Origin of the sequence: Streptomyces sp. NPDC047841, assembly GCF_040704085.1 — a bacterium.
Classification (GTDB): domain Bacteria; phylum Actinomycetota; class Actinomycetes; order Streptomycetales; family Streptomycetaceae; genus Streptomyces; species Streptomyces argyrophylli.
Genome location: NZ_JBEYRP010000023.1, coordinates 57672 through 115092, shown reverse-complemented (window position 1 = coordinate 115092; position 57421 = coordinate 57672). Strand labels below are relative to the sequence as shown.

At 73.0% G+C, this 57421-nt stretch carries 46 protein-coding genes and 2 pseudogenes (1 of these 48 running past the window's edge); 10 read left to right on the top strand and 38 right to left on the bottom strand.

The genetic code is table 11. The features are described from left to right. Window positions 1-110 (bottom strand): annotated as a pseudogene (locus AB0947_RS32630) (transcriptional regulator); the annotation flags it as partial. Between the two features lie 188 nt (window positions 111-298). On the opposite strand from AB0947_RS32630, the gene AB0947_RS32625 reads away from it, so the two are divergent. From AB0947_RS32625 to AB0947_RS32610, 4 genes are all read left to right on the top strand, one after another. Beyond that, entirely contained in the window at window positions 299-1087 is a 789-nt protein-coding gene (locus AB0947_RS32625; RefSeq protein ID WP_366753972.1) for an SDR family oxidoreductase, read from the top strand. Between the two features lie 380 nt (window positions 1088-1467). Further along, window positions 1468-1743 (top strand): hypothetical protein, encoded by a 276-nt coding sequence (locus AB0947_RS32620; RefSeq protein ID WP_366753971.1) that lies wholly within the window; start codon window positions 1468-1470, stop codon window positions 1741-1743. Between the two features lie 522 nt (window positions 1744-2265). Next, window positions 2266-3738, top strand: a complete 1473-nt coding sequence (locus AB0947_RS32615; protein ID WP_366753970.1) for a sialidase family protein — start codon at window positions 2266-2268, stop codon at window positions 3736-3738. An 18-nt stretch (window positions 3739-3756) separates the two neighbouring features. Continuing rightward, window positions 3757-4200, top strand: a complete 444-nt coding sequence (locus AB0947_RS32610) for a glutaredoxin domain-containing protein (RefSeq protein ID WP_366753969.1) — start codon at window positions 3757-3759, stop codon at window positions 4198-4200. Window positions 4201-4272: 72 nt separating this feature from the next. Here AB0947_RS32610 and AB0947_RS32605 read toward each other — a convergent pair whose 3' ends face one another. The 8 genes from AB0947_RS32605 to AB0947_RS32570 form a co-directional block, all read right to left on the bottom strand. Then, the gene (locus tag AB0947_RS32605) at window positions 4273-7287 is read right to left on the bottom strand and encodes a glycosyl hydrolase (RefSeq protein ID WP_366753968.1); all 3015 of its coding nucleotides are present in this window, start codon (window positions 7285-7287) and stop codon (window positions 4273-4275) included. A gap of 158 nt (window positions 7288-7445) precedes the next feature. After that, on the bottom strand, window positions 7446-7727 hold the full coding sequence (locus tag AB0947_RS32600) for a hypothetical protein (protein ID WP_366753967.1): 282 nt from the start codon (window positions 7725-7727) through the stop codon (window positions 7446-7448). Between the two features lie 386 nt (window positions 7728-8113). Beyond that, a complete protein-coding gene (locus tag AB0947_RS32595; RefSeq protein ID WP_366753966.1) occupies window positions 8114-9754 on the bottom strand; it encodes an alkaline phosphatase D family protein in 1641 nt (546 codons plus the stop codon). Window positions 9755-9936: 182 nt separating this feature from the next. Further along, entirely contained in the window at window positions 9937-10290 is a 354-nt protein-coding gene (locus tag AB0947_RS32590) for a hypothetical protein (RefSeq protein WP_366753965.1), read from the bottom strand. 333 nt (window positions 10291-10623) lie between these two features. After that, a complete protein-coding gene (locus tag AB0947_RS32585) occupies window positions 10624-11214 on the bottom strand; it encodes a hypothetical protein (protein WP_366753964.1) in 591 nt (196 codons plus the stop codon). A gap of 161 nt (window positions 11215-11375) precedes the next feature. Continuing rightward, window positions 11376-12002 carry a nucleotidyltransferase family protein gene (locus AB0947_RS32580; RefSeq protein ID WP_366753975.1) on the bottom strand — a complete coding sequence of 209 codons (627 nt, stop codon included), beginning with the start codon at window positions 12000-12002 and terminating at the stop codon, window positions 11376-11378. A gap of 88 nt (window positions 12003-12090) precedes the next feature. After that, window positions 12091-12378: a hypothetical protein gene (locus AB0947_RS32575; RefSeq protein ID WP_366753963.1), complete on the bottom strand. Its 288-nt coding sequence runs from the start codon at window positions 12376-12378 to the stop codon at window positions 12091-12093. Between the two features lie 80 nt (window positions 12379-12458). Further along, entirely contained in the window at window positions 12459-12845 is a 387-nt protein-coding gene (locus tag AB0947_RS32570; protein ID WP_366753962.1) for a DUF4440 domain-containing protein, read from the bottom strand. 123 nt (window positions 12846-12968) lie between these two features. Between AB0947_RS32570 and AB0947_RS32565 the strand changes: the two genes are divergently transcribed. Beyond that, window positions 12969-13742 (top strand): hypothetical protein, encoded by a 774-nt coding sequence (locus AB0947_RS32565; protein ID WP_366753961.1) that lies wholly within the window; start codon window positions 12969-12971, stop codon window positions 13740-13742. Between the two features lie 209 nt (window positions 13743-13951). On the opposite strand, the pseudogene AB0947_RS32560 reads toward AB0947_RS32565, so the two are convergent. Together AB0947_RS32560 and AB0947_RS32555 are read right to left on the bottom strand one after the other, a co-directional pair. Then, window positions 13952-14136: pseudogene (locus AB0947_RS32560) on the bottom strand (integrase core domain-containing protein); the annotation flags it as partial. 88 nt (window positions 14137-14224) lie between these two features. Continuing rightward, a complete protein-coding gene (locus AB0947_RS32555; RefSeq protein WP_366753960.1) occupies window positions 14225-16633 on the bottom strand; it encodes a M4 family metallopeptidase in 2409 nt (802 codons plus the stop codon). A 495-nt stretch (window positions 16634-17128) separates the two neighbouring features. Here AB0947_RS32555 and AB0947_RS32550 point away from each other — a divergent pair, with 495 nt between their 5' ends. Then, the gene (locus AB0947_RS32550; RefSeq protein WP_366753959.1) at window positions 17129-18154 is read left to right on the top strand and encodes a helix-turn-helix domain-containing protein; all 1026 of its coding nucleotides are present in this window, start codon (window positions 17129-17131) and stop codon (window positions 18152-18154) included. 211 nt (window positions 18155-18365) lie between these two features. Here AB0947_RS32550 and AB0947_RS32545 read toward each other — a convergent pair whose 3' ends face one another. The 16 genes from AB0947_RS32545 to AB0947_RS32470 form a co-directional block, all read right to left on the bottom strand. Beyond that, the gene (locus AB0947_RS32545) at window positions 18366-19637 is read right to left on the bottom strand and encodes an ABC transporter substrate-binding protein (protein WP_366753958.1); all 1272 of its coding nucleotides are present in this window, start codon (window positions 19635-19637) and stop codon (window positions 18366-18368) included. Then, on the bottom strand, window positions 19634-20794 hold the full coding sequence (locus tag AB0947_RS32540) for a branched-chain amino acid ABC transporter permease (protein WP_366753957.1): 1161 nt from the start codon (window positions 20792-20794) through the stop codon (window positions 19634-19636). The genes AB0947_RS32545 and AB0947_RS32540 overlap by 4 nt, the downstream gene beginning before the upstream one ends. Continuing rightward, window positions 20787-21683: a branched-chain amino acid ABC transporter permease gene (locus AB0947_RS32535; RefSeq protein ID WP_366753956.1), complete on the bottom strand. Its 897-nt coding sequence runs from the start codon at window positions 21681-21683 to the stop codon at window positions 20787-20789. The genes AB0947_RS32540 and AB0947_RS32535 overlap by 8 nt, the downstream gene beginning before the upstream one ends. After that, a complete protein-coding gene (locus AB0947_RS32530; protein ID WP_366753955.1) occupies window positions 21680-22459 on the bottom strand; it encodes an ABC transporter ATP-binding protein in 780 nt (259 codons plus the stop codon). The genes AB0947_RS32535 and AB0947_RS32530 overlap by 4 nt, the downstream gene beginning before the upstream one ends. Beyond that, entirely contained in the window at window positions 22456-23226 is a 771-nt protein-coding gene (locus tag AB0947_RS32525; protein ID WP_366753954.1) for an ABC transporter ATP-binding protein, read from the bottom strand. Before AB0947_RS32525 ends, AB0947_RS32530 begins: the two co-directional genes overlap by 4 nt. A 251-nt stretch (window positions 23227-23477) precedes the next feature. Further along, window positions 23478-24740, bottom strand: coding sequence for a helix-turn-helix domain-containing protein (locus tag AB0947_RS32520; protein WP_366753953.1), 1263 nt, complete (start codon window positions 24738-24740; stop codon window positions 23478-23480). Window positions 24741-24806: 66 nt separating this feature from the next. Beyond that, the gene (locus AB0947_RS32515; RefSeq protein ID WP_366753974.1) at window positions 24807-28085 is read right to left on the bottom strand and encodes a LuxR C-terminal-related transcriptional regulator; all 3279 of its coding nucleotides are present in this window, start codon (window positions 28083-28085) and stop codon (window positions 24807-24809) included. Window positions 28086-28401: 316 nt separating this feature from the next. Then, window positions 28402-29361, bottom strand: a complete 960-nt coding sequence (locus tag AB0947_RS32510; protein WP_366753952.1) for an alpha/beta hydrolase — start codon at window positions 29359-29361, stop codon at window positions 28402-28404. 519 nt (window positions 29362-29880) lie between these two features. Beyond that, window positions 29881-30696 carry a class I SAM-dependent methyltransferase gene (locus tag AB0947_RS32505; protein ID WP_366753973.1) on the bottom strand — a complete coding sequence of 272 codons (816 nt, stop codon included), beginning with the start codon at window positions 30694-30696 and terminating at the stop codon, window positions 29881-29883. Between the two features lie 323 nt (window positions 30697-31019). Next, complete coding sequence (locus tag AB0947_RS32500) at window positions 31020-32084, bottom strand: hypothetical protein (protein ID WP_366753951.1); 1065 nt, start codon at window positions 32082-32084, stop codon at window positions 31020-31022. Between the two features lie 38 nt (window positions 32085-32122). Beyond that, on the bottom strand, window positions 32123-33376 hold the full coding sequence (locus AB0947_RS32495; RefSeq protein ID WP_366753950.1) for an Ig-like domain-containing protein: 1254 nt from the start codon (window positions 33374-33376) through the stop codon (window positions 32123-32125). A 278-nt stretch (window positions 33377-33654) separates the two neighbouring features. After that, complete coding sequence (locus tag AB0947_RS32490; RefSeq protein WP_366753949.1) at window positions 33655-34716, bottom strand: helix-turn-helix domain-containing protein; 1062 nt, start codon at window positions 34714-34716, stop codon at window positions 33655-33657. A gap of 243 nt (window positions 34717-34959) precedes the next feature. Beyond that, window positions 34960-35496, bottom strand: coding sequence for a DUF4232 domain-containing protein (locus AB0947_RS32485; RefSeq protein ID WP_366753948.1), 537 nt, complete (start codon window positions 35494-35496; stop codon window positions 34960-34962). A gap of 155 nt (window positions 35497-35651) precedes the next feature. Further along, window positions 35652-36227, bottom strand: coding sequence for a helix-turn-helix domain-containing protein (locus AB0947_RS32480; protein ID WP_366753947.1), 576 nt, complete (start codon window positions 36225-36227; stop codon window positions 35652-35654). A gap of 53 nt (window positions 36228-36280) precedes the next feature. Continuing rightward, window positions 36281-37876, bottom strand: coding sequence for a helix-turn-helix transcriptional regulator (locus AB0947_RS32475; protein ID WP_366753946.1), 1596 nt, complete (start codon window positions 37874-37876; stop codon window positions 36281-36283). Then, on the bottom strand, window positions 37873-38187 hold the full coding sequence (locus AB0947_RS32470; RefSeq protein ID WP_366753945.1) for a helix-turn-helix transcriptional regulator: 315 nt from the start codon (window positions 38185-38187) through the stop codon (window positions 37873-37875). The genes AB0947_RS32475 and AB0947_RS32470 overlap by 4 nt, the downstream gene beginning before the upstream one ends. Before the next feature lie 272 nt (window positions 38188-38459). On the opposite strand from AB0947_RS32470, the gene ccrA reads away from it, so the two are divergent. After that, complete coding sequence (ccrA, locus tag AB0947_RS32465; RefSeq protein ID WP_366753944.1) at window positions 38460-39803, top strand: crotonyl-CoA carboxylase/reductase; 1344 nt, start codon at window positions 38460-38462, stop codon at window positions 39801-39803. A gap of 38 nt (window positions 39804-39841) precedes the next feature. Continuing rightward, entirely contained in the window at window positions 39842-41581 is a 1740-nt protein-coding gene (locus tag AB0947_RS32460; protein ID WP_366753943.1) for a 3-hydroxyacyl-CoA dehydrogenase family protein, read from the top strand. A 30-nt stretch (window positions 41582-41611) separates the two neighbouring features. Here the strand turns inward: AB0947_RS32460 and AB0947_RS32455 are convergent, their stop codons facing one another. Then, entirely contained in the window at window positions 41612-44200 is a 2589-nt protein-coding gene (locus AB0947_RS32455; protein ID WP_366753942.1) for an AAA family ATPase, read from the bottom strand. Window positions 44201-44249: 49 nt separating this feature from the next. On the opposite strand from AB0947_RS32455, the gene AB0947_RS32450 reads away from it, so the two are divergent. Then, window positions 44250-44945, top strand: a complete 696-nt coding sequence (locus tag AB0947_RS32450; protein ID WP_366753941.1) for an SDR family NAD(P)-dependent oxidoreductase — start codon at window positions 44250-44252, stop codon at window positions 44943-44945. 32 nt (window positions 44946-44977) lie between these two features. Here the strand turns inward: AB0947_RS32450 and AB0947_RS32445 are convergent, their stop codons facing one another. Genes AB0947_RS32445 through AB0947_RS32400 form a run of 10 tightly spaced genes read right to left on the bottom strand, consistent with a single transcriptional unit; the run spans window position 44978 to window position 56388 of the window. Continuing rightward, entirely contained in the window at window positions 44978-46093 is a 1116-nt protein-coding gene (locus AB0947_RS32445; RefSeq protein ID WP_366753940.1) for a nucleotidyltransferase family protein, read from the bottom strand. Between the two features lie 45 nt (window positions 46094-46138). Then, on the bottom strand, window positions 46139-47098 hold the full coding sequence (locus AB0947_RS32440) for a transketolase C-terminal domain-containing protein (RefSeq protein WP_366753939.1): 960 nt from the start codon (window positions 47096-47098) through the stop codon (window positions 46139-46141). Further along, entirely contained in the window at window positions 47095-47874 is a 780-nt protein-coding gene (locus tag AB0947_RS32435) for a transketolase (protein ID WP_366753938.1), read from the bottom strand. Before AB0947_RS32435 ends, AB0947_RS32440 begins: the two co-directional genes overlap by 4 nt. After that, window positions 47874-48731 carry a phytanoyl-CoA dioxygenase family protein gene (locus AB0947_RS32430; RefSeq protein WP_366753937.1) on the bottom strand — a complete coding sequence of 286 codons (858 nt, stop codon included), beginning with the start codon at window positions 48729-48731 and terminating at the stop codon, window positions 47874-47876. The genes AB0947_RS32435 and AB0947_RS32430 overlap by 1 nt, the downstream gene beginning before the upstream one ends. Window positions 48732-48763: 32 nt before the next feature. After that, window positions 48764-49393 (bottom strand): histidine phosphatase family protein, encoded by a 630-nt coding sequence (locus AB0947_RS32425; protein WP_366753936.1) that lies wholly within the window; start codon window positions 49391-49393, stop codon window positions 48764-48766. A 19-nt stretch (window positions 49394-49412) separates the two neighbouring features. Continuing rightward, window positions 49413-51185: an asparagine synthase (glutamine-hydrolyzing) gene (gene asnB / locus AB0947_RS32420; RefSeq protein ID WP_366753935.1), complete on the bottom strand. Its 1773-nt coding sequence runs from the start codon at window positions 51183-51185 to the stop codon at window positions 49413-49415. Window positions 51186-51203: 18 nt separating this feature from the next. Further along, window positions 51204-52307 carry a hypothetical protein gene (locus tag AB0947_RS32415; protein ID WP_366753934.1) on the bottom strand — a complete coding sequence of 368 codons (1104 nt, stop codon included), beginning with the start codon at window positions 52305-52307 and terminating at the stop codon, window positions 51204-51206. 59 nt (window positions 52308-52366) lie between these two features. Continuing rightward, the gene (locus AB0947_RS32410) at window positions 52367-53599 is read right to left on the bottom strand and encodes an acyl-CoA dehydrogenase family protein (RefSeq protein WP_366753933.1); all 1233 of its coding nucleotides are present in this window, start codon (window positions 53597-53599) and stop codon (window positions 52367-52369) included. Window positions 53600-53602: 3 nt separating this feature from the next. Further along, window positions 53603-54895 carry a type III PLP-dependent enzyme gene (locus AB0947_RS32405; RefSeq protein WP_366753932.1) on the bottom strand — a complete coding sequence of 431 codons (1293 nt, stop codon included), beginning with the start codon at window positions 54893-54895 and terminating at the stop codon, window positions 53603-53605. Next, complete coding sequence (locus AB0947_RS32400) at window positions 54892-56388, bottom strand: class I adenylate-forming enzyme family protein (RefSeq protein WP_366753931.1); 1497 nt, start codon at window positions 56386-56388, stop codon at window positions 54892-54894. The genes AB0947_RS32405 and AB0947_RS32400 overlap by 4 nt, the downstream gene beginning before the upstream one ends. Before the next feature lie 170 nt (window positions 56389-56558). Between AB0947_RS32400 and AB0947_RS32395 the strand changes: the two genes are divergently transcribed. Continuing rightward, window positions 56559-57421 carry the 5' portion of an HAD hydrolase family protein gene (locus AB0947_RS32395; protein WP_366753930.1) on the top strand. Its footprint extends 43 nt past the window's final position, so only the first 863 of its 906 coding nucleotides appear in the window; the start codon lies at window positions 56559-56561; its stop codon lies beyond the right edge, outside the window.

Genomic DNA, 57421 nt, shown 5'->3' with positions numbered 1-57421 from the left:
AGGCCGGGCACGCGCCGGACGCGCCCGTCGGCGGGCAGTCCCGCCGACTCGGGGCTCACCCGCGCGCGACGGGTGCGCAAAAAGGCGGCGATCTCGCTGCTGCGGTCCATACACCCAGTCTCGCCTGCCCCGCCGCTACCCACCCGCCGCTGGGTGGCCCTGCCAGTACCTGTCTCACCAGGGCCACCTGCGGGCCGCCGGGGCCGGTCTGGCGGTGGTCTGCTGGATGACAGGGGCCGCGACGGCCTACGTCCGGGTCCCGCTCCGCATCTCTTGTCTTTTCGAAGGGTGTCATCCCATGACCACCGAGACCTCTACCACGGCCTCCACCAGGCCCCTGAACGGCCGGGTGGCCGTCGTCACCGGCGCGTCCAGCGGCATCGGCGAGGCAACGGCCGAGCACCTGGCGGCACAGGGCGCCAAGGTCGCCGTGCTGGCCCGGCGCGCCGAGCGGCTGGACGACCTGGTCGCGCGCATCGGCAAGAACGGCGGCACCGCCGTGGCCATCACCGTCGACGTGACCGATGCCGCCGCCGTGCAGGCCGCCGCCGACCGTGTCCAGACCGAGCTGGGCGGCGCGGACCTGCTGTTCAACAACGCCGGCGTCATGCTGCCCGGTCCCGTCGAGGAGCTGCGCGCCGACCAGTGGCAGCGGCAGATCGACCTGAACGTCTCCGGGCTGATGAACGTCATCGGCGCGTTCACCCCGCAGCTGGTGCGGGCCGCCCAGGAGCGCGGTGTCGCCGACCTGATCAACACCTCCTCCAGCGCCGCGCAGAACCTCTACCCGACCTTCGCCGTCTACGCCGGCACCAAGGCGTTCGTCTCGCACCTGTCGAAGCACCTCAGGGTCGAGCTGGGCCCGAAGAAGGTCAGGGTCAGCGCGATAGAGCCCGGCATCGTGGGCACGGAGCTGCAGGACCACGTCACCGACACCGGCGCCCGCGAATGGCTGGAGGGGTCCAAGGACACCATCGACTGGCTCCAGTCGATCGACATCGCGCAGACCGTCGGCTTCATCGCATCCCTGCCGCTGCGGGTCAACCTCCCGCAGGTCTTCATCATGCCCACCGCCCAGGCCAGCTGACACACCCGCCGGACGTGCCCGGCACAGACACGTGTGCCTGTGCCGGCACGCCGGGCGACCATGCCGAGTCACTGCTCGCGTACACGTCGCACACGGCGCGCACACCGCAGGAGGCCGGCTTCCGCGCTCCGCGCAATCGCCGTACTCAGCGCGCCCCTCGATGCCCAGGACGGGAGGGGGAGAGGATGCGATGCTGGAGTGAGGGCCCCTCCACAGCCTGGTGACCACGTCCCGATGCGGCTCGCGAGGGACGCGGGGCGGGACCGTGCGGTCGGTCTGGGAGGCCGCCGGCCGGGGCACCGCTCACCGAGCGTCGCCAGGCGGCCTGACCGCGTGGGTCCGGTCAGGACCGCGACCGCCCCGGAAGGCAGGTGTGTCCCATGCGCACGTCGACCCGTATCGCCGGTGCCCTCACCGGCCTGACCCTCACCCTCGGCGGTGCGGTCCTCGCCGCTCCCGCGGTCCGGGCGGACATCCCCGCCTGCACACGGATGGCCGAGCTGGCCGGTGCCACCGCTTCCGGCTCCGTCACCGCGGCCTGCGGCCGTGGTGTGGTCGGAGACCTGCAGGGTTGTGTGACCGGGCTGACCGGGGCCGGAGTGCCGGGCGGCGCCGCGACCGGTGCCTGCCGGGCGGCGGCTCACGAACCGCGTTAGAAGCCCGCGCGCGGCAACCGCCCGCCGGTCTCCGAACATCTCCGCAGACGACTGCACAGCCGCCGGCGGACAGATCGTTTCACGCCCCTGTGCCGGTGACGCCTGCGCGCTGCCGGACGGGACCGCGCGCGCGATCACCTGACCGGTCCGCGCACGGCTGGGCGACCGGTCCGGCCGGTGCGCCCGGCGCGGTGGGCATGGGTGACGGCACCCGCCCCACCGTGGCTGTACCGACCTTGACACCCGTCTGAGCCAGATCCGATCCCGCCCGCCGCAACACCACGACCAAGGAGCCGGCCGGCCCGGTGCACCCGCCGGCCGGCTCCGCCGCGCTCGGCGACGACCCCGGCCACGACTCCGCCGTTCGGCCCATCAAGGACACCGGCCGCGACGCCGAAAACGACCAAGCGGAGTCGCCCGGCCCCACACCCCCGCGTTGCGGTACGCCTCCGTGTCCCAGACCGCCCCGATGACGGCGGTCCCGTACCCCGGCCGACAGGCCCGGAGGAGATCAGATCCCGCATGCGCGTCTTCCCGCCCCTGACCGCCGTCACCACCGCCGCGCTCCTGCTCGCCACGGTCACCGGCGCGGCTCCCGCCGCGGCGGACCGGAACGCCGACGGCACGCCGCTGGTCAAGGTGTCCCACGGCGACCCGTACGCGAAGTGCACCATCGGAGCGAGGTCCCCCGACAGCGTCGTCTACCCGGCCACCGAGGTCGAGCCGTACCTGTCCGTCGATCCGCGCGACCGCAGGCGCGTGGTCACCGTGTTCCAGCAGGACCGCTGGAACGACGGCGGCGCCCGCGGCCTGGCGGCCGGCTGGACCACGGACGGCCGCACCTTCCACCGGAGCACACTGCCGTTCAGCCTGTGCGCCCCCGGCGGCGCGGACTACGAACGGGCCTCCGACCCGTGGGTGAGCACCGGCCCGGACGGCACGGTGTACGCGAGCGGGGAGGGCGTCGACTTCACGAAGAGCACGCGCAGCGCCCTCCTGGCCGTCACGTCCCGCGACGGCGGCCGGACTTGGCACCACCTCACCACCACGCACGTCGACGAGCAGCCGTTCTTCAACGACAAGCCCTCACTCACCGCCGACCCGATCCGCAAGGGCACCGCCTACCAGGTCTGGAACCGCCTCGACAACGACCCGCCCGGCCCCGGCTCCCTCGACGGCCCCGGCTACATCTCCCTCACCCGCGACGGCGGCCGCACCTGGAGCAAGGCCCGGCGGTTCGTCGGCACCAGCACCGTGCCCAACACCCAGACCATCGGCCATCTCATCGTCGCCGACCGGCGCACCGGCATTCTGTACGACTTCTTCGACCGGATCACCTACTCCGGCGACCTGAGCACCGTCGTCGAAGCCCGCTACGAGATGGTCACCTCGAACGACGCCGGGAGGACCTGGAGCGCCCCGGTCACCGTGGCCCGGGACACCTCCGTACCGGAGGCCGACCCGAACGACCCCGCCAAGCAGCTGCGCGCGGCGGCCACCCTGCCGAGCCCGGCCGTCGACCCCGGGACAGGCACGCTGTACATGGCTTACGAGGGCTCGGACTTCTCCGGTGGACAGTTCGACTCCGTCCAGCTCGTGCGGTCCACCGACGGCGGACGCACCTGGAGCACCCCGGAGCTGATCAGCCGCAGGGGCGTACCGGCCTTCTCACCGTCGATCGCGGTCACCGAACGGGGCACGGTCGCGCTCACCTACTACGACCTGCGCTTCCTCACGCCCGGCGACACCACCACCCTGCCCACCGCCTACCAACTGGCCACGCTGCCGCACGGAAACCCGAAGCTGCGCACCGAACGACGGATCTCGCGGGTCTTCGACTGGCTGCGGGCGCCGTTCGCCGGGGGCTACTTCCTCGGCGACTACCAGGGCCTGGTGGCGGACGGCACGGGAGTACGGGCGGTGCTCACCGAAACCCACTCCGGCGCACCTCGGAACCGTACGGACGTGTACACCGGCCGTCTCCGCACCCCCTGACCGATAGCCTGCGTCACCATGATGCGAGCCTGGATACTGCCGATACTGCTGGTGCTCAGCGGCTCAGCCGTCGCGACCGGGCAGGTCTTCGCGGGGAACCCCGGCACGGCCGCCGCACTCCTGACGGCGTTCGTGGTGTTCGCCGGCGTGACCTCGCCCCTGGTCTTCCCGAGGTCGATCGGTGCGCGCGAGGCACAGCGCCGCAGCGCGGTCGACGGTCGCCCGGTCGTTTACTGGCGTCCGGGCTGCACGTACTGCATGAGACTGCGCATCCGGCTGGGCCGTGGCGCCCGCCGGCTGCACTGGGTCGACATCTGGCGCGACCCGGCGGGAGCCGCGGTGGTGAGGGCGGCCAACGACGGCAACGAGACCGTGCCGACCGTCGTCGTGGCGGGCCGGCCGCACACCAACCCCGATCCCGCCTGGGTACGCGAACAGCTCCGGGCCGGGCTGCCGCACTGACGGGCGCGCGGGCTCGCGTGCCCCCGCGCCCGCGCCGGGGCGCACCGGTCGGAGCCGGTGCGCCCCGGGGCGTCAGGACACCACCGCCTGCGCGTACGGGACGAGCCGGACGGGACCGACCAGGCCGTGGTCCTGGCGGGCCGTCGTGCCGAACACGGACGGCTGGGCGACCCGGAGCCGGTTGATGAGCGGCGTGGCCACTTCGATCTCGATGGCATTCTCGCCGCCGCGCAGGTAGGGGCCGACGTCGACGACGGGGTGCAGGCGGTCCACCGGGGGCACGGAGGTGCCGTTGACGGTGACACGGACGGTGTCGGAGACCTGCCCGAGTTCGAGGACGGCCCCGTGGGACGCGGTCCAGCCGTCCGGCAGGGTGACCTCGGTGCGGTAGCGGCCGACGCCCGCGGAGTCGGCCAGTTCGGGAATCCTCGACCAGGGCGCGAGCGCGTCCAGGGTGAGGGTGCGCCGGACGCGCTCGGTACGGGTCGGGTCCGAGCCGGGGTACCAGTCCTCGACCTCCAGCTCCCACGCCGCCGGGGTGATGGGGCCGGGCACGGACGGCAGGGTCGTGGTGACCGTGCGGCCGTCGGACAGACGGGTGGTGCGGGTGCGGGAGCCTGCCGCGCCGGCCCGCACGGTCAGTCCGCGGCCGGTGAACAGCACGTCGTCGGCGTCCGAGGCGACGGCGTGCGGACGGTTGCCGTAGCGGTCGCCGAACAGTCCCGGCCGCCCCAGCGCGACGATCACCGTCTCCCCGGGCTGGAGCGTGACGCGCAGGGTGACGTCGTCGCCGTCCCGGGTGTAGCGGGCGAGCCGCACCGCCCGGCCCGTCCAGGCGTCGAGGAGATACGGCACCGTGGCCCCCCGGCCGCGGGTGACGCGCAGGGTGACGTCGTGGTCGATCGTGGCCACCGCGGGCTTGACGGTCTCGGCGTGCTTGCCGTTGCACAGGTAGTAGAAGTCGGCGTCGTCCGTGGCCCGGTGGGCGTTGAGGAGCGTGGAGGAGGTGGCGTAGCGGACGTCGGGGGCGACACCGAGCTCGGCGAGCGCGTCGCCGACGGCGGCCTTGTCGGTGACCCGAACGACACCCGGCAGGGCGAGCAGCCGGGCCATCAGCGCGCGCAGCCGGTCGGTCTCCCCGTCGCCGGGCACCCCGGGGGTCAGGGCCTGGTCGAAGGCGCCGAACAGGACCATGGGCAGGCCCGCCTCGGCCAGTTTCAGCAGCTTGCGCGCGTCGCTGACGGCGAGCGTCGGGGTGGAGCCGTAGAAGAAGTCGCCCTCGACGAACAGCGCCTTGTAGGCGGGCCCGTCGGGCGCCAGCCGGCCGGCGCGGACGGTGGCGCTCGGCAGGTCGAGCAGCGGGCCGCTGAGGAACTGGTGGGTCCAGCCGAGGGGGATGCCGGTGGCGGTGAACCAGGATGCGCCGATGCCGGTGGCCGTGTAGCCGGTCTGCCGGAAGACGGCGACGTCGGCACGCGCGGTGCCGGTCTGCAGCACGCGGTGTACGCGGCCCAGGTAGCCGGCGATGTCCTCGGCATGGCCCCAGGTGGGCTGCCGGGGGCCCCACGACTCGCCGTAGCCGGGGGCGCCGTTGTACGGGCTGAAGGCGGCGAACCCGGGCCAGCTCACCTGCGGGGCGGTGGCGTAGGAGAATCCGTGCACGACGGTCTGGTTGACCCCCGCCGCGTACGCGCCGCCCATCGTCCGCAGGAAGCGGTCCCACGTGGTGCTGTACGCCGTGCCGTTGTACGCGCCGGCCTCGCAGGACAGCACCGTGCGCCCGGCCATGTCGCGGCCGCCGGCCAGGCAGCGGTAGTCGTCGAGGTTCTTGAAGCCGAGGGACTCGCCCTCGGGGATGTCCAGGATCGCCGCCGAGGCGATGGCGTCGGTCTGCAGTCCGTAGGGCTGCGAGCGCAGGGCCATGCCCAGCGAGTGCGCCCAGGTCCTGAGGGCGAGCAGGTGGTGACGGTTGAACAGCTCCGAGACGGTCTCCCAGAAGTCGTGCCTGATCTGCCGGGTGACCTGGGCCTCGAAGGCGAAGACCTGGTTGCTCTTGTCGAGGACGACGGCGGGCAGGTACGGCAGCAGGGGGCGCCCCGTGCGCTTCTCGAACGCGTCGGGCAACTGCGCGGTCCAGGTGAGGCCGTCGGTCTCCAGCTCCACCGAGTCCTCGAAGAACGCGCCGCCGGCGGCCTTCAGCAGGACCTTCAGCGACGGCGTCAGCAGGGAGTCCCAGAAGTCGGTGACGGCGGTGGTGCCCGCGGGGCTGAAGTGGTCGACGGCGTAGGCGGCGGGCGAGGAGTGCGGGCCGGACTCGGGCTGCTGTCCGGAACCGCGCTGCCAGTAGGAGATCAGGACCCAGTCGCCGTCCGCGGGCGCGGTCCAGGTCAGGGCGCCGCCGGTGACGGTGGCGGTCAGGTCGCGGACGCTGGCCAGGTCGAGGCCGGTCTCCTTGCGGGTGGAGTTCGCCGTGTCGACGCGGGCGGCCTGGACGGCGAGGAGCTGCCGGCGGGTCACGCCGGAGGCAGGCGCGCGCACGGGCTCCGGGACCGGACCCTGGTAGGTGGTTCCACCGGTGACGGAGGCGCGGCCGTAGGCGAGTTCCTGGGCGGCGGCCGCGTCGTCGGGGGTGATGCCGGGCACGGCCACGGGCCAGCTCGGGCCGAGGGTGAGGTCGACGGTGAGGCCGCGTCTCGCGGCGCGGCGCAGGGCGGACTCGACGCCGTCCAGCCACGGTCTGCTGCCCCAGCCGTGGCGGGCGGTGTCCAGCACCGACTTGTCCTTGATGCTGTGGTGGACGGCCGCGATCTCGACGCCGCCGAAGCCGGCGTCCGCGATCTGGTCGATCTCGCGGGCGATCTCGTCCGGGTCGACGAGGCCGTCCGGCCACCACCAGCGGAACTTGGGGCGCACCGAGCGCGGTGGATCGGCGAACCAGTCGGCGGCGGGAGCCGGCCCGGCGTCTGCGGGGAGGGCGGTCGCGGCCGGCGCCGTGGCACCGACGGCGGCCACGGCGCCCGCGGCCAGCGAGGCGGCGAGGACCGCGCGCCGTGACATCCCGCCGCGCTGCGAGACGAGTTCATGCATGTGCGCCCCAAAGGGTGAGTCGAGCAAGGGATCTTGACGTGCTGCGGCAGTGCTGGTGCCGATGTGACTGAATCGTTTCAGTTGAATCGTTTCAATCTGCTGTAAACGCCGGAACGCTAAGCCCCGTGCCGAGGCGGGGTCAAGAGGTCTGCGCGATGTCAGTCGGTCTGACCGGTGTGCCAGGGGTGGCCTTTGTCGACCATGCCGTCGGAGGCCCAGCAGAACAGGGGGAACCCGAGGGCGTGCAGCGCCTTGCGGGCTTCCACGATGTCCGGCTTCTCGCCGGTGGCGTCCTGGACGAGGTCGCGGACGTAGTGGAGTGTGACGCCGACGAGGACGTACCAGCTACCGGGCAGCCCGGTGGTGTGGTGGAGGGGGATGCGCCGGGAGGCGGCTGCCTCGACCTGCTCGCGGGTGAGCGCGCTCAGCGTGGTGGCCATGTGACCCCTCCTGCGAAGGCAACACCTGTGGAAACGGCGTGCTGATGGTACCGATTCCACCAGCACACCGAGCGCTCCCGATGCGGTCGGTCCGTCCGGCAGGCCCGCCGTGCGCGGCCCGGTGGCACCGGCCGGCCCGCACCCGAACGCCGCCGAGCCAGGTGTCGTCGTAGCCGAGGCGGGCCACGGCCGCGTGACCACCGCCCCGCACCCCGCGCCGTTCACCCGCCTTGCGCCGCCACCCCGTTCCGCCGTGCCCGCCACCCCGTATCGCCGCGCCACGAACTCGCCTTCATCGGAGCCCGAGGCGCCGCTCCCGGCGGCCGGCGACCGTGTGCGGCAGAGGCAGGGGGAGCCGACGCACGGGCCCCGCTGCCGCGCCGGGGTCAGGCCGGCTTGAGTCCCGGGGCGCCGGCTTCCGTGACGAAGGACGCCGCGGTCGTGACGGGCGCGCCGGGCCTGGTGACGTAGGGGACGGTCTTGAAGTCGGCGCGGGCCGCTTCCCGTCCGAGCGTGACGGTCACGTAGCCGCGCCGTCCGTTGTAGAACTTCATGTGCGGGTTGGCCGCGAGGTAGGTGGCCCAGTTGCCGGGCCGGTCCGCCCCGTCCCGCCCGCTGGTGATCGACGTGGTGACGATCTCCGTGCCCACGGTGCGGGAACCGGGGTCGCGGAAATCGCGCTTGACGTCGAACGCGTAGTGCACGTGCACGTCGCCGGTGAGGACCATGAGGTTCTCCACGCCGACGGCCTCGGCCCCCGCCAGGATCCGCTCGCGGGAGGCCGGGTAGCCGTCCCACGAGTCCATGGAGACCTTGGACGGCGTGGCGGTGGTGTTGTACCGCTGGGAGAAGGTGACCTGCTGCGGTACGACGTTCCACAGCGCCCGCGAGGCGCGCCAGCCGTCGATCAGCCACCGCTCCTGCGTGGCGCCGGTCAGCGTGCGCGCCGGGTCCTCGGACTCGGGACCGGGGTACTGCCAGCCGTCGCCGTAGGCCTGGTCCGAGCGGTACTGGCGGGTGTCCAGGACGTCGAACTGGGCGAGCCGGCCCCAGTGCAGGCGGCGGTAGAGCCGCATGCCGGATCCGGTGGGCAGCTGGGGGCGGCGCAGCGGCTGGTTCTCCCAGTACGCGCGGTAGGCGGAGGCGCGGCGCAGCAGGAACTCCTCGGAGGAGCCGCCGTCCTCCGGGGTGTCGTCGGCGTAGTTGTTCTCCGTCTCGTGGTCGTCCCAGGTGACGACGAAGGGGTGCGCGGCGTGCGCGGCCATCAGGTCCGGGTCGGACTTGAACAGGGCGTAGCGCAGCCGGTAGTCCTCCAGCGTCACCGTCTCGTGGTTGAAGTGGGCCGGGAGGACGCGGTCGGTGTAGCCGCGGTCGTTGCCGGTGGCGTTGACGGCGTACTCGTACAGGTAGTCGCCCAGGTGGAAGACGACGTCCACGTCGTCCTCGGCGAGGTGGCGGTACGCGGTGTAGTAGCCGTCGGCGTAGGCCTGGCAGGAGACGGCGCCCAGGGTGAGCGCGTGGGGACGGGTGCCGGGCGGCGGGGCGGTCCGGGTGCGGCCGGTGGGGCTCAGCCAGGAGCCGGCCCGGAAGCGGTAGAAGAAGACGCGGTCCGCCGGCAGGTGGGGGACCTCGACGTGGACGGTGTGGCTGAACTCGGGGTGGGCCGGGGCGGTGCCGCGCCTGACGATCCGGCGGAAGTCCGCGTCGTGGGCCAGCTCCCAGTGCACGGTGACGCGCTGCGCGGGCAGTCCGCCGTCGGGCTGGTACGGCTGCGGGGCCAGCCGGGTCCACAGCAGGACCGAGCCGGGCAGCGGGTCGCCGGAGGCCACGCCCAGCGTGAAGGGGTCGTCGGTGATTCTCCGGGCGTCCGACTCGCCGGCGGCGGCCGTGCCGGCGGCCGGCAGGTTCACGGCGAAGGCGAGCGCGGCGGCGGCGCCGGTGGCGGTGAGGAAGCGGCGTCGGCCGAGGTGCCTCGCTGCGGCGCGCAGTTCGGGGGCGTGCTGGGACGGGCGTGCTGCGGATGTCATCCGGTCTCTCCCCTGTCACGGTGCATGCAGGGGGTAGTTGACCCGGCCGTGACCACCGCGACGGGGCAGCGACCTGGCGGGAACATGACGTTCACATGACGGAAGGACATGTTCCGGCCCCTCGGCCGGTGCTCCTGAGCCGACCGCGGCGTCCCCCGAAGGGGCCCGCCGGGGTGCCGTCGTCAGGAGAAGACGACGGAGCGTACGAGCAGGCGGCCGGAGGCGCCGGCCCCCGGGGGCAGGCTGTAGTAGACGTCTCCTTCGCAGTCGACGTCGAGGAAGACGGTGGCGGTGGCGTCGGTGCGGTTCTTGGGCGCCCGGGAAGGAGCACCGGGCGCGGAGCCCGGCGCAGGGAGGGTGATGCACTCACCGCTGGCGGGATCGTTCAGGAAGCCGACGGCTTCGTATCCCTCGGCGGTGGTGTACGAGTAGCGGAACTGCCCGGTCGCCGCCGAGGCCGGACTGGGAACAGCGATGAGCAGCAGGAAAGCGCCGGCAGCGGCACCGGCGGCCGCTGCGATGGAGCGGAGAGGCACGAGAGGCTCCTTGCTGTCGAGGAAAGCCTGGTCAGTGCAAGCGATGCCCGTGCCGCTCATGAGCAAGCGTGGATTCCCTCGAACGGGGAGTGAGGGATCGTTTCTGGTAACTCATCAGGATGACGCGGCGATGGCCCGACGCACGCACGCACGCGCCGGGCCGGCCGGTTTGGCAGCCGTACGAAGGACAGCCGGCGGAACTCAGGCGTCCGGCACACCCTTGGACGACCTCGCCCCGTTGCCCGAACACATCACCGTGCGTGGCCTGATCCGGCGGGGACGGGCCACTCACCGCTGGGACGAACGACCGAACCGCGGATCATGACCGCACGCCTATCCGCGTGACCTCTGACTCGTCCAGCTGTGGGCCACGTCGACCACGACCCGGCCGTCCAGTCGGAGCACACGGAACGGCAGTCGGGCGCGTACACCCAGACCGACCTGCGTCCGGCCCTCGAAGGTGCCGCCGAACCGGGTGTCCCGGAAGGTGCGGTACCCGCTGACGTTCACACCGGGCAGGGCCTCGCCCACCTTCCCCGGGTAGGTGGGCTTGCCGGTCTCCAGGTCGTAACTCCACGCGTCGACGCGGATGTCGAGGATCGCCCCGCCGGCAACCGGTATGTACTGGCCCGAGGGGTCCGCGTACAACCGGTCGACGTACTGGACGTGGTAGCCGATGCGGTCGCCGCCGCCGGGCACGTCGAACACGATGCGGTCGTAGCACTCGTGCTGTCCGGTCCTGATGTCCTCCAGGTGCCCGGCGCCCACGGCGGCATCCCCCTTGGCGCCGCTGCCCCAGTCCGTCGGGCAGGCCGCCACCGGGCGCGGCCCCTCCACCGGGGCCGCGCCCGCGGTGCCCGCCGCCGTCCACAGCGTGGCCCCCGTGAGCACCGTCACCGCCACTGCCGCCCTGATTCGTCGCATCCTGTCCCCCTTGGCCGAGCCTGGGTCGCGGAACTCTGATGCCGGGTGAGACGGCCCGCCACCCCGGAAGGTTGTACGCCAGACAGGGACAAAACGGGGGATCTTGTACAGGCGGTCGAGCGAGGGCCGTCCGGGCGCGCACCCGGCATCCCGGGCCGGTGTCAGTCGCTGCGCGAGGGTGGCACGGGGCTCGTGGAGGGCCAGGCCAGAACGGTCAGCTCGGGCCACTGCTCCCGCCAGCGCGCTGCCTTGGCCTCATAGACCGCCCGTGGAGCGAGCACCGGGTTCGGCCGGACGACGAGGTTGAACACGTCGGACAGGCCGTGCGGCGCGTACACGCGCCACTGGCCGTCCGCCTCCACACGTACCCCGAGGCAGCAGGTCGTCGCGGCGAAGCTGTCGATCGCCGCCTCACTGGAGTCGTACGGCGGACACGGGACACCGAACTTGCCCTGGTACCAGAGGTGGACGCGTGCCTCGTTGCGGATCTCCACCTCCGCGGGCAGGCCGGCGAAGACCGTGCGTCCGGCCTTGATCACCGTGTCCTCGGCCTCCCAGGAAAGGTCGCCGCCGTCGAAGTAGAAGAGGTCGTAGTCCTTGATCCCGTGGGCCGGCGGCCGGCCCGTGACGACGTTCCAGACGGTCTGGAAGAGGCAGCCGGCCGTCACGTACCACCCGGGCAGCTCCAGCGTCACCGCTCGCGACAGGACCTCCGTCAACACGTCGTTACGGGACAGCACCACGCGCAGGGACTCGAGTTGCCGGTCGAGAGGGAGTCGGCTGATCACCAGCCCTGCCTGCCACAGCTCGCCCGGCAGCATGCCGCCGGGCGCCTGCCGTCCGGGCGAGGGCGCCCCGCGCGTGGCGCGACCGGGCTCAGCCGAGACCACGATGTGCGGCCCACAACTCCCCGGCACGGCCGGCGGCTTCGGCCACCAGGGCCGCCAGTTCGGGCTCGTCGGGGACGGGGAACGAGACGTATGCGCCCCGGCCACCGCCGACCGGCCTGCCGTAGGCCTTCACGGCGAGGTGACCGTCCGGGAGGAGCCGGACGTTGAGCGTGGTCAGCTCGAACGTCTCACCGCGTCGAGTGTCCGTCCAGCGGAGTGCCCGCGGGATCGTGACGTTGATCGCCAGAGCGCTCACGTCCAGGTCGCTGCTCATGGACGGATGATCTCACGCGAGGCGCCGCGCGGTGGTCCGTGGGTGTGCTGCACGTTCTCGTCGGCGAGGTGGCGGTGACCCTATTCCACCCCGGGCGGCACGCGCGTGGCCTGGTGGTAGTACATCCGCCAGCCCGCGGCCGGGTCCCTCTTGCGCCAGATCGAGCTGTGCCTGGTCCTGCGGTCGCCGAGCACGGTCTCGAAGGTCAGGTGCACCAGGCCGGGCGCGAGCAGCACCCCCGAGATCTCGGAGGGCTCATACCGGGCGCCGTCCGCCGAACTGCCCGGGTGGCCGGGCAGTTCGGCGAGCATGGTCTCGTACGTCCACCGCCGCCCCGAACCGCTTACCTCCACGAACTCCGGGTCGAGGAGCTGCGCGGCGCGTTCCCGCGAGGAGCGCACACGCGGGTCCATGAGCTGCAACTCCCCTGCGATCGCCTGGTTCACGTCGTCTGCTGCACTGTCCATGGCCGTATCCTCACCGGACTCGCGGGTGGCGCCGCAACCCGTTTCTTCCGAATGGGCGGAGAGCGGTCCGCGTGGTGAAGTGTGGGTCTCAGACAACTCCGAGAGCAGGGAGCGTTCGTCCCGATGAGCACACTGCCCGCACGGCCTGGGCGCAGCGGTCCCGCGTCCGTATCGGTCACGGACGTCTCGCCGTTCAAGCCTTCTCTCGTCAAGGCGGTGTTCAGGGACGTGACCTCGATGCACGTGTCCCGGTCGGCCGCGTGGGCCGCCGCGTCGGTGACGCGGACGGTGCTGACGGAGATCATCGACGGCGCGAGGAGAGCGGCGGCGGAGCAGGCCCGGAAGAAGCTGGTTCCCGGTGACCTCCTCTCGGCGATCGACCGGAACGTCGAGCTGGAGGTGGGGAGCACGTGGTACGACCACAGCCCGACGTTCCGCGGTCTGACCGGTGTCGTGTACGACGCCGAGGGTGCCGTCGCGCCTTCTCGCGGGCGCAGCGGACCGCGCAGACCGAGTGCCGTGGCCGGCGCCCACAGGTTCGAGGCCGGGGTCAGGAAGCTGCTGCGCAGCCGCGGGGCGACGGCCGTCCCGGCGCTGGTCCGCGACCTGGACGGCATCGCGAGCGCGTTCCTGACGGACCTCGCCCGGGACGCGGCCATGGTCGTCCGCGAGGGCGGCGTCAGGCGCTCCGGGACGGTCACCCTGGTGATGCCGGGCGAACCGGCCCCACCCCCGTTGCGCAAGGATTCCCTCCCGGCCCGGCCCGCCCACAGGGGGGACGGGCGGACCATCGGCAGGGACGACGTCCTGGCCGCCACCACGATTCAGTTGTTCGGCGGCGGCCTCAGGCAGCGAGCCCTCACCGAAGCACGCGGGGCGACACGGAACACCGTGTGAAGCGGCCCGATCGAAACCGCCGACGCCGCCACGACAGCCGCGCATCGCAGCCTGCCTCGGCCGCACCTGCGCCGCGGCTCCGTCGGAGACCGGATCGCCGGCGCCCGGACTGACTGATCGTTCACAGCGACGCGTTCGCACGGCACGCGGCGGTACTCGCCGAAGTCACACCAGTCGCCGGGTTTGCACTGTGAAGACACCGCCCAGGTGTATTGACCCGCAGCGTTGTTCACGCGGCTGGTTGGTGGCTTGCCTCCGAGTGCGGTGTGGCAGCGGTGGTGGTGGTAGGTGTGCGGAAAGTCTGCCAGAGCCTGGGTTCGTCCGGCGTTGCTGGTGTAGGGGCGGAATAGGCCCATTCGTCGAGCAGGGTGCGGTTGAAGCATTCGACCTTGCCGAAGGCGCGGCCCGCATCGACGCTCGTGGCCACCGCCCGGTCTCCCAGGGGGCGACCCCTGGTTGCCGGGCGGTGGCCGTGACGCGCTCTACCGGGCGGACGCGCCGGTCGCGGCCGCGGGGCCGGCGCCGGAGAAGTCCAGGCTCCAGCGCCGGAGATGACCCGCGTCCAGGTCGTAGAAGCCCGGGGTGCCGTCGGTCACGCGCAGCTTCCAGGTGCCGACCCTGGCCGCCGCCGAGGCGTCGACCGTGTAGGTCTCGTGCAGCTCGGGTGTGAGCACCCAGGGTCCCCAGGGCTTGACGTGGATGACGCTGCCGTCGGGGGCGATCAGGTCGATCACCATGGCGTTGCTGAACCCGTGCTCGAGGTCGACCGTGACCTTCAGGTCGCTCGGTGCCTTGCCCGGCTTCCCCCGGACGACCAGCGGGGACTCCACGGTGCCCCACTTGGGGATCACGTACGTGGTGGGGTTGACGAAGAAGTGCCCGCCGGATTCGAGGGCGGTCCAGGTGAACGAGAGGGTCCGGGTGTCCCCGGCCGCGTCCGTGACGACGATGGCCGAGCCGTAGTCGCCGGCCTTGTCGGGCGTGCCGGTGACGAGGCCGGTGGCGTGGTCGATCGACAGCCCGCGGGGCAGCGACTTTGCGGAGTAGGTCAGCTTGCCGGGACGGCTGCTGGAGGCGGTGATCCGGCGGCTGACGGGCTGGCCGACCGCCACGGGCTCGGTCGGCGGCGGCTCGACGGCGATGTGGTGGACGAAACCGGTCCCCACGTTGACGGCCGCCCAGGCGTTGGCGACGGCCTCGTAGGCGTCGCTGCCCGAACCGTAGAGGTCGGCGGCGGCCTGGAGCGTCGCGGTGCGCGCGCCGGCGTAGTCGGTGGTGCTGGTCATGTAGACGGTGAGCGCGCGGTACATCACGTCGGCGGCGCCGGTCAGCCCGATGCCCGCCACCGGCAGCCCGTCATAGGTGGGGCTGTCGTAGCTGACGCCGTTGATGGTCTTCCGCCCGCTGCCCTCGGCGAGCAGGTAGAAGAAGTGGTCCCCCACCCCGGCCGCCATGTGCGGTTCGTCCGACTTCGCCTGAGGCGTCCAGTAGTCCAGGGGCGCGTAACCGACGGCGCTGATGCCGGCCTTGGAGGGCAGGTCCATGTACCGGATGGGCTTGCCGTCGCCGTGCAGATCGTCCAGCTCGGCCATCGTGTAGTCGGGCACGTCGTTCGGGTTGTCGGCGTAGAACTCCACGGCGGCGGCCATCATGTCGCTGATCGCCTCGTTGAGGGCCGGTGATTCGCCGTAGTCGCCCAGTCCGGCCGTGGCGGAGGTGACTCCGTGCGTCATCTCGTGCGCGGCTATGTCCAGGGAGGTCACCGGGTGGTGTCCGTCCGCGCCGTCGCCGTAGCTCATGCAGAAGCAGCCGTCCTGCCAGTTGGCGTTGGCGAGGGGGACCCCGGCCTGCTGCTCGTAGTGGACCCGGGAGGTGCTGCCGCGGCCGTCGTCGGCTATGCCGTTGCGGCCGAACCGGTCGAGGTAGAAGTCCCACGTCGTCTTGGCGCCGTACGCGGCGTCCACCGCCGCGGTCTGGGGGTTCGCCGCCGTGCCGTCGCCCCACACGTCGACATCGCTGGTGAACGGGACACCGCTGGAGGTGACGCTCGAGTCGAGCGTCCGGTGACCACCGCGCAGCGGGTCGGTCAGGGTGTACGTGCCGTCGTCCTGGCGGGTGGAGCCGATCGTGACCTGCCCGCTGTAGAGGCTGTTGCCCTGGGCGGACTCGACGTGCTCGGCGTTCTCCAGGACGTCCTGGCTGGCGGCGTCCGTCACGACGTGGCGTTCGCTGGGGGAACCGTCCTGCTGGACGCCGGTGACGACCGTCTCCCAGGCCAGTCTCGGCTGGTCACCCAGCATCCAGACGACCTTGCGGGGGGCCGTGTGCGTGGCCGCCTTGCGGGTGCCCTTCGCCGTGGCCTTGCTCAGGGCCGCCTTCTTCGCGGTGGCGGCCGGCACCTTCGCCGCGGTCGTCGGCAGGGTCAGCTTCTGCCTGGAGGCGTAGGTGACGCTGCGCGCTCCCTGTCGCTGGTGGACGACGAGGTCGCCGCCGATCACGGTCAGCCCGGCATAGGTGCGCTCGTAGCGGGTGTGGACGGTGCCGTCGGCGTCCTGGACCACGTCCTTCGGGACCAGTTCCTCCTGCGGGCCGAGCCCCAGTGAACGGGCGGTGTCCGGCGCCGCGTCGGCCGCCCGGTCGAGCAGCCGCCGGCGCTGCCCGGGCGACAGGTGGACGCTCCCGGACCCCGGCCTGGCCGCCGCCTTGATCTGCCGGGGCGCTCCCGTCGCGCGGGTGCCTTCGGGTGCGTGGGAGAGGGGGGCGGCGCCGGCCGAGCCGGGCAGCGCGGTGAACGCGAGTGCCGCCGCCGTGAGCACCACGGTCGCGGCGAGGCGCCGTCGGGGCGCGTGCGCACCCTGCGGCGACGCGGCCTTGTTACGGGAGTGATTCAACCCAAGAGTCCTTCCGTTCGGCCGTTCGTCGGTGCGGACGGCCGCTGTTGCGGGGAGGCCGGAGGCCACGGCCTCGCCGGCGGGACCTCAGATGTGTGGCGCGCCAGCGGGCCGTACGCGCGACCGCACGTTCCGGGGGACGTGCGCCGAGCGCCATCTGACGGTCAACACCGCCTCACCGGAGTGAAGATGCCAACGCATGCGGAAGCGGCGCTAGGGTGTCGAGGTGGCCGGTTTTCGCCAGGTGGCAGCTATCGGCCAGCAAGTGGCGGAGTGGAAACAGAAGATTCGGTCGCCGGTAACCGAGAGGGTGTACACGGCCGGCGGGCCGGATGCCGTGCCGTGTACGGCCACGGAACAAGACGGCGCCGGGTTGTCGTTCACCACGGCGGTCGGGTCGTGGGACCGGCGCCGGTGCGCACACGTGCGACGAGGACGCCTGCCCCGCGTCACGGCGGCACGACGTTTCTCTTTTCGCGCGGCGAGGATGGCTCAATGGAACTCGACGTCGTCGGACTCGACGATGAAGCACAACGTGTCTACACGGTGCTGATCGGTCTGCCCCACAGCACCGCCTCCGAGGTGGCGAGCGCCTGCGGGACGAGTACGAGCGCCGCGGGGCGGCTGCTGTCGGTCCTGGTGAAAGCGGGTCTGGCGACCAGATCGGCGGGCCGCCCCCCGCGCTTCGCCGCCACCGCCCCCGATGTCGCGGTCACGGAACTCATCAAGGAGCGGGAACGGCGGCTCGACGCGGCTCGCGCGCTGGTGCGCCAACTGACCGACAGACACCGCGAGGCCCAGCGGATCGCCGACCCGGACATCGCGGTGGAAGTGCTCCGCGGCCGTGACGACATCAGCGCCGCCGTCCGCAGGCTCACCGCGGGCGCCCGCCGTCAGATCCGCGCCTTCGACCGGCCGCCCTACGTGGACCGCCCCGGCAGCAATCTGGACGACCAGCGCCGAAGACAGCGCTCGGGCGTCACCCACCGCGTGCTCTACGACCGGAGCGCGGTCGCCTGGCCGGGCCGCCTCCGCGACGACATCCTGCCGAGCATACGCACCGGCGAACAGGCCCGGGTGCGGGCGCACCTGCCCATCAAACTCGTGATCGTCGACGACGCGCAGGCGGTCATCCCCTTCAGCCTCGCCCCGGGCGGGCACCTCGCCGCGCACCTGGTCCACCGCTCACCGATGCTGACCGCGTTGGAGGCGCTGTTCGAAGCGGAGTGGGAGCGCGGCTCCCCCCTCGAGGCCCCCGCACCGCCCACGGCCCCGCCCGTCGCCTCCGGCCACCCCGATCACCTCGCCCTCGTCAAGCTGCTCGCCGCGGGCTGCTCGGACGCGGCGATCGCCCGCGCCCAGGGCTGGAGCCAGCGCACCACCCAGCGCCGCATCCGCCATCTGATGACCGAACTGGGTGCCGGCACCCGGTTCCAGGCCGCGGTCCAGGCCGCTCGCCGGGGATGGCTGCCGGAGCCTTCGGCGTTCACGCAGCCCACGGACGCGGACGAGGGGGAATGACGGTGTCACGGTGACGGGCCGGCGGCACGGCCCGTCCCGGCGTGCCGGAGAGGTGCGTCCAGGGCGCCCGGGCGAACCCGGCCGGGCCGCGCGAAGGGCCCGCGCGGTGACGTCGTCGCGCCGGGGCGGCGGTGGACGTGCCACGTCGTCCGGACCGCGGGGCCGCCACGAAGCGGTGCTCGCGTGGCCGGCCGGCCGCACGTCGGGTGGATCAGCGCCCGGCCAGGTACTCCTCCGCCCCCGGTATCCGGTGCGCGTCCTCCGCGCCCACCAGGCCGCCCGGCGCGTCCGCGTCCGGCTTGAGCGTGTACACGGCGACGCTCGCGGGACGGTTCACGTCGGAGAAGTCCAGCGGGACGCCGAGGCCGGTGTCCGCGGCACGCTGCGAACGGTGTGCCTTCACGACGTCCTCGCGCGCGAGACTCCCCGCGGCGCAGGCCTTCTTCAGGTCCGCGCCGAGCAGCTTGGCGGCGTTGTAGCCGGACAGCACGCCCGAATCGACGGATGAGCCGGGGTACTTGTCCTGGTAGGCCGTCACCATCCGCCGTACGCCGGGCAGGCCGGAGCTGACCGCGGGGGCGGAACTGATCACGTGGAGCATCGCGGTCAGGGCCGGCGCGGCCGGGGTCTTCATCAGCTGCGGGGCGAAGCCCGGGGCGCTGCTGACGACCGGGACGCGCAGGCCGCGGGAGGCGGCGACACCGACGAGGGACGCGGTCTGCGCGGGCCCGGCGCTGACCAGGATCGCCTTCACCCCCTCCTTGCGCAGCGCCGACACCTGCGCGGACAGATCGGTGTCGGTCGCCTTGATCTTCTGTCCGACGACCTTCACGCCCGCCTTCCGCGCCGCCCAGGTGGATCCCTCCAGGGCGTTGGCGCCGTAGTCGCCCTCGAAGTAGACGTGGCCGATGGTGTCGCCCTCGCGCAGTTTCCTCGTGCGGGTGAGGAAGTCGACGGCGGCGATCATGTCGAGGTCGTAGGTGGTGCCGAGGACCTGGACGGAGTCCTTCCCGAGCAGGGAGGCGGCCCAGGCCTGCGGAAAGGTGAGCAGGTGGTCGCGCTGGACGTCGTCGAGCAGGGCGGCGACCACGGGTGAGCCGATGACCTGCGGCAGGGCGACGACGTCGGGGGAGATGTCGGCGTAGGCGGTGACCGCCTTCTGGACGTCGTACCCGTGGTCCTTGACGATGATCTTGACCTTGCGGCCGCAGATGCCGCCGGCCGCGTTGGTCTCGTCGGCCCACATCTGCTGGGCCTGGACGATGCTCTTGCCGAGGGTGGCGTAGGGGCCGGTCAGGTCGGTGAGGGCGCCCAGCCGGATGGTCCCGGCGGTGACTCCGGGGCCGGTGCGGACGCCGTCGGCGCCCTCGGTGGCGCTCTTGCCGCCCGCCTTGGCGCTGCATCCGGTGACGGCGGCCAGCAGGGCCAGGGCTCCGGCGAGGACGGCCGTGCCGACACGGTGTCCGGGGTGCGGGGTGTTCACGGGGTCTGCTCCTCGGGTCGAACGGGTGCGACGGGGTGTGCGGACGCAGCGGCGGACGGATGCCCGGACGGGTGCGGGGACGGGTGGGGGGACGGGCGGGTGTGCGGGCCGGTACGCCGGACGCGGGCGCGCAGGCGGCGGGTGAGGCCGTGCAGGCCGTCGGGGGCGTGGAGCAGGACGACGACGATGGCGGCGCCGTAGAGGTAGCGGGCCGCTTCCGTCGGACCGACCGTGCCGTCGGCGGAGCCCGGGGCGGCCACCAGGGGCAACCGGTCGGCGTACCGGGTCAGCAGCAGCGGCAGCGCGGTGACGAAGACCGCGCCCGCCGTGGCCCCGGCGACCGAACCGAGACCGCCGAGCACGATCATGGCGAGGTAGTCGACCGAGAGGGCGAGGGAGAAGTAGTCGGGGACGACGCGCCGGAACACCAGGGCCAGCAGCACACCGGCCGTCCCCGCGTACATCGACGACACGACGAAGGCGGCCGCACGGTGCCGGGTCACGTCCACGCCCATCACGGAGGCCGCGATCTCGCTGTCCCGCAGCGCCGCGAGGGCCCGGCCGGGACGGGAGCGCGCCAGGCCCCGGGCGGTGAACCAGGTCAGCCCCAGCAGGGCCACGGCCGGGAACCACAGGCGTTCCTCCGCGCCGAACGGCACCCCCAGCACGGTCAGTTCGGGCTCGCCCGCCGTGAAGCCGAAGCCGCCGAGACGGAGCGGCGGCACGGAGCGGCCGTTGAATCCGCCGGTGACGGAGTCCGCGCTGAGCAGCACATGGTGACCGAGGAAGACCAGGGCGAGCGTGGCCACGCCCAGGTAGACGCCGCGCACCCGGCCGGCGACGGGGCTGAACAGGCCGCCCGCGGTCCCGGCCAGCAGCACCGCGAGGACGGCGGCGACGGCGGTCGGCAACCCCGGCCCCGGCTCGCCGGCCAGCCATGTGTAGCCGTAGGCGCCGACCGCGAGGAAGAAGGCGTGGGCGAGGGAGAGCTGGCCGGCCGTGCCGCTGAGCAGCGACAGCCCTACGGCGCCGATGGCGGCGGCCACCGAGAACAGGCCGACGCGCAGCCAGAAGGCGTCCAGGTAGAACGGCGGGACGCACAGGACGAGCGCGGCCAGGAGCGTCCGGGCCGGCCCCGGCAGACGGCGGTCAGACACGGGCCGCTCCCTTCGCGCCGAACAGTCCGGTGGGCCTGACCAGCAGCACCAGGACCATCACGGCGTAGGGGACGACATCGCCGAACCCCTCGCCCAGCAGGCGCAGTTCCGACTGGTGGCCGGCGACCAGCGCCTCCGTCAGCCCGATCAGCAGGCTGCCGGCGAGCGCGCCGGCCGGCGAGGTCATGCCGCCGAGGATGGCGGCCGGGAACGCCTTCAGCGCGATCTGCCCGGTGGTCCGCTCCAGGCCCGGGGCGGGGAACGCGGCGAGGAACACCGCCGCCAGCGCGGCCAGCGCACCCGCCAGGCACCAGGCGAGCGTGCGCACCCGGGACAGGCGTACGCCCATGAGCGCGGCCGCCTCCAGGTCCTCCCCGGCGGCCCGCAGGGACAGCCCCCAGCGGGTGTACCGGAACAGGCCGAAGACGACGGCGATGGCCACCGCGGACACCGCGATCGCGGCGAGCCGGCTGTCGGCGACCGTCACCGGCCCGACCCGGGTCACCGCGTCGCCCCAGGGATCGCCCAGCGCCAGCAGGTCGCCGCCGATGCGCCGGGACAGGTCGGTGAGCAGCACGATGTCGACACCGATCGTGACGATGGTCTGGACGTGCGCGGTATGCGGGTCCGGGTCTCCGCGGCGCAGCAGCAGCCGGTCGACGGCGCCGGCGAGGAGGGCGGTGGCGAGGACGCCCACCGCGAGGGCTCCGGCGAAGCCGATGTCGTCGTGCAGGACGGCGGTGAGGTAGCCGCCGAGCAGGAGCAGGGAGCCGTGGGCGAAGTTCAGGACGCCCGACGCCTTGAAGATGACGACGAAGCCGAGCGCGACCAGGGCGTAGACCGCGCCGAGGGCGAGCCCGCCCAGCAGGTCGTCGAGAAGACCGGTCACGCGGTTCCCTCCCGTGGTGTGCCGAGGTAGGCGCGCAGCACCTCGGGATCGCGGCGGACCTCGTCCGGTGTGCCGCGGGCGATACGACGGCCGAAGTCGAGGACGGTCACCTCGTCGGCGAGGCGCATCACCAGGCCCATGTCGTGCTCCACCAGCAGGACGGACAGGTCGAGTTCGGCGCGGATCCGCCCGATGACCTCGGCGGTGCGGGCGCGTTCGGCGGCGTTCATGCCGGCCACCGGTTCGTCCAGGAGCAGCACGCGCGGCTCCAGGCACAGGGCGCGGGCCAGCTCCACACGCTTGCGGTCGCCGTACGGCAGCAGGCCCACCGGGCTGTCGAAGTGCGCTTGAAGTCCGGTGAGTTCGGCGATGCGCCGGGCGTGGGAGAGGTGTGCGCGCCCCTCGCGCACCGCCCACGGCAGCCGCAGGGCGCTCGCGAGGAAGCCGGCCCGTGCGTGGAGGTGCCGGCCGAGCATCAGGTTGTCGGCGACCGTGCCCGCGGTGGTGACGATGTTCTGGAACGTGCGGGCCACGCCGAGCGCGGCGATGCGGTGCGGGGCGAGCCGGGTCAGGTCCGTGCCGCCGAGCCGGACCGTGCCGCTCGCGGGGCGGGCGAGACCGGACAGCACGTTGAAACAGGTGGACTTGCCGGCGCCGTTGGGCCCGATGAGGGCGTGCACCGTGCGGGGCGCGACGGTGAAGGAGACGGCGTCCAGGGCGGTGAGCCCGGCGTACCGGACGGTGACGTCCCGCACGCCGAGAACGGGCACGGTCATGCGGCCCCCTCCTCGCCCAGGTAGAGCCGGCGCACCGCGTCCGTGCCGGCGAGAGCGGCGGCGGGGCCGGACAGCCGCACCCGGCCGGTCTCCAGGACGTGGGCGTGGTCGGCGAGGGACAGGGCCATTCCCGCGTTCTGCTCCACCAGCAGCACGGCGGTGCCCTGGGCGTGGATCTCGCGGATCACCTCGCCGATCCGGTCCACCATGAGCGGGGCGAGGCCGAGCGACGGCTCGTCCAGCAGCAGCAGACGCGGGGCTGCCATGAGGGCGCGGCCGATGGCCAGCATCTGCTGCTCGCCGCCGGACAGCAGCCCGGCGGCCTGCCGGCGGCGTTCGGCCAGCCGGGGGAACAGCGTGAAGACGCGGTCGCGGGCCCCGGCGACCTGCGCGGCGCCGCGGCGGCTGAGGCCGAGGCCGCCGCTGCGCAGGTTCTCGTCGACGGTGAGGCCGGTGAAGACCCGCCGCCCCTCGGGCACCTGCACCACCCCGGCCCGTACGGCGGCGACGGGGTCACGGCCGTCGAGGACGGTGGCGCCGTAGCGGACACGGCCGGCGCTGATCGCGCCCCGGTGCAGGCGCAGCGTGCCCGACAGGGCGCGCAGCAGCGTGGTCTTCCCGGCGCCGTTGGCGCCGAGCAACGCGACCACGCTGCCGTGCGGCACGGACAGGGACACGTCGCGCAGGGCGGAGACGGCGCGGCCGTACGTCACGTCCACGTGCTCGACGCGCAGGGCGGGCGGGTCGTCCGGTGGTGCTTCGGGCATCGCGGCTCCTCAGGTCCGGCCCGGCACGCGGCCCGGCCTTGGTCCTTGGTGCTGGGGGCTGGGGGGCTCACGAGACCACGGGCGGCGGAAGCGGGGACAGGCACGCGGGCGGGGTCGGTGCGCAGGCCCAACGAGCACACTGGGGAGGTGTGCGGGTGCCCAGGGGTGGGGGCGCACGTGTGCGAGGTCCGCGGGTGGGGTGGGGCGGCGCCGGTGCGCCGAGGGGCGTGCCGGCGCCGGTCGCCGGATGGTCAGGAGGCCGGGCGGCGGGGGGCGAGCCGGCGGGCGGTCAGGGCCAGGGCGATCTCCACCAGGTCGGCGGGGCGGGACAGGGAACGGCCGGTCAGCTGCTCGTAGCGGCGCAGGCGGTTCAGAACGGTGTTGCGGTGGCAGTACAGCCCCCTGCTCGCCCGCTGGGCGGAACCGTCGCAGGCCAGCCAGGCGGCGAGCGTGTCCAGCAGCACGTCCGCGTCGGCCGGTTCCAGCCGCGCGAGCGGGCCGAACGCGCGCTCCACGAGCAGCCCGGCGAGTTCCGGGCAGGACACGACGAGTGCCTCGGGCAGGTGCTCGTCGAGCCGTACCGTGCCGCCCGCGTCGCCGCACAGCCGCAGGGCGGTGTCCGCCAGCCGGCGCGCCTCGCCGACGCCGGCCAGTCCGTCGACGGGCAGGCCGATCCCGGCGCGCAGCCCGGGCGGCGTCCGGTCCGGCACCGGTACGACGCCGTCCTCGGCCAGGACGATGCCGTGGTCCGTCTCCGGCCCGGTGTGCCAGTGGGCCCGCGCGCTCGGGGGCAGCAGGTCCCGTACGGCTTCGGCGGACCGCTCGCCCGCGACCGCGACGACGACGTACCGCCCCTGCTCGGGCAGCCCGAGGGCCTGCGCGGTCTCCGGCAGGTCGGCGATGCGGCCGGTACCGTCCAGCAGCGCGGCGGCCAGCAGCCGCACCCGGTTCTCGCGCCGCCACGCGAGGCGCCGTTCGGTCTGCCGGTAGGCGTCCGCGACCAGCGTGCAGTGGTCGTCGACGAAGTCCCAGACGTCGCCTGCCACATGCACCAGCAGCCGGACGTCCTCCGGGGCGGTGCGGGAGGTGACGTCGACGAGTTCCTGCCACACCAGCGAGCCGCCGAGCCGGAAGGCGTGCAGCAGCGCGTCCAGCGGCAGCCCCTGTTCGGCGCGGCCGACCCCGATGTGCCAGGAGCAGCGGTGGGCGGAGTCGCGGGTGCCGCGCGGGTCGAGCAGCGAGGAGACGCTGTGCCGCAGCGAACGCTGCACCTCGTGCCAGACGCCCGGGTGGTCGTCGTCCAGCGCGGCCCGGTAGGCCGGTTCCCTCTCCCGCAGGGCGGAGACCAGCCGGTCGGTGAGGCCGGGCAGGTCGTCCAGCAGCGCCCGGGCGGCGCGGTGCAGCACCCGCAGGGCCTCGGCGTCGATCAGCGACCGGGTGTGCGGGGCGCGCGGCCGGGGTGCCGGCTGGGGTCCCGGGCGGAACGCGGGTCGTGGCCGTACGGCAGGGCGCATGGAGGTCTCCCCCAGGGTCGGCTGACGCGTCGTGCTCCGAAGAATGACATACCGTCCGGTCGGTCCCTAGAGTTGTGCACCGGTCTTTTCCGCCCGCTCCACCAGGCGTACCAGCTCCACCCGGGAGCGGACACCGAGGGCGGCGAAGACGTTGCGCAGGTGATAGTCGACGGTGCGGGTGCTCACCGACAGGCTCAGCGCCACCTCCCGGTTGGTCAGGCCCTGGGCGACCCGGCGGGCGATGCGCAACTGCTGCGGGGTGAGCCGGTCCAGGCCGTCCGGCGGTACCCCACCGGGGGCCGAGGCGCCGCCCCCGCGCACCGCCGCGCCCGCCGCGGTCGTCGCCGCCGTCCCGGCCACGCCGTTCGCCCGCAGTTCGGCCGCCGCCTGCTGCGCCCACGGACGGGCGCCGCAGCGTTCGAAGCCGAGCAGGGCGGCCCGCAGATGGCCGCGTGCCTCGCGCAGCCGGCGTCGTCTGCGCAGCCACTTGCCGTACAGCAACTCGGTACGGGCGCGCTCGAAGTCACCGGCGGCCTCCCCGTGCCGCCGCAGGGCCTCCCGGTACAGCGCGTCGGCCGGCTCGGGCGCGGCCAGCAGGGCGCGGCAGCGCAGGAGCTGGGCCGGGGCCTGACGGTCGGCGTCACACGCCGCCCAGCGCGCGAAGTCCTCGACCGCCTCCCGGGCCTCGTCCGGCTGTCCGGCCAGCGCGCACGCCTCGACGTAACACGGCACGGCGAGCATCCAGACGGCGAAGTGCCCGCGCCCCGGGCCGGGCCGCACCAGCGGGCCGAGCCGCTCGGCGGCCTCACGCGGACGGCCGTGGCCCAGATCGGCGCGGGCGGCGGCCCACTGGGCCAGCGCGGCGGCCTGCGCCAGCCCGTGCCGCCGGGCGGTGGCCAGCGCGGCGGTCACATGCTCGGCGACGGTGTGCGCCTCGCCCTCGATCGACGCCGCCAGGGCCAGTACGGCATGGTGATGGGCGGCCGTGTTGCGCTGCCCGGTGCGGTACGCGCTGCGCAGGCCCTCCTCGGCGTGGGCCCGGGCCGACGCGTGCCGTCCCGCCCGGAGTTCGCCGTACGCCAGGAACTCCAGTGCCCGTGCCTCGTGCACGGCGGCCCCGGCGGCGCGGGCCACCGCCAGCGCCCGCGCGCCGGCCCGCCGGGCGGCAGTGGTGTCACCGAGCAGCAGCGCCGCCGAGGCCGCTCGCAGGAGCGTGTCGGGTGTGCCGGGTGGGGGCGGGAGCGGGGAGCCCGCCGGCCGGGGTAACCGATCGGGGGCGGCGTGGGTGACGGGTGCTTGCCGGGGGTGGTCGGCCGTGCCCGCGCACCGGTCGTCATGACGGTCGTCGGTACCGCGCGCAAGCCGGTCGTCATGACGGTTGGCCATGCGCGCGACCTCGTCGCCGTGGTCGTCGGCACTGCGCACGAGCCCGTCGTCATGACGGTCGGCCATGCGCGCGACCTCGCCGTTGTGCTCGTCGGTGCTGCGCACGAGCCCGCCGTCACGCTCGTCGGCACTGCGCGCAAGCCCGCCGTCACGTTCGTCGGCGCCGCGCGCGAACCGGTCTTCTCCGGCCGTCGTCCACGCGCGGTCCACCACGCGCCGCAAGGGTGCGGCGGCCAGGTCGAAGCGGCCTTGCAGGACGGCCCGCATGCCCGCCCGGTGGTCGTGCAGGACACCGGACGGTACGCCGGTGTGGGTCGGCTCGCCCGCTTTCCGGGGACCGGCGAACGGGAGGGGACCCCGGTCCCCGGGCGACCGCGCCCCGCCGACCGGGCCCCGCACCGTCAGCGCGCTCAGGCACGCCGGCATGTCCCCCGCCGTCCAGGCGGCGTCCGCGGCGGCCAAGGCGGCTTCCGCGGACCGCTCGGGGTCGTGCGGAGCGAACAACTCCGCGGCGAGCAGCAAGGTTTCGCGGGCGTCGTCGACAGGGCCGTCCCACCGCAGCACCGTTCCGCGCAGCAGCTCGGCACGCGCGCGGACCGTCGACGGCGCCGGGCGGTCGCGGGCCGTGTCGAGCAGCCGCAGCGCCCGGTCGGACTGCCCGGCCAGCAGCGCCTGTTCGGCGGCGGCCGTGTACCACCGGACCTGCCGGGCGCCGTCCGCGGTGAGGTCGGCGGCGCGGGTGAGTGCCGTGCAGCGCAGTGCGGGCGGCACCGCCGGTTCCGCCCGGGCCGCGGCGGCGAGGTCGGACGCCAGGGACGGAGCCCGACCGGCGACGGCCCACGAGCGGTGCAGCAGCGCGGTGAGGCGGCGTCCGTCGGGCAGCGCACGGGCCAGCGCGTCGTGGGCGGCACGGCGCCGCGCGTCCGGCGCGTCGGCGTACACCGCGCGGCACAGCAGCGCACTGCGGAAACCGATCCGGTCGTCGCGGACACGGAGCGACTCGGGCAGCGGGGCGGCGGACGGTGAGAGCCGGCCGTCACCGCGGTCACCACTGTCACCGCCGTCGTACGGAACGGGGTCGCGGTGCTCCACCGGCCGGCCGCTGTCGGCGGTACGCGGTCCGCCCGGCGGGACGAGGGGCCGTGGCGGTGGCCCGAGGCGGGACGACGGGCCTGCGGAGAGCCACCCCGCCGCGCGGCGCGCGAGATCGGCGTCGACGGTGGCCTCCCCCGTCACCTGGGAGGCGGCGGCGGTGACGAGCAGAAGGTCGCGTTGCCCCGGAAGCGCCCCGGTGAGGCGGCCGCCGACCAGCGCGGTCAGCGTCTCGGCATCGGCCACGGGCCGCGGCAGGGGCGCGAGCCCGCGCAGCTGGGCCGGGGTCAGACGGTGGAACACCCTCAGCAGGAGGGCCGGGTTGCCCTGTGCCGCGGCTAAGATCTCGTCGCGCACCCCGGGGTCGAGGCCGTCCTGCGCGACGTCGTCCAGCAGGGCCGTGGCGTCCGGCGGGGACAGGGGCGCCAGGCGCAGCAGCGGCAGGCCGGCGAACTCCGGATCCACGGGGCGGTGTCCGGCGACGGTGAGCAGGAGGGCGGCACGGCCCCCGTCGGACAGGTGGGCGGCGAGCCGGCCGAGGGCGGACCGGGAGGCGGCGTCCCACAGGTGGGCGTCGTCGACGCACAGGAGTACGGTCCGGGGCGCGGCCGTGGACCGCAGCGCGCCGACGAGCTCCCGCACCGGGTCGGCGGCGCCGACGACGGCTGTCCCCGCCGCGCGGCACAGTGAGCGGATCGCGCTCAGCGGCTCGCGGAACTCCCCGGCGCGGGCGCGTACGGTCACGACGGGCCCGGCGGTGAACGCGCGGGCGACGTGGGCGAGGAAGGCCGAGCGGCCCCCGCCCGGCTCGCCGGTCACGGCACAGGCACCGCCGCCACGCAGCCGGTCCCACACCGCTGCCGTCACGTGGCGTTGCGGACCCGGCCGGTACCGCGGTGAGGCGAGTCCCAGGGGCGTCTGTCCGGTCATTCCCACGACCTTACTGACGCGTTAAACAGCGCGGAAGCCGTGCGTCCGGACCTCCCGCGGCAGGCTCCGGGGACATCACCTGCGCGTTCCGGGCCGCCGGGCGGGCAGCGGTCTGTGCGGTCTGTGCCGCGGCACACCGGGCGCGGCTCCGAACGGTGCTCCGGCACAACGCCGGCGGCGGCCGCCGTCGGGGGCGGCCGCCGCCGGGTCACGGACGGACGGTCAGGTCACGGGCACGCGTACGCGTACGCGGTCAGCCGGTGTGCGGGCAGTTGCCCCGGTACTCCTCGATGGTCAGGCTCGGCCGCGGCAGCGGGCACAGGAACTGCTCGTAGCGGGTGTCGTTGTCGATGAACCGCTTCAGCCACGACACGCTGTACTTCGCGATCGTGGTGTTCGAGGTGTTGGGCGTGAAGTGGGTGGCGCCGTTCAGCTCCAGGTACGCGCGGTCGAGGGAGCTGGGGAGAGTGGTGTAGAAGGGTTCGGCGTGGGTCGCGACGGGAGCGATCGTGTCACCGTCGGCACCGAAGATCAGGGTGGGTGTCCTGATCTCGGGCCAGGTCTTGTCGAGGTCCCACGGGGTCAGCGGGATCGCCGCCTGCAACGAGGGACGCGACTTCGCGGCCTCCAGGGTGCCGCCGCCGCCCATCGAGTGGCCCATCACGCCGAGACGGGTGGAGTCGATACGACCGCGGACCGAGCTGCTGTTCGTCAGGTAGTCGAGCGCGGCGAGGAGCTGGTTCCCCCGGGAGTCCGGCTGGTCCAGCGTGGTGAGCGTGTCGATGGTGAAGACCACGAACCCCTGTGACGCCAGGCGCGGGCCCAGCCAGGAGATGGAGGACTGGGTGCCGGTGTAGCCGGGCGAGACGGCCACGGCCCCGAAGGTGCCGTCGGCGGTGCTGGTCGGGTAGTAGATGGTGCCCCCGCCGAATCCGCTGACGGCGAGCCGGGAGACGGTCGTCTCCGACACCGCGTACGGCCCGCGGAGCGCCTCGATGCTCGATTCGGTCGGCGCGGGACCACGCTCGTACGGGTTGTCCGCGCCGTGGGCCGCGGGCCCGCCGAGTGCGGTCAGACCGAAGACGGCGCTGACGGCGGCGGCGAGGGCGGCGAGCCGTCCGGCGCGACGGCCACGACGGCCGGTACGCGGACCGGGGAGGGCCGGGTGCGGGTGGTGGGCCGGTGACGTGGTGCTGGTGTGCGGGTGCTGCACGACGAGTCGTCCTCTCTGTCGCGGCGAGCTGCCCGTTCCGCGTCGCCGGCACGCACATGCGGCCGACGGCGAAGGGCACCGCCATGGGGTGGCGGTGCCACTGTCGACGCCGGACGGGCATGACGGGACCGGCAATGTCACCGGTCTCGTCGCACACGCGGTCCGGCGAGCCGCGCTCCACTCGACCGGGTCCGCTCCTGAGGGGGCCGTCAGGAGCCCCTCGCACCCGCCGTCCGCCGTCCAGCCCACCGGCCGCCCCGGCCCGACGCCCGTGCACCCCGGTCCAGCCCACCGGCCGCCCCCGGACAGACGCCCGAGGACCCCCTCCAGCCCACCGGCCGCCCCGGCCCAACGCCCGTGCACCCCGGTCCAGCCCACCGGCCGCCCCCGCCCGACGCCCGAGGACCCCCGTCCACCCCACCGGCCGCCCCCGGCCCGACGCGGGTGCACCCCGGGATGCGTCGTCCTGACCCGCCGCTGGGCGGCGGTCGAACGGTGGCCGGACCGGACGGAGGCGCTCTACCGGCGGACCGCAGACACCAGTCCGCCGGGCCGCTCCTCGCGCCGCGGCGGGGTGCTGATCGGGCGGCCGTAGGCGGCAGCGCGCTCACGCAGGGTGTGGCAGACGGCCTCCCAGCCGTGCCCGGCCAGCCAGCCCACCGGATCGCCGGGCATCTCCGAGACCCACAGGGACGCCGCCGATCCCGGCGCCGCGTCCGCACCGAAGCGCTCGATCACCCCGGGCGAGCCCAAGGTCAGCCCCATCCGGCTGCCTGCCGCCGACTGCGCGCTGATCCGGGCCAGCAGGAGCTCCACGGCGTCCTCGGGCAGGTAGATCAGCAGCCCTTCGGCGATCCACACGGTCGGCGCGGCCGGGTCGTGTCCCGCGGCGGCCAGCGCGCCCGGCCAGTCCTCGCGCAGATCCACCGCGACGGTGATCCGCTCGCAGCGTGCGACGGCCCGCTCCTGGCGCAGCACCGCGGCCTTGAAGTCCAGTGGTGCAGCGGTGTCGACCTCGAACAGCCGGGTGCCCTCGGGCCAGTCCATCCGGAAGGCCCGGCTGTCCATGCCGGCGCCGAGCAGTACGACCTGCCGGATCCCGGACGCGCAGGCCTGCCGCACCAGGTCGTCGAGGAACTTCGTCCTGATGACGATGGAGAACGACACGGCCAGCCGGCGGCGGCGCGCGGCCTCGTCGTCGGGCAGCGGCCGCGCGGAGGGCCACAGGCCGCCGGCGGCGGCGAAGGCCCGTGCCAGCGGGTCGCGGAAGAGAGCGTCGTCCCGCTCGGTCTCCAGCGCCCGCACCCTGGCCACCCCCACCGCCGTGGCCCACACCCCCGACGGCTGCACCTGCTCCCGCTCATCAGTCACCGCGCCAGCCTAGACGCACGGTGCCGAGGGGCCCGACGAGTGGTGCGGCCGGGCACGGAACAGCCCCGGCCGGCGTGACCACCGGCCGGGGCTGAACCCGTGAAACGCGTGGTCGTGAAAGGGCGGTCGCCTACGCGGCGAAAGGCTCTGCGGGGCTTCAGCCGAACGATCGTCCCCGGAGGCAAGGGGTGAGGCCCGGGGACACGGTCCCCTTCACTGCCACGTTTCCTCCAACCACGTACACCCGCAGGACATTCCCCGGCCGCCCGGACGGCTCGCGCCCGCGCTCACGTGGCGATGGTGGCCAGTCCGCCGATGCCGACGAGGTAGATCACCACCGCGGCGATGCTGTCGACGCCCATGCGCGCGTACTGGCGGCGCGGACGGAAGATCAGTCCCGCCATGTAGACCACGGTCAGGATGATCCCGAGCGCGGTGAGGTAGATGTCGGTGTCGTGCGCGGCCGGCAGGACCGGCTTGCCGGAGATGACGGTGGCGAGCAGGAACAGCACGGGCAGGAAGGCGTTGCCGCCGAAGATGTCGCTGACGGCGAGCTGGTAGTCGCCCAGCTTGGTGGAGGTCAGGCCGGTGCTGACCTCGGGCAGGGAGGTGGCCGCCGCCAGCACGGTCGCGCCGAACAGCACACCGCTCAGTCCCTGACGGGCGAAGAACTCCTCACCACTGCGCTCGATCACGACACCCGCCACGAGCGTGGCCAGCGCGGACACGCCGAACACCAGCCCGGCCCGCGTGGTGCTCACGCCCTTGTCACTGGCGGCCTTCTCCTTCTTGCCCTTGGAGTGGCCGCGCGGTTCGGGCTGGCTGTCCGGGGCGTCGCCGCCCTCCCGCCACGGCAGACCCCGGCCGGCCCGGTCGAGCAGGATCAGCCCGATCACCCACAGGACGGCGATCGCCACGGACGCGGGGGCCAGGCGGGCGGCGTGCAGATTCGGGGAGAGCTGGGTGCCCATCACGACGACGGCCAGGACGACCACCACCAGGGCCCCCTCCAGGACCAGTTGCAGACTGGCCGCGAGCCGGGTCAGCGGAGCGCGCGGGCGGACCCCGGCCGCGTCCAGCACCGCCAGGACGATGGTCTGGAGGGCGATGCCGCCCAGGATGTTGCCGACCGCGACATCGAGCTGGCCGGCCATCGCCGCGCTGGCCGTGATCGCGAGCTCGGGAAGGTTCGTCGCGATCGCCAGCAGGATCAGACCACCCAGCGCGCTGCCGAGATGAAGCCTCTCGGCGAGCACATCGGTGGAGTCCGACAACTTGACGCCCGCGAACCAGATGACAGCCGCGCTGGCCACGAACAGCACCAGCAGCACCGGCGAACCCAGAGATCCCATAGTGCCGCAGGTACCCGCCGGTCCGGGACGGAACCGGGTCAGGCGGACGGGCTGCCCGCGACCCACTCCTTCCACGGCACGTTCCAGTCGCCGAGCCCGTTGTCCGGGGCCGGCGTGGCCTTGTCGCCGGAGTTCTTGACGATCACGAGGTCGCCGATCATCGACTGGTCGAAGAACCACGCGGCGGGCTGCTTGCCGTCGTCGCCGCCGCGGACGTCCTTCAGGCCCACGCAGCCGTGGCTGGTGTTCTCGTGGCCGAAGACGGGGTCGGCGGCCCAGTAGTTGCCGTGGATGAACGTGCCCGAGTCGGTCAGGCGCATGGCGTGCGGTACGGCCTTGATGTCGTACGAGGGCTTGCCGTCCTTCTCCGTGAGGCCGACGCTCGCCCCGTTCATGTGGACGTGCCCGAACTTCTCGGAGATCACCATCTGGCCGTTGTACGTCGGGTGCTCGGCGCTGCCGGACGAGACCGGGATGGTCCTGATCGTCTTGCCGTCCCGCACGACGGTCATCTGCTTGGTCTTGGCGTCGACGGTGCTGATCTGGCTCCGGCCGATCTTGAACGTGACCGTCTTCCGGACGCCCTGGCGGGTGAGCGTGACGGTGACGGTGGAGCCGGACTTCCAGTACTTCTCGGGGCGGAAGTCCAGGCGGTGGTCGTTGAGCCAGTGACCGACGACCTGCTGGCCGCTGCTGGAGCCGACCTGGATCTCCGACTCCACGGCGGCCTTGTCGCCGACCGCCTTGCCGAAGGTGAACGTCACCGGCATGCCCACGCCGACGGTCGAGCCGTCCAGGGGGGAGAGGTGCCCGACGAAGTCGTTCGGGGAGACCGTGGTGATCGTGGCGTTGCCGGTGGCGGAGCGGCCCTTGGCGTCCGCGGCGTCCGCGGCGATCTGGTACTTGGTGGCACGCTCCAGCGGGCCGTCCGGCTTCCAGGAGGTGCCGTCCGCGGACAGGGTGCCCGGGATCTCGGCGCCGGTCGCGACGGCTGTCATGGTCACCTTGGTGAGCTTGCCCTGGCTCACGGTCACACCGACCGGGTCGTTGATCCCGACGCCGTAGGCGCCTTCCCCGGGCGTGATCTTTATGCGGGCGTCGGAGGTCTCCTGAGTGGCCGGCTGCGTCGCCCGCGCCTGCGGTTGCGGGGTGTTCCCGGCGTCGTTGCCGCTGGTGGTGGCCGCGTGGCTCGTACCGCCGAGGGCCGTGATCGCGAGTACGCCGCCGAGTACGCCGGTCGTGGCCCGCAGCCCGGTGCGACTTGTGAACAGCGTGATCAAGCGCTTCTCCATGTCACTGGTCTGTGCGTCCCTGCGCTGATCGCCGAGGAGTGCAACCAGCCATGCCATCCCTTATAGGCATACCCCTGCCCGAAAATGGGCAAAAAGTGGCGAAGGCCACGCATGGAAACGAGCACGTCGTCGAGTGCGTCTCGGCCTCCGGCACGACCCCGGGTGCCCGGTGCTCGCCGCGGGAATCGAGCACGGGCCCGGCGGCGGCGCGGCTCAGGCACCGGTACTGGCACAGACCCGGCACCGACGGCCCCGGCAGCCCGCGGGTCACCGCCCGGTCACCGCCCGGTGCTCGCCCGGCCCTCGCCGGTCCCGGTCCCGGTCCCGGCCCCGCGTCCCTCGTCCCGCGACCCCTCGTCCGGTCTCCACCAGCCCCGCCGGGCCGCCAGCACGCCGGCCTGGAACCGGCTGGTGGCACCGAGCCGCCCCAGGAGCGCCTGCACCCGCCGCTGCACCGTGCGGTGCCCGATGCCCAGGTGACGGGCGATCGCCTCGTCGGGCAGCCCGAGGCCCAGCAGGGACACGATGCGCCGCTCCTCCTCGCTGACGAAGTCACCTCCGTCGCCGGGGAGGGCACGGTCCGGCACGAAGGGCTGCGCCTGCTCCCACAGGGTCTCGAAGAGCACGCTCAGCGCGTCGAGCAGGGACGAGGGGTGCACCAGGATGCAGGTGTCCAGCACCCGGGGGGTCGACACCAGCGGGATCAGCCCCGCCTGGTCGTCGGCGAGCAGCAGCTTCATCGGCGCCCGGGGCACCACCCGTACCGTCTCGCCGGCCGCGACGTCCCGCTCGATCCGGCTCACCACGCCCGGCAGGTCGAGGGCGTCCCGGCCGTGGATGAAACGGCTGCCGATCTGCCGGCCGGTGATGTTGACGACCGAGTTGACCCGGCCGCCGTCCCCCGGCACCGCGTAGGGCGGCGCGTCGATACCGCGGATCTCCCGTTCGGCCCGGCGGAACAGCTGCTCACCGCAGCGCGCCACCCCGTCCACGCCCGTGATCACCTCGATCGGCGACGCGGAGTCCTGTCCGCCCCTGGCCCGGTGGTGGCGTTCGCCCAGGCGCTGCGCGAGGGCCCTGACCCGCTGGATGTCACGTTCACGGGCGAGCAGCAGCACCTCCACCGCGTGCTCCGGCGGCAGTGCCGTGTACCGCGGCGGACGGCCGGGGACCCGGGCGATCAGGCCCCCGCTCTCCAGCCGGGCGAGCGCGCCCTCCAGGTCGTGCCGGTCCGCGCGGGTCAGCGCCGCCAGCTCCGGCACGGTGAGCGACCGGTTGTCGACCAGTGCGAGATAGGCGGTCTCGGCACGCTCGTCCAGACCCAGGGCCTCCAGCACCACGCACCCCCACCACTGACCGGTCGGGGCAGTGTATCCGCTGCACACGTATGCAGGTCGGGGAGCTGTACGGTGGCGCCGCGGGCGGTGGCCGCCGCAGACCCCGGGCGATCTCCGTGTCCCGCCGGATGCGCCGGGCGGGGTCATGCACGACCCGCCGGGCAACTCGCACGGGCACACATGTGCCGCCCCGGCCTCCGGGGTCCTGCCGCCGCGGGACCCCGGAGGCGGATGACGGTGTGCCGGTCAGTACCTCGGGCCGGTGCCCTTGGCGAGCGGGGTGATGTCGATGCGGCCCTTCTGGAGGACCTCACCCAGCTTCCAGGCGGTGTTCAGGTGGTGGCGGGAGTCGGGCGGGGTGACCTCCAGCCGCGTCGGGTTCTTCTCCGCCTTCGTCGGCTCCCCGGCGCCCGCCACGACCCCCCAGTGCAGCCGGGTGTAGGCGCTCTGGCCCGGCTTGAGGGTGATCAGCGCGGCCCGGCCGCGGTCGCGTATGACGTGCGTGGTGACGTCCTTGCCGTGGGAGTCGAGCAGTTGCAGGCCCACGTAGCCCTGGGTCCGGACGGTCCTGTGGGTCTTGTTGGTGAGGACCACCGTCGCGTAGCGCTGCCCGGCGCCCGGGTCCAGCGCGTGGACGCGGGCGGACAGCGAGGAGGTGTCGGCCCAGTCCGGCCGGGTCGCGGCCTGCGAGGGGCCCGCGGCGATGCCGATCAGTGCCACGGCGGAGAGCGCCGAGAGCGCGGCGGGTGCGACGAGGGGGCGGGTGCGCTTGCCGAAGAGCATGACCAAATCCTTTCCGGATGCCCCATTTGGGTATCTCTGTGGGGTATGAGGCTTGCCCGGGGGGATCGGTTCTGGCGCATACCTGGTCTTTGCCGCGCGGGATCGCCTGTTGACCCGCCGTTGGCGCCCGGTTGACCGGTCCGCGTCCGCAGGGATCAGGCGGCGAAGCCGATGTTGGTGACGTACTCGTACTGGCCCCACTCGGACCCGAGGTCCACCACCGCGTCGTTGATCCAGGCGTCGTCCAGCGCCTGCGCGTCGCCCGCCGCCCACGCCTCGACGATGCGGTCCCAGCGGCGGACGCGGAGCGTGCGGTAGGCCACCACCCGCTGGCGGGGGCGCAGGACCTGGGACTGGTTGAGCGGGTGGAACTCCACGCGGGTGCCACGGCCCTCGCGGTTGAGGCGCGCCACCAGGTAGCGGGAGACGTTCTGGCGGCGCACCGCGCGGTACGCCGTCTCGATCCGCTCCAGGTTCCTCTTCGAGGGAGCGCGTTCGCCCCGCAGCCAGGCCCTGAGCGTGCGGTCGGTGACGGTCAGGCCGGCCGCGCGGGCCGCCTGGCGGGACTGGTCGCTGCGGGTGAGGTACCGCAGGCGGGCGAGCAGGCCGCGCCGGGCCGTGACCGGGGTGGCGACGAACCCGGCCAGCGCGTCCAGCTGCCGCGCGACGGCCTCGTGCCCCTTGATGCCACGCGCCCCGTACGCACCGAAGTTGAGCGTCCTCTCCGGCATCTCCCTGTCTCCTGCCGCCCTTCGACCCGCTACGAGTTCACGTACGCGTCACGCTACACGTCCCGGTCGGCCGCGACCGGCGTGCCGACGGTGTACACGTCCTTCACCTTCACCTCGCTGACCCCGCGGCCCTCGGGGAACACCGCGCGCCAGTCGCCGATCACGTGGAGTTCGTCGGTGCCCATCGCGCGGACGACCATCAGCCCCTCGTCGTAGGCGCGGTGCGCCTTCCACCACAGGTTCGCGAAGGCCTGCGAGCGGATCAGGTGCATCCAGTCGGTGCGGTACAGCTCCCGGTTGTAGTTCGACTCCCCCATGGTGGAGACGAACTTGGAGTACATGGCCTTGACGTACTCCAGGGTGACGTCGTCGTCGTGGGCGATCGCCCGGTCCCGGGCGTCCTTCAGCGCCACGCGGAACTTCTCCAGCAGGCCCTCGGTGGCCCCGGAGGTCCAGGACTCGTGGATCTCCGGGGGGTCGCACAGGCCGTACTTCGGTCCCGACAGGCGCAGCAGCAGGCGCAGGGTCGGCTCGGTCACCCAGAGCGGGCCCGGCTCGTCGCGGCTGCCGATGGGGTTGGGCAGGCAGGCGTCGTGCTCCCAGGCGGGCGGGGTGATCAGGTGGACGCCGGCGCGGCGGCGGTCGTGCTGGTTTCCGGTGGAGTGCTCCAGCTGGCCGAGCGGCAGGTGCGTCTTGAGCGCGGACAGGTAGGCGCCGTTGACGTCGAGCGCCGTGACCTCGTACGCACCGGGCGGCAGTTCGGCGCGCGTCCACTTGGGGCGGGCCTCCCAGATCTGGTCCGGGCCGCGGGAGGTCTGCTTGCGCAGCACGTCGGGCAGCCAGGGGTGCGCGACGATGTCGTACCGGCCGCCCTTACGGGTCTGGTCCAGCAGCGCCATCGCGTCCGGGATGGCCCGCCTGACGAGCGCGGCGGTCGCCGCCTCGACGTCACCGCCGTGCTGGTCGAGGGCGGCGGACACGGCGGCGGCGATCAGGTCGGGGTCGTCGGCGGTCTTGAGCCGGCGGCCGGCGGTGACGACCTTGACACCGCCGCCGGTCCGCGCACGGGGGTGTGCGGAGGCGGGCGGGGGCGGGGTCACGGCCGGCTGTGCCTGGTGGGTCGCAGGTGTGGCCTCGGGTGTGCCCTCGGGTGTGCCGCAGTGCGCGGGGTCCAGGTGCTGGGGGAATCCGGCGACCTGGTGACGGGCGGGCCGTCCGCACAGGACGCAGGGCTGGGCGGTGGACAGGGCCACCACATCGCCGTCGCCGTCGCCGCCGTCGCCGCTGCCGTGGTCGTGCTCGTCACCGTGGCCGTGCTGCCGGCCGGTCCCGGCCTCGGCCGGTTCGGCCACCGCCGGTCCGGCTCCCTCGGGTCCGGCCTCCTCCGGCTTCCCGGCCGGGTCCGCCGCCGACAGCTTCGTCCGCGCTCCCTTGAGGAAGTACGCGTACTTCTCCCGCACTTCGCCGCTCGGGTCGCGTCCGGACTCCCAGCCCGCGACCGTGGACGGGCTGACCTGAAGGGCCCGCGCGAGCTGGGTGCGGGAGAGGTTCAGCCCCTCGCGCAGCGCACGCCGTTCCGCGGCGGGCGGCAGCGGGACCTCCTGCCTGGCACCGGCGAGCAGCGCGTCGATCGCGTCGAAGTCCGTCATCGGGTTCCCCCGTCCGGTACGGCCGCGGGGCGGGCGGTGGCGGGGCGGCCGCCGGGCAGGCGGCGGCGTGCCGTGGGCAGGGCCTCGACGGCGCGGGTGGGTCCGGCGAGGAGGTCGAGGACGTCCACACCGTAGTGTGCGGCGACCGCGTCGCAGTCGGCCAGGCTCCAGGCCGCGGTGCCGGACTGGCGGCGGCTGACCTGGGCCTGGCTCACCCCGAGCGCGGCGGCGAGAGCGGTCTGCGACTCGCCGGTCGCGTGCAGCAACGCGGCCACCGCGGACCGCATCCGCTCGACCGATCCCATACTCATGAGGCTGAACCTAGCACGTCGTGCACATGCTTCATGCGTAAGGCGCATGGCCTCTGCGTGAAACCGGCCCACTTGCCCGCCACGCCTCGTTTGCCACCTGATTGTCCCCCTGGAAACCGCGGGCCCGCCCTGGGGTGCGCCCCCTAGAGACAGCGTCCGGTCCTCTTTTCCCGGGGGTGGCCGGGCGCGGTTAAGGGTGTCTCGGGCCCGGCGGGCGGGATTACGTTTCCCGGGAAGCGCCGAGAACAATGTCTGCCTCCCGGAGGAAACCAGTGGAAGAGATCATTGGAGCCGTTCTTTCCGGGGAGGCGGGGCCTCGGGACTTCGAGGCTCTCCGGCTGCCGAGCAGTTATCGCGGTGTTGTCGTCCAGAAGGAGAACACCGACATGTTCGAAGGCATGCGGACGGAGGACAAGGACCCGCGCAAGTCCCTGTCCGTGCAGGACGTGCGCGTGCCGGAGGTCGGCCCGGGTGAGGCCCTGGTGGCCGTCATGGCCTCCTCGGTCAACTACAACACCGTCTGGTCCGCCATCTTCGAGCCGCTGCCGACCTTCGGCTTCCTGGAGCGCTACGGGCGCACCAGCGAGCTGGCCAAGCGGCACGACCTGCCGTACCACGTCATCGGCTCCGACCTCGCGGGCGTCGTCCTGCGCACCGGCCCCGGCGTCAACGCCTGGAAGCCCGGCGACGAGGTCGTCGCCCACTGCCTCTCCGTCGAGCTGGAATCGTCCGACGGCCACAACGACACGATGCTCGACCCCGAGCAGCGCATCTGGGGCTTCGAGACCAACTTCGGCGGCCTCGCGGAGATCGCCCTGGTCAAGTCCAACCAGCTGATGCCCAAGCCGGCCCACCTCAGCTGGGAGGAGGCCGCGGCCCCGGGCCTGGTCAACTCCACGGCGTACCGGCAGCTGGTGTCCCGCAACGGCGCCGGCATGAAGCAGGGCGACAACGTGCTCATCTGGGGCGCGAGCGGCGGGCTCGGCTCGTACGCCACGCAGTTGGCCCTCGCCGGCGGCGCGACGCCCGTCTGCGTGGTCTCCAGCCGGCAGAAGGCCGAGATCTGCCGGTCGATGGGCGCCGAGCTGATCATCGACCGGACCGCCGAGGGCTACAGGTTCTGGAAGGACGAGCACACCCAGGACCCCAAGGAGTGGAAGCGCTTCGGCAAGCACATCCGCGAACTGACCGGCGGTGAGGACGTCGACATCGTCTTCGAGCACCCCGGCCGCGAGACCTTCGGCGCCTCCGTCTACGTCACCCGCAAGGGCGGCACCATCACCACCTGCGCCTCGACCTCGGGCTACCTGCACGAGTACGACAACCGCTACCTGTGGATGTCCCTGAAGCGCATCATCGGCTCCCACTTCGCGAACTACCGCGAGGCCTGGGAGGCCAACCGCCTGATCGCCAAGGGCAGGATCCACCCGACGCTCTCCAAGGTCTACTCCCTGGAGGAGACCGGCCAGGCGGCCTACGACGTCCACCGCAACCTGCACCAGGGCAAGGTCGGCGTGCTGTGCCTCGCCCCCGAGGAGGGCCTGGGCGTGCGCGACGAGGAGATGCGCGCCCGGCACATCGACGCCATCAACCGCTTCCGGACAGTCGCGCCCTGAAGGCTGTGGAAGCCAACCCGGAAGAAGAGGAGAGGCACATGTCCGACAGACCGTCCGTGGTGGGGGTAGTGGGGCTGGGAGCACTGGGCGAAGCCCTGCTCCGTCTGTTGCACGCGGCCGGGTACGACGTGGTCGGGGTCGAGCGGGAGCTCGACGTGCTGGCCCGGGTCGACCAGCGGACGAAGGCGGCGGACGCGACCCGCGGTCCCGGCGCCGCCGTCACCCTCACCAACGACACCGCGGCGCTGTGCCGGGCCGACCTCGTGATCGAGGCCGTCACGGAGGACCTGGAGACGAAGACGGAGGTGCTGCGCCGCCTGGACAGCGTCTGCCGCGCGAGCACCGTCCTGGTCACCACGACCGCTTCGCTCTCGCTGACGGCTCTCGCCATCGCTTCGGGACGGCCGAGCCGGACACTGGGGCTGCGGTTCCTCGGCCCCGCGGCACCGGACTCCGCGGCGGAACCCGTGAGCACCGCGATGAGCGACGACGACGCCGTCGACGCGCTGCACCGGCTGCTGCCGACGGCGGGACTGAAGCCCGTCGTCCTCGGACCGGTACCGGCCGGCGACGCGACCGGCCTGGTGTACGCCTTCCTCAACAGGGCCGCGGCACTGGCCGACACCGGCTACGTCGGCCACGAGGCCCTCGACACCGCCATGCGCCTGGGCTGCGGGCTGCCGCTCGGGCCGCTGGAGATGCTGGACGAACTGGGCGTGGACGGCGTCCACTCGGCCCTGCTGGAGCTGTGGCACCGCACCGGCGACGACGCCTTCCGTCCCGCCCCGCTGCTCACGTCCATGATCCGTGCCGGGGCGCTGGGGCGGAAGACCGGACAGGGGATGTACCGCTACGACGAGCTCGGCCACCGTCTCGGCGCTCAGCGGCCCGCGGAGGGCGGCGGCGAGGCCGCCGGTGTCCGGACCGTCGGCGTCGTGGGCTCCGGCACGATGGCCCGCGGCATAGCCGAGGTCACGGCGACCGCCGGACTGCGGACGGTCGTCGTCGCGCGGACCGAGGAGAAGGCCGGCGGGCTGCACCAGGCGGTGGATGCCTCGCTCGGCAGGGCGGTGCGGCGTGGCCGCGTCACGGTCGAGCGCCGGCGTACGGCACTGGACCTCTTGGAGGTCACCAGTGACGCGCGGGTGCTCGCCGGCTGCGACGTGGTGATCGAGGCGACCGCGGAGGACCAGGCCGTCAAGCGGTCCGTCTTCGCACAGCTCGGTTCGGTCTGCCGTCCCGGAGCGGTGCTGGCGACGACGACGTCCAGTCTCTCCGTGGCGGCCTGCGCGGAGGCGGCCGGACGCCCGGGGGACGTGCTGGGGCTGCACTTCTTCAATCCGGCGCCCGCGATGCGGCTGGTCGAGGTGGTGCGTACGGCCACGACACGGCAGGAGGTGACGGCGCTGGGTCACGATCTGTGCCGGCGCCTGGGCAAGGTACCCGTCGAGTGCGGTGACCGGACGGGGTTCATCGTCAACCGCCTGCTGCTCCCCTATCTCGCGGACGCCATCCGTCTCCTGGAGCGGCACGACGTGGAGGTCGAGACGACCGACCTCGCCGTCCAGCGGGGCTTCGGCTTCCCCATGGGGCCGTTCGCGCTGCTGGACACCATCGGTCTGGACGTCTCCCTGGCCATCCTGCGGAGCCTGCACCGGGCCTTCCCGGAACCGGACTTCGCACCCCCCCGGCTGCTGGAGCAGCTGGTGGCGCAGGGGTTCCTGGGACGCAAGAGCAGTCACGGTTTCCACCGCACGCCCCAGCGCAAGCAGTTGTGACGCCGGACGGTGCCCTGCGGCGCCACCCGCTCAGTACGCGGCGGACCGGGCGTTCACCAACGACCCGAGAGCCGACCGGCCCCGTACGCCCAGCTTCTGGTAGACGTGCGTCAGGTGCTGCTCCACGGTGCTCGTGGTGACGAAGAGGCTCTCGGCTATGGCCTTGTTCGTGTGTCCCCGCGCGGCGAGCTTGGCGACGCGCTGTTCGGCCGGGGTGAGCCCGTCGAAGGGGCCGGGCTCCCCGGGACCGCCGGGAACGGCCGTGGCGGACCGGGCGTCCGGTTCCAGAGCCCTCAGCAGCAGGCGCGCCCTCTCCCGTTCACCGGGTGGCCCGTCCGCGCCCTCCTCGCCGGCCAGTTCGGCGACGAGCAGGGCCCTGGCCTGGCCCGGGCTGTCGAGCGCGAGCAGCGCTTCGGCGGCGTACACCCGCCAGGGCGGCGTACGCCCGCTCTCCAGGTTCCAGGAGGCCATGAGGTCACGGACGGCGTAGAAGTCGCCGAGGGCGGCGTGGTAGCGCTGTTGCGACAGGTGGTAGCGACCGCGTGCCTGGAGGTAGTGCAGTCCGGGCAGCGCCTGGAACATCGCCTCGGGCACCGGGACCGCGAAGCTCGCGCCCGCTTCCCGGTGGTTCGCGGAGCCGAGGCAGGCGTGCACCTTGGCGGCCAGCGGGAAGCCGATGGCGATGCCCCAGGCGGGCGGCGGCAGCAGGGACATCGCCAGGTCGGCACGCTCGCCGGCCACGGCATGGTTGCCGCGCAGGGACTCGACCACGGCGCCCGCGGCCAGCAACAGCGCCCGTGCCGTGGGCAGTCGGTCGGGCACCTTCTCGAGGAGGAGCTCGCACCATTCGGCGGCCTGCTCGGGCCGGGCGCACCGCAAGAGCGCGGTGATGCCCGCGACGGCCGGTGCCACCGGCGGATCGTGCACGACCGTGCTCTGCAGCAGGCGCTCGGCCGCCGTGAGGACGCCGCTCGTCGGCCCCGCCGTCCGCAGGGCGTCCAGCAGCACCGCGCTCGCGGAATGCGGATCGACCCCGCTGTCGCCCTCGGCAGGCAGAGCCGAGTCGGCGGCCCCCCGGTCGTCCGGGAGCCGGGCGCCGAGAGCCGGGAAGGCGTACCGCGCCCAGGCGTTCACGGCCCGCAGCCGTGCCCGGCATCCGTGGGACAGTCCGGCCTGGGCTCCGGTGAGTTCGGTGAGCAGCCCGGCCGCGGTCCGTGGTCGGCCGTGCCACAGCAGGTACCCGGCCAGCGCTACGCTGTGCCGCGGCGGCAGCCGGCCGGCGCGGTGGTCGTCGGTCAGCGCGGTGAGGTGGGCGAGGGCCAGGGACGGGTCGATCGCCCATTCGGCGCGGGCGAGTTCCGCCCGTACGGTCGCCCGCTGTTCGTCCGTCGCGCACACGTGGCGCGCCGCGCGCAGGCAGTCGACGGCCCGTCGCACGTCGTTCGCGCGCAGCGCGTGGTGCGCGGCGTCCCGCAGGACCGGCAGGGTCCAGGGTTCGCCGGCGTGGACGCCGCTCGCGACGAGGAGCCGTGCCGTCTCCGGTGCCGGAGCGCCTTCCTCGTGCAGCAGCCGAGCGGCCCTGCGCCGGAGTCCGGCACGGTCCGCCGCCGGCAGGTCCTCCAGGGCCGCGGTGCGCGCGGCCTCGAGCCAGCAGCCGCCGATCCGGGTCAGCCCCACTGCCTCCAGCGTGTCCAGCCCCTGTGCGGCGGTTCCGCTCGGCAGGTCCAGGAGCCGTTCGAGGCGGCCCGGTGTCGCCTCCGCCTCCAGGAGGGCGAGCCCCCGGGCGATCTCCCGCACCGGGCGCTCCAGCCGGTTGAGCAGGTAGCGCACGGAGAGCCGGAAGGCGTGCCCGGCCGCAGGGGGGCCGTCGCGGCGCGGGCGGGGCGCCTTGCGGTCGTCCTCCAGCAGGGCGCGCAGCAGCAGCGGGTTCCCGCCGCAGGCCCGATGCCACTCCGCGGCCCGGTCGGCGGGGGCGTCCGGGTGCGTGTGCGGCGCGGTCTCCGCGAGCGTGCGCTCAGGCGACAGGCACGTGAGGTGGATCAGCGAGCAGGCGGGATTGCGGAAGAACTCCGAGGTCAGCGCGGCGGACATCTGCGGGGTCGCGCGGCCGTCGCCGAGGACGACCAGTATCCGGGACGTGGCCGCCCTGCGGACCAGGTAGAGGAGGTAGCCGAGTGAGGCGGGATCGCTCTCGTGCGCGTCGTCGACGGTGATGACGACCAGCTCACGAGCCGTCAGGCTCCGCACCAGACGGTGGAGTCCCTCGACGACGGGTGCGGTGCCGGAGGTGGGGCTGTCCACCGCCCACTGCTCGGGGCTGAGCGAACGCGCCGACGCCAGCAGTCCGGAGAGCACGGAGGACTGGAACGGCGACAGCTCGACGGGGTCGAAGAGCTGGCCCACGACACCCAGGGGCAGTGCCCGCTCCGCCCGGGAGGCCACGGCGGACAGCACCAGGACACCGGACTCCGCGGCACGTGTGTGGACCTCACGGATGAGTGTGCTCTTGCCCGTGCCGGGAGCGCCGACCACCAGTGCCGCCCGCCCGCGGCCACGGCGTGCCTCGGACAGCATGTTCTTCAGCAGGTTTCCGCTGTGTTCCCGGTCCACCAGCTCCACCGCGCACCCCGCTCTCCGGTGTGTCTCGTGACTGTCTAGACTCGTGGGTATGCCAAGTGCGCTGGTGACAGGAGTCTCGCGCGGTCTGGGAACGCATGTCTGCCGGGCGTTGAAGGAGGCTGGATACCGCGTGCTGGGCGCGGGTCTCGCCGCCGAGCCGCGGACCGACTCCCTGGACGCGTATGAAGTCGTCGATCTGCGAAAGCCGCTCGGAGACGATCTGTTCGCCTCTGAGCAGGTCGATGTGCTCGTCAGTAACGCGGGGGTGTATCTCGACGACCCCCGTGGCGGATACGGCGACTTCTTCGACCTGTCCCACGCCGACCTCAGGGAGACCTTCGAGGTCAATCTGTTCGGTCCCGCGCAGTTGGCCCGGCGGTACGTGCCCGGCATGATCGCGCGCGCGTCGGGTCGGGTCGTCTGCGTGTCGTCGGGGATGGGACGGCTCCAGGACGCCGATGGCGCGTCGTTCGCCTACCGGTCGTCCAAGCTCGCCCTCAACTCGCTGGTGCTCACCGTGGCGCGGCACTTCGCCCGTGACGCGCAGGACCTGTCGGCCTTCGCGTACTGCCCGGGGTGGATCCGCACCGCGATGGGCACCGACTCCGCCCCGAACGATCCCGTACCCGCGGCCGCCGACCTGGTGCGGTTGCTGTCGGAACCCGCGCCCGAGACCAACGGCCGTTTCTTCCGGGGGCTGCGCGAACTGGGCTGGGACACCCGGGGGCCCCTGGTGGCGGGCTGAGGCCGGTTCCTCCCGCCGGGCCGGCGCGCCGCTCACGTGCCCAGTACCGGGATCCGCAGCTCGCCGCCCAGCTCGTGGAGTCTGTGGACGTCGAACATCCGCTGCACCATCGGCGCGCGCCACCGGTGCACCTCCTCGTGTCCCTGGCGGACCTCGTCCAGGTAGCCGAGGTCGTCCGGCCGCAGCCGGTCGAGGAGGCTCGCGGGAATCCGCCGGGGGAACAGCGCGTCGGCGTGGTGCAGCGTGAAGTAGACGTCCCGGGCGAAACCGAGCTGCCCGGCTCGGGCCACCACGGCGTCGGGGTCGGTCTTCGCCATGAGTGCCACCACGTCCACGAGTTTGTAGAGGACCAGGTCCTTCAACGCCATTACCTCACCTCGGTGCACCGCCTCCCGGGAGAAGTGCAGGCACGTGAAGATGAACATGTCCGTCACCGAGATCGTGCTCAGACCGCTCATGTCCACCCGGTCGTCGAGCAGGGCCGAAACGGCTCGGTCACTGCGGTTGCCGGTCATCAGGTCGACCGAGAAGTGCACGTCGAGCCGGTGGCACTCCAGGGACGCCGCCTCCGGCGTGGGTTTCATGTACGAGTACGTCTGGTGCGAGTGCATGGCGACGTGCAGCACCTGCCGGCGCGGCGCCGGACGTACCGAGGCGGTCGTGTAGTCCCAGCTCCCCTGCACGTACCCGAGGTCGCCCAGCACCGCCACGGCGTCCGGGAGCCGATCCCGGTCGACCAGCAGGTCGTTGTCGTGGAACATCCGCAGGCCCGGCTCGGGATAGGCCATCGCGGCCACGGCGCCGCCCTTGAGCACCGCGCTGCGCACCCCGGCCCGGTCCAGGGCCCGCTGCACGTCCGCGGTCCGGGTCATCTGCTCCCGCGCCATCAACTGCTGGCCGGCGGCGGTGACCTTCAGCGATTTGAAGAAGTACGACGACAGCAGGGTCTGACGGTGCTCGATCGCGTGGCGGACGATGTTGTGCCATGCCATGCCGATCACCCGGTGCACCGTCAGCATGCCGAGCACCTGGTTCCAGTCCAGCGGACGGTTGAGCAGGTCCAGCATCGCGTCGACCTCGTCGCGATCCGGGTCGGGCAGGGAGAGCAGGAGAACGAGTCGGATCTCTGGGGACACCGTTTCAGTCACGGCATTGGATACCTTTCAGGAGGGGCGGACCGGGAGAGCGTCAGGTCACGACGTGACGTGACGGTCTCCGCGCGCCGACCGGTTTTCGTCGAGCCAGTCCAGGATTTCCGGAACCCCGGGAGTGCCGAAGTGCCGGGCGAGATAGTCGGAGTTGCCCACGACGTAGGGATACCGGTCCGGTACGCCCACGCGGCGGAACGGGACTCCGCGCCCTGTTTCGGCTATCGCCTCGGCCACCGCACTGCCCAGACCGCCGATCACGGAGTGGTCCTCCAGCGTGATGATCGGCAGTCCTTCGGCGACCAGTCCGGCCACCGCGGCCGAGTCGAACGGCTTGATCGTGGGCATGCTCACGAGCCGCACGCGCAGCCCCGCCTCGCCGAACTCGTCGACCCACGCGCGAGCCACGGGGAGCGTGTGCCCCGTGGCGATCAACGCCGCGTCGTCGCCGTCCGTGACGGTGACGGCCCGGCCGAGCACCACCCGGGTGCCCGGCGCGTGCACCTCGGGCAGTTCGTACCCCTCCAGCGGGAACCGCACGTAGACCGGCCCCTCCACCGCGCGGCACTGCTCCAGGAGTTGGCGCGCCTCCGCGATGTCCCCCGGGCACACCACGGTCATGTTGGGCAGGGCCCGCGTCACCGCGAGGTCCTCGATGGCGACGTGCGTGATGCCGTCCGCGCGGCTCAGTCCCGCGCTCGTGCCGATCAGCCGCAGCCGGGTCCTGGCGAACGCGCCGTCCACCCGGACCTGGTCGAACGCGCGGTAGAGCAGGAAGGTGCTGCAGTTCCAGAGATAGACCTGCTTCCCGCTGCCCGCGAGCCCCGCGGCGATGGAGATCCCGTTCTGCTCGGCGATCCCGACGTTCAGCCAGCGGTCGGGGTGCGACTCGATGAAACCCTCGGTTCCGTTCAGCCTGCCGTCGGCGATGATGAAATACGTGTCGTCCGCATCGCGCGCGTCGTCCAGCAGCCGCTCACCGACCACTTCGCCCACGGTGGTCATCGCAGCCCCCGCAGACTCGTCGCCAGCTCCGCGTAGGTCATCTTCCTGCTGTGCCAGCCGGCCTCGTGTTCCATCATCGGCACTCCTTTGCCCTTCACCGTCCTCGCGATGACGACCTTCGGCCGGTCCTGCGGCGCGCGCAGACCCCGTTCGATGTCGTCGACCGAGTGACCGTCCACGCGGTGGCACTGCCAGCCGAACGCGGCGAAGCGGTCACCCAGATCAGTGGCGACCACGCTCCGGGTCTCGTAGCTTCCCTGCAGCGCGTTGTCGTCCACCACCAGCACGAGGTTGTCCAGACCGAGGGTCGGCGCGAGCATCGCCGCCTCCCAGATCTGCCCCTCCTGGCATTCACCGTCCCCGACCAGCACGTACGTGCGGTAGTCCCGCCCGTCGTGCCGGGCGGCCAGGGCGGTGCCGATGCCGATCGACAGGCCCCGGCCCAGTGGTCCGCTGTCGCTCTCCAGGCCCGGCAGGCCGTAGCGGGCGGCGATCGCGGGCATGTTCCCGCCTTCGACGTTGAAGTCGTCGAGGAGGCTCCGGTCGATGATCCCGGCCTCGGCCATGGCCAGGTAGATCGCGGCGGCGCAGTGGCCCTTGCTGGCGATGAACCGGTCACGGTCCGGCCAGTCGGGACGCGCCGGATCCAGCTTCAGCACCCGTAGGTACAAGGTGTAGATGATCTCGATCGCGGAGAGGTTCGAGGGCGTGTGTCCGGTCATGGCGCGCGCGGTCATGCGGATCACCTGCCGGCGCATGTCCTGGGGAGTGATCATCAGCGCCCGCCCCCGGTTCCCGCCTGGTGCCGCTTGATGTCCCGGCTGGCCCGGCGGCGGCGCAGCGTCTCGGAGAACGGCAGCGGGTGCGCGTCGTCCCAGGCGATCGTGTTCTCCATCAGTTCCCGGACGACGGGCGTCATGCGGTCGAGATAGCCGGCCTCCCGCATGAACCTCCACGAGGTGTGGCCTCCGGTCGGTTCGTCCGCCGACTGCAGGTTCACGTGCAGGGTGCGGCGGAGCACACCGGCGGAACCGGACCCGCGGTGCACGGTGTGGTGGTTCATGAACAGGACGTCCCCGGGCGAGCACCGGACGGTGACCTCCCCGGGAAGCGGCCCGGTTCCCTTCGTCTCCACCTGGGCGCGCTCGGTCTGTGTCAGCGGCCGCCGGTGCGAGCCGGCCACGACGCGGAAGCAGTCGTCGGCGGTGAGGCACACGTTGAACTGCACGTGGGTGCTCCGGCCGTCCGGTGCGTACCGTTCGCTCTCCTGGTTGTCCTTGTGCCAGTTGAGGTCGTAGTCGACCACGGACGGCTCCCACAGCGCGTGGGCGGTCCAGAACCGCAGCCTGTCGCCGAGCACCCTGCGGACGAAACCCATCACCCCCGGGTGCTCGAAGAGCTCCGCGAAGACCGGGTCGTACAGGGCCGGGTCGAAGATGTGGCTGACGCCCCAGGTGTCGGTCTGGCCTTCCGTGCGCAGCGTGTAGCGGGTGTCGTAGTCCTGCGGAGCGGAGCGCACCCGTTGCGCGGTGCGGTCCACCGCCGCCCGCCAGCGGAGGAGCGTCGGTTCGTCGAGAAGGCCCGGGACGAGGGCGTACCCCTCGTCCACGAAGCTCCGGACGTGTTGGTCCATGGCTGTCCCTTGCGCAGTGGTGGGCTTCCGGTTCACGCCTCGAGGTGGCGGACGTCGCCGAGACTCGTCAGCTGGCGGTTGTGGAAGAAGTCGTCTTCCCGCAGCGTCGTGATGCTTCCGGAGGCGGTACGGAAGTTGAGGTAGTCGGCGGAGTCGATCGGCACCTTGAGCCAGTGCGCCACGACGAAGGTCAGGGTGCCGCCGTGGGTGACGATGATCTGGTGTTCGTGAGGACGCCCCAGGATCTCGTCCATGGCCTCGTAGACACGCTGCGCGAGGTCCAGCTTGGTCTCGGCACCGGACACGCCCTCGTCGTGTGCCATCCGCTCTCCGACGGCCGGCGGCGGGACGAAGCGCCGGTCCAGCCACTCCTGCGGCCTTCCCCCGGCCACCCCGTAGGACTTCTCGCGCAGTCTGCGGTCCAGCACCGGCTTCACGCCGAACGCGGCTGCCACCGCGTCGGCCGTCTGGTGCGTGCGCCGCAGGTCCGAGGAGAAGAGTTCCGGTTCGACGTCGTCGGGAATCTGCGCGCGCAGCGCCCGGGCGATGGCCTCCGCCGCCCGCTCACCGCGAGGGGTGAGCCGCGAGTCGTGCCAGCCGCCGACGACGTTCTCGACGTGGTGGGTCGCCTCCGGGTGGGTGACGACGTAGAGAGTACGCACTTCGCTTTCCTTTCGTGGGTTACGGGAGGGAGCCCGCTGAGGGGAGGGACAGTTCGAGGACCATCAGGGCCCAGAGCAGGCGGGCGTGGTCCGTGCCCTTGGCGTGCTCCGTGAGGAGCGTGCGCACCGCGGACCCGCTGAGGAATCCCGAGGAGCAGATGCGCGGATCGGTGAGCACGTCGGCTGCGAACTCCCACAGCTTCGTGCCCGGCTTCATATAGGTGCCGACCGGGAAGGTGAACGGCTGTTTGTCCCGGTTCCGTACGCTCGGCGGTACCAGCTCCGCCCCCGCGTCCCACAGGATCCGCTTCCTGCGGGACCCGTCGACCTTCAGGGCGTCGGGCGCCTGACGAGCGATGCCGGTGACGGCCGGCTGGCAGTAGGGGACACGGCACTCGACCGCGTGCGCCATGGAGAGGTGGTCGAGTTTGCGCAGGTTGAGACTCGGCAGCTTGTGGAGCCGGTCGAAGTCCAGGATCCGCTCCAGCCGGGAGGGGCCGGCCCGGCCCAGCAGGTCCAGGGCCCGCTGCCTGCTGGTTCCGCCGGTTTCCAGCAGGCGGCGGTATTCGGGTGTGTAGAGCCGCCGGTACTCCGCCTCGGGGACGATCGACAGCCGGTCGAGGTAGCGCGCCGGCCACTCCTGGGTGTCCGCGGCGAGGGCGGTGCTGTACCGGCGGTAGCCGCCGAACTGCTCGTCCGCCCCGTCGCCGACGAAGCAGACCCTGAATCCGCTCTTCGAGATCTCCCGGAACAGCGCGTACGCGCTCAGGGCGTGCGGGGTGGCGTTCGGTACGCCCAGGGCCGCCACCATGTCCGGCACGAGTCGGGGCAGTTCGGCCTCCCTGATCTCGACCACTTCGAGCGGGATGCCCGCGTAGGCCGCGGCTTCCCGTGCGAAGAACGTCTCGTCGGACGGGTGGCTGCCTTCGTGGGCCACGTGGAAGCCGGTCACGTCCGAGCGGCGCTGACCGAGCAGGGTGGCGAGGACACTCGAGTCCAGTCCGCCCGAGACCTGCACGGCGATGGGTGCGGACTGCAGCGACATCTGCGCCACCTCCGCGGTCAGCAGGTCGCGCAGCTGCCGCGGGGTGATCTCCGCGTGCTCGGCCCCCCCGTCCGCCGCCGGCGGCACGGCCTGCGCCGGGTACCGGTCGACGGAGGTGCGGCCGTCACAGACCAGTCGCTCCCCCGGACCGAGTGACGAGACGCCGGCGTACCAGGACGTCCCGTTGGGCAGGCACTGCCAGTTCAGGTAGTCGTCGACGGCGAACGCGTCGATGTCGAGGGGTTCGCGCACCATGGCGGTGAGGCCGGGCAGTTCGGAGGAGAAGACGACGCCGCGGCCGGAGGCCGTGTAGTAGACGCTCTTGATCGCGAGGGGGTCGCACCACAGCTTCAGCACCGGTTCGCGGCGCAGGTCCACCACGGCGATGGTGAACATGCCCTCCAGCCGGTGCACGAAGCGGTCGCCGTGGAGTTCGTAGTACGGCAGGAGGACGGAGCCGTCGGAGTCACCCTCGACATGTATGCCGTGACCGCGGAGTTCGTCCCTGATGGCGCGGAAGTTGTAGACCTCGCCGTTGAAGACCAGGTGGACGGAACGGTCGGCGTTGCTGAACGGCTGACAGCCGTGGTCGGGGTCCTGGATGGACAGCCGGTTGCATCCCAGGCCCCAGTTCTCTCCTGTGACGTGGCGCTGGACATCCGGTCCGCCCGGCAGCTGGGCGTCCCGCGCGGCGTGCAGTGCGGACGCGTCCAGCTCACGTCCGAAGTAGCCGTAGATCCGGCACATCTGCGTCTTCCCTACCCGTCAGGCCGACTTGTTGTTCTCGCCCAGGGGGGCGGTCCGCCCGGACGCCCACTGCCGCAGTGGCAGCGCGTGCTCGGCCGCGCGTCGTGCCTCCAGCGCGGCCAGCACGTCGCGCAGCGGGGGGAGGCCGTCCTCCGCCTCCCGCGCACGGAAGCAGTACTCGTTCGAGATCTCGGCGTTCCAGCTCATGGACTCGTGCAGTTCCGCCTTCAGCAGGGCGAGGAACTCCGCCCGGCCGACGAACGCCTCGGCCTCGTCGCGGGCCAGGCGGATCTCCGCGAAGGCCAGGTCGATGAGGTCGAGCCACTCCAGCACCGCGCCGGGCGCGTCGGACGCGCTGCCGGGGCCGTAGGAGTACAGGTGCCGGAACCGTTCGGTGAGCCCGGACAGGCGGGCGGGAAGCCGGGACAGGAAGCGTGCCAGGTACTTCGGATTGCGGTTGGTGTTGCCGTACACGTGTGTCAGACCGCGGAAGGTGTCGGCCCCGAGCTTGCGGGCCGCGACGAGTGCGGACTCGTGGTCGCCCTGCGCCCACATCCCGGCCAGGTCCCGGAAGTCGGGGTAACTGCCCACGGCGGTACGGAAGGCCGTGTACGCGATCTCGCCGGGGCGCAGGGCTTCGGCGATCTTCTCGAACGCGGCGGCGTTCGTCAGCGGGACGGCGTAGCTGAGCCGGGACAGCAGCCTGAAGTCCACGGCCGAGGCGGAGAAGCTCGACGACTTGCGGGCCCGGGTCCGCATGTACCGGTACAGGTTCGCGTGCGCGTCGAGCATGTCGGTGATTTCCTGGACCGTCCAGTACTCGACGTCCACGCCGAGCAGGCTCTGCGGAAGGTAGTCGAAGCTGGCCTTCACCCGGTCGCCGCTGGTGTAGTACCGCATGTGCGCACCGCGCGGAAAGGTGCCGCGGTGGAACCTGTCGTCCTTCGACTCCGCGACGACGCAGAAGTCGAAGTCCGAGGACGGCGTGCCCGAGCCGTCCACCAGCGAGCCGGACAGCAGGAGAACGTCGCTCTCGACCAGATGGATCTTGGCGAGTACGGCTTCCTCGTCGAAGTCGTCGATGCCTGGAACGGGGGCGATGTGGCTGCGGAAGGACGGCATGGCCAGTTCAGCTCTTCTCTGCGGGGGCGGGCTGTCGTCGGGTGTCTGCGCGGCGGGCCTCACAGCAGCGTCACCCGCCGGTCGAGCAGGGCGAGGGCCCCGTTGGCGGTCCACAGGCGGTCGTTGGCGTAGTTGAGGGCGGCGGACCGCAGGTCGCGGAAGGTCCGTTCGAGCGGGATCGGGGAGTCGCCGCTGTAACCGAGCGAGAGGCCGGCCAGCTGGACCATCCGGTCCACTGCCCGGAACGACAGCTCGGACGCGGCGAGTTTCAGGGTGTTGACGTGGATCTGCGCCGCGGGCGTGTCCATCCTGCGGCCCGCTTCCCGCGCGGTGTCCATCTCCTCACGGACCCGGTGCAGACACGCGCTGACCAGGTCCAGGTCGAAGCGGATCCGGGCGATGCGCTCACGCACCAGCGGCGAGGTGAGATCGGTCCGCCCGTCCCGGGCCAGGTGCCGTACCAGGTCGGCGAACGCCTGCCGTGCCGCGCCCAGCCAGCAGGCGCTCCAGCCCAGGTGGCCCACGGGGATCATGCTGTCCACGGCCACCTCGCGGAAGTGACCCGGCTCGCCGACGATCTGATCGGTGTCCACCAGGCCCGACAGGTGGATCGGCCCGCTGTGCGTGCCCCGCATCCCCAGCGGGTTCCACACCCCGGTCGGCCGGACGGTCAGCTCGGCGCGGTCCGCGTACACCAGCGACACGGAGTGCTCCGCCGATGCCTCGTCGGCCCGCATGGTGATCAGGTAGCCGTCGGCGTGGGCGCCGCCGGTGCAGACGGGGGCGTGCCGGCGCAGGACCAGCTTCCCGTCGTCCGCCGGATCCGCGGGGTCGCCCGCGGTCAGCGGCTCACGGGCCGACATCAGGTGGCCCCCCTTGCCGGACTCCGTGGTGACCGACCCGAGGTAGACCTTGCCCGCGGCCACCTGCGGCAGGAGGCGCCGCCTGAGCCTGGTGCCGCCGTGCCGCACCAGGACGTCGACCTGCTGGCAGTGCATCGCCCAGATCATGGCGGTGGACACGCAGGCACCCGCGAGCGCCTGCGCGACGCTCACCAGCCCGCCGAGGTCGCCGCCCATCCCGCCGTACTCGGCCGGTACCAGATAGCCGAGGTAGCCGTTGTTCCGCAGCGCGGCCAGCCCCTCGGCCGGGAAGCGCGCCTGCCGGTCCACCTGCGCCGCGTACCGGCGCAGCAGTGCGAGGAGTTCGGCAGGCACGTCCGGCCGGTGCGACGCACCGGGGCCGGCGCCGGGCCCGGCACCCGGCGGGCCGTCGACCAGAGACGCAGTCATCGTTCATACCTCCTGGGATCGCAGTTCGAGCCTTCGGGCCGACAGGACCCGGCCGTCGTCGACGACCACCTCCACCGGCGCGGGCCGGCCGAGGAAACCCACCAGGCTCGCCGTCAGTCCGTAGGCTCCGACGTTCGGCACCGCCAGGACCTGTCCGGGGCGGGGGGACGCGAGGTCGACCGCGGTGCCCAGCACGTCGAGCGGCGTGCACAGCGGGCCGACCACGGTGCTCGTGACCGTCGCTGCGGCCCGCTCCGCCCCGGGCCCGGCCTCGCTGCCGGCCGCGTCGAGCGGGAAGGGCTCGATCCCGGGCGCACGCAGCCGGCCGATCCCCGTCATCCCGCCCAGGGCGTTGACCCCGGCGTCCAGCACGGTGAACGTGCGTCCGCCGGACTGCTTGACGTCGACGACGGTGGTGAGCAGGGTGCCGGCGGTGGCGGTCAGGTACCGGCCGGACTCGAAGAGGATCTCCGGCCGGCCGCGCCGCCAGTCCGGGTAGTGGGTGTCGAGGGCGGTGGCGAGTCCTGCGGCCAGCTCCGGATGACGCCGAAGCGCGCCCGGCTTTCCCCACGGAGCGGGGAAGCCGCCTCCGAGGTCGAGGACCTCGGGCTGGAATCCGGCCCCGCTCATGGCGTGGGCCGCCGTCTCCAGCGCCTGCTCGAACTCCTCCAGCAGCGCTTGCGGCCGTTGCACGTTGGTCGCCGAGAAGGTGTGCGTTCCGATCGGCCGGGCCCCGCCTCGGGGGCGGAACAGCTCCGCCAGCCGACCGGCCGCGGAGGTGTCCACTCCGAACGCCGTCGGCCGGCCGGTCATGCGCAGTGATCCGCCGCTGCTGCCGCGCGGCCCGTTCAGCCGGACCAGGTACTCGGTGTCGACGCCGGCCGCGGCACCGCACCTCGCGACCCGGTCCCGGTCGGTCACCGATTCCACGGAGAACCGGCGCACGCCTGCCGCCAGGGCCTGCGCCGTCTCCTGCTCGGTCTTGCCGGGCCCCGTGTAGAGCATCCTGCCGGGGTGGTGGCCGGCGGCCAGCGCGGTCGCCAGCTCTCCCGTGGAACTCACTTCCGCGTCCAGCCCCTGCGCCGCGAGTTCCGCGACCAGCAGTGGATGCGGATTGGCCTTCACCGAGTAGAGCACACGGCTCCCGGCCGGCACGTCCGCGGTCAGCGCCCGCGCCGCCGTGCGCACCGCGCCCAGGTCGTACACGTAGAGAGGGGTGCCGAACCGGCGGGCCAAGGCCGCGAGATCCGTGGCGCGGGTGTCGTACGGCGCCGCGTCCACGGCGGGCGTGCTCATCGGCCGGTCCCCAGCGACTCGCGCAGTACGGCCTTGTCGACCTTGCCGTTCGCGGTGAGCGGCAGGGCGTCGACCACCACGCACCGGTCGGGTGTCTTGGCGGGGCCGAGGCGCCCCGCGACACCGCGCAGCACCTCGCGTTCCGTCCTGCCGGTCACCGCCCACACGGTGAGCAGGCCGTCGGGACCCGGCCGGACCGCGGCCGCCTGCCGCACTCCGGGGACATCCAGCATCGCTGTCTCCAGTTCCTGTGTACTCATGCGCCACCCCCGGCGTTTGAACACGTCGTCGTCGCGACCGACGAAGTAGAGCCGGCCGTCCTCGTCGAGTCGGCCCTGGTCCCCGGTGAAGACGGCGCGGCCCACACCGTCCGGTGCGGCGGCGAAGCGCTGCGCGGTCGCCTCCGGGGCCTGCCAGTAACCCGCCATCACATGCGGCCCGGCGGAGACGATCTGCCCCACGGTCCCCGGCGGGACCGGCCGGCCGTGATCGTCCACGACGAACACCCTGGTGCCCGGCAGGGCCCGGCCGACCGTCCCCGGATGCCCGAGGTCCTCGTCGGGGTCGGCGATCGTGATCCGCTTGCACTCGCTCATGCCGTACATGCAGACCAGGGAGGCCCCCGGGAAGGCCGTACGCAGCCGCTCCGCGTCGGCGCCGACCAGCGCGGCGCCGGTGTTGGTGAACATCCGCACCGCCGTCGGGCGCCGGTCGCGGACGGCCACCCTGGACAGCAGGGCGCCCAGGGTCGGCACCAGCGGCACCACGGTCGCTCCGGCGGCCCGCACCGCCACCAGCTCACCGGCCGACATCTCCCCCTCGGGAAACACGACCTGGGCGCCCGCCAGGGCACACAGGAACACCTGGTACAGCCCGTAGTCGAAGGACATGGGAAGCCGGTTCCACACGACGTCCTCCGGGCGGTAGTCCAGCCGCTCGGCCACCGCCCGGGCGGCGAAGACGACCGCGCGGTGCGGGCAGACGATCCCCTTGGGCCGCCCCGTGCTTCCGGAGGTGTACAGCAGGAGCGCCTCGTCATCCGGTGCGGGCCCGGTGCCGTCCGTCCCGGGTGCCGCCGCCGGTGGCAAGGGGCCGAGCAACTCGGTCTCGGGCAGAACGGGCACGGGGGCCTGTGCCGTCCGGTCATACGTGTCCGGCGCGACCATCAGCACGGGCGCGCTGTCCGTGAGCAGCCAGGAGAGTTCGTAGGAGCTGACGGCCGCCCCGGCCGGCACCAGCGAGGCTCCGACGCGTGCCGCCCCGAACAGCAGGGCCACGAACGCCCTGCCCGGCGGCAGCACGGACAGCACCCGCTCACCCGGGACCACACCCCGTGCCCTCAGGTGCCCGGCCGCCGTGTGCGCGGCCCGGGACAACTCCGCCCACGTCCAGGTGCCGGAGCCGTCCCGGACCGCCGGCCGGGGTCCGTGGCGCCCGGCCGCCCGGTCCAACAGGTCGGCCACGGTCGGGACTTCGGTGCAGACGTCGGTCATGCCGCGTCCGTCCTCTCCGGCGTCGGCACCGGCCGGATCCGGGGCGGCACGGGTGCCGCCGAGGGCGCTTCGCCGCCGGCCGGTCCGTCATACGAGTGCCGTATAGTGACTCCGCTCGCATCCGCAGACCGGAGCAGATCCCCGCCCACCGCAGGAGTTCCGTGCCGAACGTGTCCGTCCGTTCCGGGTCCGCCCTGCGTTTCGCGGCGTTCGACCTCGACGGCACTCTGCTCGCCGTGGACGGGACGTTCCGGCCCGACCTGACCCGGCGGTTCCTCGGTCTGCGCCGTCAGGGCGTCGTTCCCCTGCTCGTGACAGGCCGCACGGCCGGCTCGTTCCGGCACGTCGATCCGGACGGCGCACACCTGGGTGCGCTGGAGGACCGTGTCCTGCTGAGTGACGGCAATGTGGTGCTGAACCGTGCCACGGGCGCGCTGACCACGCTGCGCAGCCTTCCCGCGGCGGCGTTCGGCCGGTTGGCCGAGGCAGGTCTGAGCAACCTGGTCGCCGAGGTCGACGGCGCACTGGTCGCCACCTCCCGACGAGCGGCGTTGCAGTACACGCGCGGTTACGCCCTGCCGCGCTCGGAGGTCGTCGTGGAGCCCGGACTGGACCGCGCCGCCGGCACACTCACAGGTGTGACCGTGTTCGACACATGCCCCGACCTCGACGTGTTGCTGACCGGCGTACCGCACGAGATCGACCGGATCGGTGCCTTCGGTGCCGCCGTCATCCGCCCCGAAGGCACGTGCAAGGCCTCCGGGCTCGCCGAGTACCTGTCGCGTTACTGGGGGCGGTCCGGCCTCGACACGGTCGTCGCCTTCGGTGACGCCCACAACGACGGCTGCCTTCTCGGATCGGCCGCTCTGGGGGTCGCCGTGGCCGGTGCGGACGAGGTGGCCGTCCGGCACAGCGACATCCGCCTCACCGAGCCGATCGAAACCTTCCTGGCCACGTTCGAGCCGGCCCTGGTGCGCCGGGCGACGCACCAGGCGGGAAGCGTGGCGGGCGGCGGAGCCGGAGAGCCCTGTTT

Excerpts from the sequence above, each read along its gene's own strand:
- AB0947_RS32625 (WP_366753972.1), top strand. The coding sequence starts at position 299 with ATGACCACCGAGACCTCTACCACGGCCTCCACCAGGCCCCTGAACGGC.
- AB0947_RS32620 (WP_366753971.1), top strand. The coding sequence starts at position 1,468 with ATGCGCACGTCGACCCGTATCGCCGGTGCCCTCACCGGCCTGACCCTC.
- AB0947_RS32615 (WP_366753970.1), top strand. The coding sequence starts at position 2,266 with ATGCGCGTCTTCCCGCCCCTGACCGCCGTCACCACCGCCGCGCTCCTG.
- AB0947_RS32610 (WP_366753969.1), top strand. The coding sequence starts at position 3,757 with ATGATGCGAGCCTGGATACTGCCGATACTGCTGGTGCTCAGCGGCTCA.
- AB0947_RS32605 (WP_366753968.1), bottom strand. The coding sequence starts at position 7,287 with ATGCATGAACTCGTCTCGCAGCGCGGCGGGATGTCACGGCGCGCGGTC.
- AB0947_RS32600 (WP_366753967.1), bottom strand. The coding sequence starts at position 7,727 with ATGGCCACCACGCTGAGCGCGCTCACCCGCGAGCAGGTCGAGGCAGCC.
- AB0947_RS32595 (WP_366753966.1), bottom strand. The coding sequence starts at position 9,754 with ATGACATCCGCAGCACGCCCGTCCCAGCACGCCCCCGAACTGCGCGCC.
- AB0947_RS32585 (WP_366753964.1), bottom strand. The coding sequence starts at position 11,214 with ATGCGACGAATCAGGGCGGCAGTGGCGGTGACGGTGCTCACGGGGGCC.
- AB0947_RS32575 (WP_366753963.1), bottom strand. The coding sequence starts at position 12,378 with ATGAGCAGCGACCTGGACGTGAGCGCTCTGGCGATCAACGTCACGATC.
- AB0947_RS32570 (WP_366753962.1), bottom strand. The coding sequence starts at position 12,845 with ATGGACAGTGCAGCAGACGACGTGAACCAGGCGATCGCAGGGGAGTTG.
- AB0947_RS32565 (WP_366753961.1), top strand. The coding sequence starts at position 12,969 with ATGAGCACACTGCCCGCACGGCCTGGGCGCAGCGGTCCCGCGTCCGTA.
- AB0947_RS32550 (WP_366753959.1), top strand. The coding sequence starts at position 17,129 with ATGGAACTCGACGTCGTCGGACTCGACGATGAAGCACAACGTGTCTAC.
- AB0947_RS32530 (WP_366753955.1), bottom strand. The coding sequence starts at position 22,459 with ATGACCGTGCCCGTTCTCGGCGTGCGGGACGTCACCGTCCGGTACGCC.
- AB0947_RS32525 (WP_366753954.1), bottom strand. The coding sequence starts at position 23,226 with ATGCCCGAAGCACCACCGGACGACCCGCCCGCCCTGCGCGTCGAGCAC.
- AB0947_RS32520 (WP_366753953.1), bottom strand. The coding sequence starts at position 24,740 with ATGCGCCCTGCCGTACGGCCACGACCCGCGTTCCGCCCGGGACCCCAG.
- AB0947_RS32500 (WP_366753951.1), bottom strand. The coding sequence starts at position 32,084 with ATGGGATCTCTGGGTTCGCCGGTGCTGCTGGTGCTGTTCGTGGCCAGC.
- AB0947_RS32495 (WP_366753950.1), bottom strand. The coding sequence starts at position 33,376 with ATGGAGAAGCGCTTGATCACGCTGTTCACAAGTCGCACCGGGCTGCGG.
- AB0947_RS32485 (WP_366753948.1), bottom strand. The coding sequence starts at position 35,496 with ATGCTCTTCGGCAAGCGCACCCGCCCCCTCGTCGCACCCGCCGCGCTC.
- AB0947_RS32480 (WP_366753947.1), bottom strand. The coding sequence starts at position 36,227 with ATGCCGGAGAGGACGCTCAACTTCGGTGCGTACGGGGCGCGTGGCATC.
- AB0947_RS32475 (WP_366753946.1), bottom strand. The coding sequence starts at position 37,876 with ATGACGGACTTCGACGCGATCGACGCGCTGCTCGCCGGTGCCAGGCAG.
- AB0947_RS32470 (WP_366753945.1), bottom strand. The coding sequence starts at position 38,187 with ATGAGTATGGGATCGGTCGAGCGGATGCGGTCCGCGGTGGCCGCGTTG.
- AB0947_RS32460 (WP_366753943.1), top strand. The coding sequence starts at position 39,842 with ATGTCCGACAGACCGTCCGTGGTGGGGGTAGTGGGGCTGGGAGCACTG.
- AB0947_RS32450 (WP_366753941.1), top strand. The coding sequence starts at position 44,250 with ATGCCAAGTGCGCTGGTGACAGGAGTCTCGCGCGGTCTGGGAACGCAT.
- AB0947_RS32440 (WP_366753939.1), bottom strand. The coding sequence starts at position 47,098 with ATGACCACCGTGGGCGAAGTGGTCGGTGAGCGGCTGCTGGACGACGCG.
- AB0947_RS32435 (WP_366753938.1), bottom strand. The coding sequence starts at position 47,874 with ATGATCACTCCCCAGGACATGCGCCGGCAGGTGATCCGCATGACCGCG.
- AB0947_RS32430 (WP_366753937.1), bottom strand. The coding sequence starts at position 48,731 with ATGGACCAACACGTCCGGAGCTTCGTGGACGAGGGGTACGCCCTCGTC.
- asnB (WP_366753935.1), bottom strand. The coding sequence starts at position 51,185 with ATGTGCCGGATCTACGGCTACTTCGGACGTGAGCTGGACGCGTCCGCA.
- AB0947_RS32415 (WP_366753934.1), bottom strand. The coding sequence starts at position 52,307 with ATGCCGTCCTTCCGCAGCCACATCGCCCCCGTTCCAGGCATCGACGAC.
- AB0947_RS32410 (WP_366753933.1), bottom strand. The coding sequence starts at position 53,599 with ATGACTGCGTCTCTGGTCGACGGCCCGCCGGGTGCCGGGCCCGGCGCC.
- AB0947_RS32405 (WP_366753932.1), bottom strand. The coding sequence starts at position 54,895 with ATGAGCACGCCCGCCGTGGACGCGGCGCCGTACGACACCCGCGCCACG.
- AB0947_RS32400 (WP_366753931.1), bottom strand. The coding sequence starts at position 56,388 with ATGACCGACGTCTGCACCGAAGTCCCGACCGTGGCCGACCTGTTGGAC.